We start from the raw sequence: 56604 nt of genomic DNA, 5'->3' as shown, positions 1-56604 counted from the left end.
ACGCGAGGGGAAGTAGTAGTAGATCGCCGGGGCCTGCAACTCTGCGTACTCGGCCACATCAGTCAATCGCGTGCCCGCAAAGCCTTTGACGCTCAACACATGTGCGGCGGCATCGAGGATGCGAACGCGAGTTCGCTGCGATTTCGAGTCCGAGCTCTCCGTACGGGTGGCGGAGCCGCTCCTTCTAGGCATCTCCCGATGATAATTTGGTGCCCGCGGATGGGGTCAAACATGGTGTATGACCGAACGGTGGGTCATTCCTGTCTGGAGAAGGACTCAGTGGGCCCGCTCGAGTACGGGTCGGCCGGCAGCGCTCGCCTCGAACCCTCACCAGAATATTGATCACTTCAGGCTTGCCAGGGCAGAGTTTTCGACACCGATCCGGGTGCGTAACAGCGCAGCGTTGAGCGAAGTGAACGCCAGCGCGGTGATCCATGCGTTGTGCACCAGCGGCAGCGCGATTCCCTCGACCACCACGGCGACATAGTTCGGGTGCGGGAAGAACCGGTAGGGACCCCCGGTGACCCGCGGCGCATCGGGTATGACGACGACGCGGGTGTTCCACTGATGCCCCAGCGTGGTGATGCACCACCAGCGCAGCACCTGGGTTCCCACCGCCAGCACCAGCATCGGCCAGCCCAGTAAGGGAACGAATGGGCGATGCAGCGCAATCACTTCCACCAGGCACCCCGCCAGGAAACCGGTATGCAGGATGACCATGCTGGGGTAGTGGTTCACACCGAATTCGACGCCACCGCGGGCGCGGCTCCACACCAGGTTGCGGTTCGAGACGACCAGTTCGACGACGCGCTCAACCGCGACCGCGGCGATCAGCAAGATGTACCAGGACATGGGCACCGCTGCTCAATTCCACCGCAGCAGTACGAGTTCCGCGCAGAAGCCGGGACCCATCGCCATCAGCACTCCGGGGAGGCCGCTGCGCGGTTGCTTTGCCAGCGTGTCGCGCAGTACGTGCAGCACCGAGGACGACGACAGGTTGCCGACCTCACTCAAGGACCGCCAGGTCAGCTCCAACGCGTCATCGGGCAATTCCAACGCGTCGGTGATCGCCTCGATGACCCTCGGCCCGCCGGGGTGACTCACCCAGGTGTCGATGTCGTCGATCGTCAGCCCATGGCCGGTCAGGAATCCGGTGAGGTCGTCGGACAGATGCTTCTCGACGAGGGTGGCGACGTTGGGGGACAGCACCAGCGAGAGTCCGGACGATCCGAAGTTCCACCCCATCGTGGTCAAGGAGTCCGGGTACAGCCGGCTGCGCGAGTCCACCACGGTGGGCCCCTGGGCGCCGATCCGCTCGGCGCGTTGGTCACCCACGGCAACGACCGCCGACGCGCCGTCGGCGAACAGCGCGCTTCCGACCATGGTGGCGACCGTCGGTTCAGCGCCGGGGTAGGTCAGCGAGCACAGTTCGACTGACACCAGTACCGCCACGTCATTTGGCGCACCCCGCAAGTAGTCGTTCAACCGCCCAACACCGGCAGCCCCGGCGACGCAGCCGAGGCCGAACAACGGCGAACGCCGCACATCTGGGCGCAGACCCAGACGACCCGCAATGCGGGCGTCCAACGACGGCACCGCCAGTCCTGTCACCGTCGTTGTGACAATCAGATCGACGTCTTCTGGCTTGAGGCCTGCCTCATCGAGCGCGGCAGACAGGGCCGCACTTCCCATTTCGACGGCGTTCTCGATGAAGATGTCGTTCGCCTCACCGAAGTCGGTAAGGCCGGAGTACCTCTCTAGCGGAAGTACGAAATGGCGACTGTTCACTTTGGCGTTCGCGTGCAGCTTGCGGAGAAGATCTTCATGGGGTTCGTACCCCGGAAACCGGATGAACGCCTCGGTGATCTCTTCTTGCGTGTAGCGGTGCGGCGGCAGCACACCCTGCACTGCAGCAATAACGGACATATCAACTACTTCCCATCGGACGTGGTTGTGGCGTAATCGGTTTGAACGCCCACTTCGATCAATTCACCGTTGAATTGCGGTCGGGCTGGCCTCGCGTCCAACCCTTGCTCGGGCATCGGGACGGAATGACCGTCATTGAGCCTGAGAAGCTTGTGTAGGCGGACCAGGGGCGCGGGAGCCCACCAGTTCCTTCGGCCCAGGACATGCATGAATGCCGGCACCAGAACCATTCGCACCAAAGTCGCGTCGACCGCGACGGCCAAGGTGAGGCCAAGACCGAACATCCGCATGAACGACACTTGGGACGCAATCATGGCCGCGAAGGAGATCGACATGATCAGTGCGGCAGCGGTGACAACCCGACCGGTGCGGGCGATTCCGCGGGCCACACTCTCATCGTTGTCGGTAGCGTGGGAAAGCTGCCAGAACTCGTGGATTCGGGACACCAGGAACACCTCGTAGTCCATCGACAACCCGAAAGCGATGCAGAACAACAGAACCGGGATGTTGGCGACCAAGATCCCGCTGGGAGTCGTCCCGAAACCGCCGAGGTGGCCATCCTGGAAGATCCACACCATCGCTCCGAACGCGGCGGTAAGCGAAAGTACATTGAGCACCAAGGCTTTCAGCGGCATCACGACGCTGCCGGTCAACAAGAACAGCAGCAGGAACATGATGCCGCCGATCAGCCCGAGCACTAGTGGCAGGCGTGACGCGATGGCGTCCACGCTGTCTCGGTTCAGCTGGGCTGTGCCGTCGAAAAGCACTTTTGTGCCACCCGGAGTGGGGACCGCATGCAGGCGGTTCAACTGGGCTTCAGACCGGTCGGAGAACAGCGGAGCGGTGCTGTCAACGGTCAAGAACGCGCTGCCGTTAGCTTGGCCTGCCGGTGCCGACGGTTCTCCGACCGCGGTTCCGGAGACGTAGGTTGCGGTCGGAGAGGAGACCGCGGAAACATCGGACACCCGCGACAAGCCAATGGCGTATTGCTCGATCTCGCCGCGGGTCAGGTCAGCGGTATCGGGGATGACGACGGTCACCGCGGCGTCGGAGTCGATGCGGAAGTCCTCGCGCAGGCGGTCGCCGACCTGGTGCGCCGAAGCCGATGTGGGCAGCACCCGGTCATCGGGGAAACCCCATTTGACGCCGAGGAACGGCAGACCGAGGAACACCAGGACGGTGACACCTGCCAGTCCGAACGGAACCGCGCGGCGGATGACGAATCGTGTCCAGCGGTACCAGAATTGCTGTGCAACGGGCTGCGGAACGGGTTCGGGCCGGTGCAGCAGGCGTCGAACGAGCCGGCGCAGGTGGGACGAATTCACCCGGTCGCCGAGCAGGATCAGAGCGGCGGGCGTGACAACGACGGCGGCGAAAGCGGCGAGCGCGACGACGGCGACCCCCGCGTAAGCGAACGACTTTAGAAAATGCATTGGGAACAAGACCATGACAGCCATGGCGAGGGCGACCGTGGTGGCCGAGAACACCACGGTGCGACCCGCCGTGACCACCGTGCGCGCGACGGCAACCTCGCGGTCGGCTCCCTCGGCCAGCTCGTCGCGGTAGCGGCTGAGTATCAGCAGCGTGTAGTCGATGGCCAGCGCCAAACCCATGGCCGTCGTGAGGTTCAGGGCGAATATCGACACGTCCGTGACGAACGAAATCGTCCGCAGGACAGCCAAAGTGCCGAAGATCGCCATCCCGCCGATGCCTACGGGCAGCGCTGCGGCGCTCAGACTGCCAAAGACCCATAGCAACACGAGGAAGCTGAGCGGAATCGCGATCGATTCCATCACCAGCAGGTCGTGCTGCGACTGCTGTGTGATCTGCACGTTGACCATCGCCGCGCCGCCCGTCCGCACCGTGACGCCGTTGCGGTGGTGCGTCACCTGCGCGGACAATTCCTCCGCGTACTTCTGTTGCTCGCTTTCGTTCCCCTTGATGCCCGCGACGATCAGCCCGGTGTTTCGGTCCTTGCTGACCAGATCGGCCGCGGCTTGGGGTGGTCGAGTCCACGGTGAGGCCACATCGACCACATGTGGCGCGGCTCGGAGTTGCCCGACGATGGCAATGCCGGCCGCCCGCGCGGCCGGGCTGTCGACGCCGTCGGGTGCCGAGACGGTGATAAGCAGTTCAGTGTCACCCTGGTTGAACTTGTCCGTCAGGAGCTGGGTAGCCCGCGCCGATTGCGCCGCCGGATCCTGAAATCCGCTGGCGGACAGACTATTCGAGACGGGCACGCCAAAGATGGCCAGGCCCAGGGTCAGTAGGGCCGCCGCGACGATCACACGTCGTGGCCTCGCGATCGCCATCCTTGCAATCTGATTCAGCAAGGGTCACCCATCCGTAAGGTTTCGAACTCGGTTCGGCCAACTGCCGATTTGTAATGAGCCACGGCGCGCGACGAAGGATCGTTCACCCACGGCTGGTGAGGCCCGTCTCACCGGCTCGGCGGTGTCATCTCATCGCATTTGCTGGGTGCGGCGGTTGGAGCAACTCGCCTGTCAAGCAAAGCAGCAGCGTGGACCGATATTCTCCGCCCGGGCGCCAACCACGAATCTCCTTCATGTGGCTTTGCTGTCGGGCTCCTGGGAGGAACCGCAGAACATCCTGCACAGGTGCTGTGGGGCCCGAGCCACCGGTGTTTCTGGCAAAACCGGCCGTATAACAGGCGGCGTGCACCTAAGCTCCGGCTAGTCGGAGCGGGACCGGCCGGGCACGCGATTGTTGCCCCGAAGAGCGGAGCTACACGTTGTCGTATGTTGTTGCGTTGCCCGAGGCGATGTCAGCCGCGGCCACCAACGTGGCCGCGATTGGCGAGGTGGTCGTGACGACGGGCCGGGGCGCGGCCGCAGCCACCACAGGATTGCTGGCCGCCGCTGAGGACGAGGTGTCAGCGGCGATCGCGGCCGTGTTTTCCGCCCACGGCGAGGGCTATCAAGCTCTCAGCGCCCAGGTAGCTGCGGTTCACGAGCGCTTCGTCCAGACCTTGGCCGGTGCCAGCGGCGCATATGCAGCCGCCGAGGCGGCCGGCGCAGCGCCGCTGGCGGCCGTAGAGCAGGCGGCGGTCGGTGTTCAGCAACTCCATGCCGCAGCGGCCACAGGATTCGAATCCCTGTTTTCGGTGCGAGACTCGCCGATTCTGAAGCTGCTGGCCAGTGACATCCCGCCGTGGTCGTGGGTAATGGGCAACTCGCCGCCGCCGTTGCTTAATTCGCTGCTGGGGCAAACGGTTTCGTACGGCACATATGACGGCATGACCGTCGTCCAGATCACACCGGCACGTCCTACCGGCGAATACGTAGTTACGTTGCACGGTGGCGGGTATATCTTCCCGCCATCGATCTTCCACTGGATCGATTACTCGGCGATGTCCTACATGACAGGCGCAACCTTCCAGGTGCCGATCTACCCGCTGATACAGGAAGGCGGCACCGCCGCCACCGTCGTGCCGAGGACGGCCAGCTTCATTTCCTCTCAGATTGCTCAGCATGGGGCCGGGAACGTCAGCGTGCTCGGCGAGTCGGCGGGTGGCAACCTCGCGCTCGCGGCCGTCCAGTACATGTTGCAGACCAACCCGGCTGGCCCCATGCCGTCGTCAATGGTTCTGCTGTCTCCGTGGCTCGATTTGACCCTTGGGCAACAGCTCGGCATGTGGTGGGGGGACAAGTTGCCGATTACCAACCCGATGGTTAGTCCGCTGTACGGGTCGCTCGCCGGGCTTCCGCCGACGTATGTCTACTCGGGTGGGCTGGATCCCCTCGCAATCTCCGCGTCAGCCCTTGAGAAGCTGGTTGTGAGTCAGGGCGCCCCGATCCGCTTCGTACTGGCGCCCTTCCACGGCCACGTCTGGCCGCTACTCTCTGTGTACGGCTTCTTGCACTGGCCCCAAATCAACCAACAGCTCGGTATCGCTGTCTGACGGTCACCGTCCCGCCCTACGGACGAACTTCCTACCCACGGTGGTGTGGTGGCGCCTCATCGCGCAGCCAGTCGTCGTTCGACGCCTGCCGCATCGAGTCCTCGTCGCCGAACCTCTCCAAGTCCTCGGGTGTGACGCGCGCCCGCGGCGGCTTCGGCGCAGCCGCGGATGGGGGTTTGGGTTCCATGCCGCCCATTGTCCCTCGCGCGTCGAAATCTTCGCCGGTGTGGCTCTAGACAGCGGAATTTAACATGGAATAGAATTCGGTGCTATTCTAGGCCATCTTGCGGGCATGACGTGCAGGTTTAGTTATTGAACGCGGCGTTGATACTGCGACGGTATGCAACCTGCGGGCCCGCTGACCAGCCCCTGGGAAGGACGGGAACCGTGGAAGCCTTCGCCCGCCTCCGCGTATGCGAGTGGAGCGCGGCCAAGCCCGCCGCAAACATCGAAGGGGTCGCGCGCCATGTCGGTTGAGCTCATGCCCCAGGCGAAGGTGTCGGCGGTCAAGCACCTGTATCAAGCGCTGGCCTCGGGGGATCGGGCGGCAATCGATCACCTGCTGCATCCACAGTTCGTTGGCTATGCCGCCGAGGGGTTGCCGCTCGACATGGGCGGCACCCATGTTGGTCCCGATGCGATGCGTGACAATCTGTGGTGGCGCATCGGCAAACACTTCAAGGTTCGTGTCGAGCCTGCCGAATTCCGCCATCTCGACGACGGCCGCCTGTTGGTGGTGGGGACCTACCGCGGGTGGGTCCGGCGCAATCGAAACTTGCTGGAAGCTGCGTTCGTTCATCTGATCGGATTCGAGGCGGACGGGCGCATCGTCTCGCTGCGCCAACTCACCGACACCGCGGCTTGGTGCGCCGCACTTGATGAGCCCGGCCGCCTGCAGACGATCGACTACCAGGTCGAAAACGGCTTGGCCACAATCTGTTTGAACCGACCCGACGAACGTAATGCGATCAATCTGCAACTGGCAAAGGAGACGCTGGAGGTCGCGCGCCGGATCGCCGCCGATCGCTCCGTGCGTGCCGTGCTCATCTGGGGCAACGGCCCGGCTCTGACCGTCGGTGGCGACATCAACTACTTACTGGACCACAAAGACCGCAAAGACCAGGGTCTTGGTGATCTGCTCATCGCGATGACCACGCCGTTTCATCAGGCCTTCGAGCTGCTCAGCCGAATCGATGCGCCGATCGTGACCGCCGCGCACGGCGCCGTGGCCGGGGGTGGGCTGGGCTACGTCTATGCCGCCGACATTGTGCTTGCAGAGCCGAACACGAAGTTCGTGACCGCCTTTTCGGGGTTGGGGCTCTCCGGGGACGGCGGCGGCACCTGGCACCTGCCCCGCCTGATCGGTCCGCGCCGCGCCGCCTCCGCCTATCTCCGCAACACACCTATCAGCGCCGAGGAGGCGCTGCAGTGGGGGCTGATCAACGAGATTGTGCCCGCCGATGAATTACATTCTCGTGCAATGGAAGTCGCTACCGATCTGGCTAACGGTCCCGCGGTGGCGTTCGCCACTCAACGCGCACTGCTGCGCGATTGCTGGCGCAACGACCTGGTGACTTCACTGACCGCCGAAACGCAAGGCCTCAAACGCACCGGAGACAGCGCCGACGCGGCGGAAGCCGTCGCGGCGTTCGTCGCCAAACGCGCCCCCACGTACCGCGGAAGGTAGGAGATGCCTGGACTCATCAACGACACCGATGAACAGCGCGCGATCCGCGAGAGCGTGGCCGGAATCGCCAACTACTATGGTGCGCAATACTTCTTAGAGCGCGGCCGCGGCAACGGACACATCGAAGAACTGTGGAAGGACCTCGGGGCGGCCGGACTGCTCGGTGTACACCTGCCCGAGGCGTACGGCGGCGGCGGAGGGGGGATGGCCGAAGCCGTCGTCGTCGTCGAGGAACTCGCTGCCCGCGGCATGCCCATGCTCATCTGGGTCATTTCCCCGGCCATCTGCGGAAGCATCCTGTCCCACCATGCCTCCGAAGAAATGAAGAGGCAGTGGCTCCCCGGGATCGCCGAAGGCAGCAGGAAGATGGCCTTCGGGATCACCGAACCCGATGCCGGCTCAAACAGTCACAACGTCAAAACCACCGCCCGCAAAACGGCTACCGGATGGACAATTTCGGGCTCGAAGTACTACATCTCCGCGGTCGACCAATGCGAGGCGCTCCTCCTGGTCGCCCGCGACGGCGACCTGTCAACCGCCGAAAAGTCGCGGCTGTCGCTGTTCGTCGTCCCCACCGACGCGCCCGGGTTGACCTACCAGCAGATCGACACCAGCATCGTCTCTCCGGACAAGCAGTTCACCGTCTTCCTCGACAATGTCGAAGTCGGTGAAGATGCCCTGATCGGGCAGGCGGGCAACGGATTACGTCAAGTATTCGACGGCCTGAACCCCGAGCGGATCCTCGTCGGCGCGATCTGTGGCGGCATCGGCCGGTACGCCATCGAGAAGGCCGCCGACTATGCCCGACAGCGACAGGTGTGGTCCACGCCGATCGGCGCACACCAAGGCATCGCCCACCCCTTGGCCGAGTGCCACATTGCCGTGGAACTGAGCCGCATGGCCACCGCACACAGTGCGGCTCTGTTCGACGCCGGACAACCGGCTGGCGAAGCCGCCAACATCGCCAAATTCGCGGCGTCGGAAGCCGCGCTGAAGGCATTGGACCAGGCCATCCAAACCCACGGTGGCAACGGTCTTTCGCACGAATACGGGCTGTCGGAGCTGTGGTTCGTCACTCGCCTCATGCGCACCGCACCCGTCAGTCGGGAAATGGTGCTCAACTTCGTCGCCCAGACGTCCCTGGGCCTGCCTCGTTCGTACTGATCAGCTCGACTCGGCAGGCCTTCGACGCGGGTCGTCATCGGCGCTGACTCGAGCGGTCTCTGCACCGCCGCACACCGAGTGTGACAGCCCGCGTGCACGTTCGAGCCGTCTGACACGAATTATGTTGCGTTGTTACGCCTTACGGGTACACGGCTGAGAACTGCGGTCAACTGCCACCACAGCGATCAGTTACCCGCGATGCTGCGGCCATGGCGCGCAGTTGACCGGTTGCCATCAGGGCGCGTCATCTGCTCGATCCACGCCGTGGGATAGGCGTTGGCGTGTGCTGTGTCTCGCGCACTTGACCGTACGTTTCAATCGATGAAGGAATGCGCACCGCCTCGACCAGTATTTATTTTAGTTTAGAATCTGACTCGGAGATTCGCGGTGGGGAGCGCCGAGAGCGTTGCAAGGCAAGGTAAAGCGAAGTTTTTTTAATTTGCTTTCTGCCATCGCGTCGCTAGCCGAAGCGGTCACGTTCCCCCGTAGAATGTGCGCCATGGCCAGGCCGGATGCTGGAACGGATGACGCTGCCGAGTCAATAGGTGAGGAGGCGCCAAACGTCGAATCAAAGGCAGCGTTGACTCGTAAACGCATCCTTGATGCGGCGGCCCGAGTGCTGTCTGAGCGCGGCTACGCCGGGCTTCGCCTAAGCGATGTGGGTGCGGTCGCCCAGCTTCAGGCGCCCGCGATCTACTACCACTTCCCGTCGCGCGACGATCTGATCGAAGAAGTGATGTGGGCGGGGATCGCGGATATGCGCGAACACGTCAGGAAGGTCTTGGATGCGCTTCCGGACGGGACCGGGCCGTTGGATCGACTGCTCGTTGCCGCCGAAGCGCACCTGCGACATGAACTCGAGATTTCGGACTACACCACGGCGGCCATCCGCAACGCCGGACAAGTTCCGCACTCGATCCGCAAGCGCCAGATTGTGGAGGAAGAGCGATACGGCGAAGTCTGGCGCAGACTTATCAACGACGTCGCCCGAGCCGGCTTGCTCCGCCCCGAGCTTGATCTCTACATCGCGCAGATGCTGGTCCTAGGGGCGCTGAATTGGGCCGTGGAGTGGTGGAGTCCTCGCCGCGGATCCATCGAGGCCGTCGTCGCCAATGCCCAGGCGCTCATCCGACACGGCTTGGCTGACGTGTCGGCGACCTGACGGTCATCCATTGCTGCGGCTTTTAAGGCCGCGCCAAGCCAGCATTGTCTCGAGCTCGGAGAAGTCGTAGCCGTCGCCGGTGGGGTGGATCTCTGTAGTGAAGAGAGTGACGCCCTCTCGCACGAACTCATCCGCGGTCGCGGCGTCCGTCCAGGCCATCGCTCGCTCAATGCGGGCCTCGTCGCGTCCGGCCTCGGTGGCGAGGCGTTTGAGGAGATCGTTCTTGCGGCGGAACTCAGCCAGAGGTTCGAAGCTGTGCCAGATGTCCGCATACCGCGCGGCGGCGGGAATCGTGCGCCGCTCGCCGCCGCCCCCGATGAGGATCGGGATCTGGCGTAGCGGCAGCGGAGTCAAGTGGCGGAGCCTGTGCTCGATCCGGGCTAGGGCCGCGTCGAAATCGTCCATTCTGGTTTTTGTCGTCCCGTAGTCGTATCCGTAGACCAAAAAGTCCTTGGGATACCAGCCGGCGCCGAGGCCGAGGATGAGCCTGCCACCGCTGATGTGGTCGACGGTGCGTGCCATGTCGGCGAGCAGGTCAGGGTTGCGATAAGGCACCCCCGTCACAAGAAGCCCTATCTCGGCTCTTTTCGTGATTTCGCCCCACGATGCAAGGGCTGTCCATCCCTCGAAATTGTTGACGTCAGGTTGGTCGTCGTGGAGTTGTGGACCGCCATCCACGATGTCGACGAAGGGTTTGTGAAAGTGGTCATAGCCGAAGATCGCATCGGCTCCGAGTTCTTCGGCCTGCAGGACAGCGCTTCGCCACGTCTGGAAATCCGGCGTCCCGCCGGGCCACAGCTGAACGCCAATCCGCAGGTCAGTCGTCTGACTTGATTGCTCGGTCATCCGTTGCCTTCCCTCGGCGCCGCTGTGGTCTTGCTCGGTTCAAACACCTCGAAGTAGAAGTTGCTTCCCCCGGCAAAGCGCCTGGTGACATCCCACAATCCAGGTTTTTGGGCCGCAAGGTGAAACGAATCCAGGTCGTCTGGCGATAACAGCTATGTAACGACTTGATACCGCATCGGCAAGGGAGCGTCAGGGAGGGGGAGGTATGAAGGCGAAGCGATTGGTGTTGGCGGCTGTATTTTGCTGCTTGCTCTCGTTGGGAGCTCCGGTGGCTATGGAGCCGGCCAATGCAGACACCATAGTGAGTAGTCGGACCAGGGGTGCCACGACCGACCGCAACCCGCTCGTTGGCTGGGAGGGCTACTGCACCTGGGGCGCGCAAGAACTGATTCACGCCAACGCTGGCTACTACGTCCAGGCGCTCACCGGCAACGCCGAACTCTGGGCGAACCTGGCCCGGGGAGCAGGGTGGACGGTCGTCAGTGAAGCGCAGCCCCGCTCGGTCGCCGTCTTCAGCAGCGCGCTCGTCGGAGGCGTCGGGCACGTCGCCTGGGTCGATTCCGTTGACGGCGGAGTCCTGACGATCAGTGAAATGAATTACGGCTACGGGGCTACCCCCGCCAACGGCTACCGCACGACGGGCTTCGGCGAATTCGACACACGCACCATTCCGGAGCTCCCGGGGATGAGCTACATCTTGATCCCCTGAGGTTGATCCCCTGTTCGGCGGCGTGCTCGTCGATCAATTGAGTTGGCAGTGGATATTTTTCGTCAATGTGCCCATCGGGGTGATCGCCTTCGGGCTTGACATCTGGTCGCAGTGGCGGGGTTTGTGTACTGGCAATCCCCCGCTACCCGTCCTGACGCTCGCGCTAGCCGAGTACGGTGCCCAAGAACTGCACCGCCCAATAGGTGGCCAGCAGGGTGGACAAGGTGCCCAACAAAGCCACCACGATGAAGGGCGACAGGGCTAGTGCGCCCAATTGGATCAGGGTGACCCAGCCGTTGTCCTCGGCGGGTGCGGCGGCGGCGGGCAATATTGAAGCCGCCTCAGACAACACTGAGGCGTTAGAGGTCTCGGCACTCTTGTAGGCGTTCGCGCTCCCCGTCAGTGTTTGCACGAATTGGTCGTGGAACGCTATCGCTTGGTCGGTCACTTGCTGAAAGCTCTGGCCATGTGCAGCGAACGCCTCAGCTATCGCTGCGGAGACCTCGTCGGCCCCCGCGCTGGCGATGTTCGTCATCGGGACCGCCGCTTCAGAATGAGCGAACTTCAAGTCCGACCCGATGGTCGCAATATTTTGTGCTGCAGTAACTAGATTATCCGGCGCAACCTGCATCTTCCGCAGCATACGCAAGCGTACGGATCGTCGTGGCGTTTTCGCGAAAAGTGCTCGGCCACTTCGCTTTCGCCGCGTCACATCGTCCCCTCGGACCTGCCGCTCATACGTAATTCAGGCAAACTGCGCCGAAATCCCCCGGTATGTGCCTAAGCTCCGGCTACCCAGCAATCGGTACAGCTGGGCAACCTTCAGCAGGTTGCCTTCGGATACGGGAGCGGCGCCTTGTCATACGTCTTTGCGTTGCCCGACGTCATGTCGACGGCGGTGACAGAAGTGGTTTCCATCGGGACTGCGGTCGCGACGGCAAACCGCGGCGTCGCAGAGTCCACAACCGCGGTGCTGGCCGCCGCGGAGGACGAGGTGTCAACCGCGATCGCGGCCCTGTTTTCCGCCCACGGCCAGGGGTATCAAGCGCTCACCGCGCAGGCGGCGGCTTTTCACGAGCGGTTTGTGCAGGCGTTGGCCAGCGCGACGCGGGCATATACGGCCGCTGAGGCGGCAAATGCGTCGCCATTGGCTGCCCTGGAACAGACGGTACTGGGTGTCGATCGGCAACTGCACCAGGTATCGAACATTTTCGCTGCCGAAACGTCGGCACTGGCAAGTCAGGCGTGGTCTGGACTTGAATCTCTAACCGCGTTGCCGAATAACCCTCTGTTACGGCTGATTTCCAGCGACATCCCGCCGTTGTCGTGGCTTGTCGGCAACTCCCCGCCGCCGTTGCTGAATTTGCTGCTTGGTGAAACGGTCCAATACACCACCTACGAGGGGATGCGCGTCGTCCAGATCACGCCCGCTCACCCCACGGGTGAGTACGTGGTTGCCCTGCATGGCGGCGCGTTGATCTTCCCGCCGTCGTTCTTCCACTGGATCAACTACTCCGTGACCGCGTACCAGACCGGCGCCACCATCCAGGTGCCGATCTACCCGTTGGTGCAGGAAGGGGGCACCGCGGGGACGGTCGTGCCCACGATCGCCCGCTTCATCTCGTCGCAAATCGCTCAATACGGGTCGACCAATGTGAGCGTGACCGGCGACTCCGCGGGCGGGAATCTCGCCCTCGCGGCCCTCCAGTACATGCGGCAGACCGATCCGCTCGGTCCGATGCCGTATTCGGCGGTGCTGTTGTCGCCGTGGTTGGACGTGGGGACTAGAGGGATCGGCACGGTATGGGCGGGCAATCTCGGGGTGACCAACTACATGGCGAGTCCGCTGTACGGATCACTGGACGGTTTGCCGCCGACGTATGTCTACTCGGGTTCGTTGGATCCACTCGCAGCCCAAGCGGCCATCCTGCAGCAAGCGGCCATCGCCGCGGGGGCCCCGTTCGGCTTCGAACTTTTCCCCGGCGGAATTCACGACTGGATTCTGCTCACCCCGTGGGGCCTGCCCTACTGGCCGCAGATCAACCAGCAACTTGGCATCACGGCCTGATCGCTTCGACTAGGTCGTCGAGATCGTCGCGGTCCGGACCGCCAGTGCTGCGAGATTGCTCAGCGAGTTGTCCAGATGCTCGCGGGGAAATGGTGGGAATTCGATGAACCTGCCCTCCTGCGGCACCGCGGACCAGTCATAGGTCAGCCGAACCTCGGTCTTCGACGGCTCGAGGGGCGTCAGGTCGTAGCGCCAGATCCAGCCTCCGAACACTAGGTCGGCAGATTCGTCCCCGGCGTTTCCCCTATCCCGGCGGAGGGCTCCTTTGGACACTTCCTGACCCGGCTCCCATGCGATGGTGTTCGGCGGGTCGTACGCGACGACGCGATTGGCCATTTCGTAGTGCTTGTCCGGGTGGTTGTCGTGATACATCGCCATCCGGAAGATCTGGCCCGGACCGGTCAGGCGTTGGGGGTCGAGGGGTTCGCGCACCCAACCTGTGCCGTCGATGCTCGCGTGCGCACCCGGGTCGGCGAGCACGTCGAAGATCACGTTGGCGGGAGCGTTGATGGTGGTGGTAGCGATCAATCGTTCTTCAGTCACATCAATACCGACTGTCGGCGCGCCCTAAATTCATCGCGGCATTCACGCGCAAGACCTGGCGCGACCTGGAGCCGGCTCGGGCAAGGAGTGGGCAATTCACACAAGCCGCTCCCCAAGCCATAGCTGCGGGCATAAGCTCCGATAACGGCGATCGTCAAGTGACAGGCAACTGGGGGAAGTTGCCCCGACGTAGGGGAGCGGCGCGGTGTCGTATGTGTATGCGTTGCCGGAAGTAGTGTCCGCCGCGGCCACGGATGTGGCCTCGATCGGTTCGGTCGTCGCGACGGCAAACCAGGGCATGGCAGCTGCCACCACGGAGGTATTGGCTGCCGCCCAGGACGAGGTGTCAGCAGCGATCTCGGCGTTTTTCTCCGCCCACGGCCAGGGCTATCAAGCTTTCAGCGCGCAGGCGGCGACATTTCATGCGGAGTTTGTGCGGGCACTGAACAGCGCGGCCGGGTCGTATGCCAGCGCTGAGGCGGCCGGTGCGTCCGTCTTGCAAGGCTTCGAGGCCGCCGGGCAGGAAATCCTGCAGGCCCCGGCGAACGTGGCCACCGGGTTCGCTCGGGTTGCCAACTACTTCTTCACCGAGATCGTGGGTGCGCCGGCCGCTCCACCGTTTCCTGCCACCGAGGCGGGGACCTTCACCGGTGTGCCCTCGATCATCAACAGACTGGAAACCGCCGCGCTGTACCCGGTGAAGCCGCTGCTGGCGTTGTCCGGACTCGAAACGGGAATTTCGATGCCGAACAATCCGCTGCTGCAACTGCTTGCCAGCGATGTCCCGCCGCTGTCGTGGTTCATCGGCAACTCCCCGCCACCGTTCTTGAACCTGCGGTTGGGCGAAACGGTCCAGTTCTACAGCAGTGACGGCATGCGGATCGTGCAGATCACGCCGATGAATCCCACCGGCGAAAACGTCGTCGCCATTCACGGCGGCGCGTTCATCTTCCCGCCGTCGTTCCTGCACTGGATCCATTACTCGGTGATGGCCCACCAGACCGGCGCGACCATTCAGGTGCCGATTTACCCGTTGCTGCAGGAAGGCGGTACCGCCGGGTTGGTGGTACCTCAGCTGGCCAGCTTCATCAACTCGCAAGTCACCGCCCACGGCGCGGCCAACGTCAGCGTGATCGGCGACTCCGCGGGCGGCAACCTCGCACTAGCGGCGGTCAACCGCATGGTCGGCCTCGGCAACCCCGTACCGTCGAGAATGGTGCTGCTCTCGCCATGGCTAGACCTGACGATGACCAACCCCAACATCGCGTTCGTTCAGGATCCGCTGCTCCCGTGGGGGCCGGCGATGCAGATCGGCAAGGTGTGGGCAGGCGGCCTGCCGGTGACGGACCCGTTGGTCAGCCCGCTGTACGGGACGAATTTCGCCGGACTTCCGCCGACGTTCGTGTACTCGGGCAATCTCGACATTCTGTCGCCCGACGTATTCCGGCTGCAGGAAAGGGCCGTCGCCCAACTCGCACCGATCTCGTTCGTCTTGGCCAACGGCCAAATCCACGACTGGCTCATCCTCACCCTCGACGGTTTGCGGTATTGGCCGCAGATCAACCAGCAGCTGGGTATCGCGGCCTGATTGCAAGTCGCGCGAAGCTGACCAATATTGGTCGGGTGATCCTTTCCGTCGACCTCGGCAAGACGTCGTGCCGGGCGGCTGGAGGCGGCCGCAGAATCGAGGGGGCTGGGGCGCCCGGCCTCGCGACGCCGGGCGGAGTGAGGGCCGCGGAGGCATCGATCCGTGCTGTGGCCGGGCAGTTCGGGCCGATCGAAGAGGTGATCGTGGGCGCCGCCGGAGCGTTGACGAACCCCGATGCGGCACGCGTGCTGGGCGAGGCGCTGCTGCGTTCACTGCGGGCCCAGCGGGTCGCCGTGACCAGTGACGGCGTGATCGCCCACGCCGGCGCGCTGGATGGCAAGCCGGGCGTGGTGCTCCTCGTGGGCACCGGCGTCGTCGCGCTCTCGATCGACGCGCAGGCTGCCTTGCGAACCGCCGACGGCTGGGGTCCATGGCTGGGCGACGAGGGCGGCGGCGTCTGGATCGGAACCGCCGGGTTGCGTGCGGCACTGCGCGCGTTCGACGGCCGCGGACCGGCCACCGCGTTGATCGACGCCGCATGCGCCCGCTTTGGTCCGCCGCGAACCTGGCCGGGACAGCTCACCGATCCTGCCGCACTCGCGTCGTTCGCGCCGGACGTCCTGGCAGCGAGAGACGACGCGGTGGCGTCGGCAATCGTCAACGCCGCGGCGGAGTCGCTGGCAGCGACCGCCCGCGCGGTGGGCGGCGGCCCGGTGACGATGGTCGGCGGCCTCGCCGGGGTGAAAGCGCTGCGCGAGCGACTCGACCTCGTCGCACCTGCCGGTGACGCCCTCGACGGCACCTTGCGGCTCAGTGCGATCCACGAGCCGCACGTCATCCGGCTGCAGGCGGGTGCCGTTTGCGACCGGCTCGACGCGCTAGCCACCGAGGCCGCGAGGCCCGGACTGGACGACCTCGATGCGAGGCCGATCGGTGACATCGTCGCGCTGCTCGTCGCCGCCGAGGGCGACGCACACGGCGCACTGCTGGCGGCGGTCCCGCGGATCACGGCGGCGGCGGAGGCGATCGCGGCGCGACTGGACGGCGGTGGGCGCCTGGTTTATGCCGGTGCCGGGACACCGGGTCGGCTCGGTGTGCTCGACGCCGCCGAGTGCGGGCCGACGTTCAACACCGATCTGGTGCGTGGCGTGATCGCCGGCGGCCCGGCGGCGCTGACCATGGCGATCGACGGCGCGGAAGACGCCTTCGACCCGGCGGACCTAGCCGATCTGACCGCAGCCGATGCGCTGGTCGGCATCACCGCGTCCGGCCGCACGCCGTATGTGCTTGGGGCGCTCGACCATGCGCGCGCGGCGGGGGCGCTGACCGTCGCCGTCGTCAACAACGCCGGCAGTGAGGCGACCGCCGATATTGTCATCGAACTGTTGACCGGACCAGAAGTTCTTGCCGGCTCGACGCGGCTGACGGCGGGGACAGCACAAAAGATCGTGCTGAACGCGATCTCGACGAGCGTGATGATCGCGCTCGGCAAAGCCTATGGACCGCGAATGGTCGACGTGCGGGCGACCAACGCGAAGCTGCGCCGCCGGACCGTCCGAATCGTGCGCGACGCGGCCGGCGTCGAAGAGGACGCCGCGACCGCCGCGCTTGCCGCTGCGGGCGGTCACGCCAAGACCGCGATCGTCGCGCTCCTCGGGGGCGTTGACGCCGCCGAGGCCGCGGTCCGGTTGGAGCGGTCGGGGGGACGGGTACGGGATGCTCTGGCAGGGGAGACTTCAGGGGAGACTTCAGGGGAGACGTAGTGCGGAAGGTTTTTCGTAAGGCCGCAGTGGCCGGAACCGTGATGCTTGTGGTCGTGGGTTGCTCGCACGGCGAGCCGACGCACCCGGCGAAAGGTACCAGCACTGCGTCAGCGCCGACATCGCGTGCTCAAAGATCGCTGCGCGCAACGGTTCCCAAGATGCCCGATGTCGTCCCCCCACCCGGCTTCGAGGCTGTGTCCAAGCTGATCAACGATGCGGTTGCGGCAGAGAAACTACCGGGTGCCGTCCTGGTGGTCGGGCACGGCGGCAATATCGTCTTTCACGAGGCCTACGGCGTGCGGAGGCTGGCGAGCGAACCAGGCTTGGATGGAAAGCCGGCACCCGCAGACCCGATGACCGAGGACACCATCTTCGATCTGGCGTCGTTGACCAAGCCGATCGCCACCACGACGGCCATCATGCAGCTTTACGAGCAAGGCGCTGTCCGAGTCGACGATCCCGTGCAGCAGTATCTGCCCGACTTCAACTTGGCGAATGATCCACGGCGCGCGCGGGTGACCATTCGCATGCTGCTCACACATACCTCCGGCGAAAAGGACGATGTAGAACTCAAAGATCCGTGGGGACTGGAGCGAGCGGACAAAGCGGAGGGTTTTCGTCGTGCATTCACGACGCCGCTTGAATCAGAGCCCGGGACGGTTTTTCACTACTCGGACATCAACTACATCCTGCTCGGCGCGCTGCTCGAGAAAATCACCGGCGAGACCTTGGACGTCTACGTTCAGCGAAAGGTGTTCGCACCGCTCGGTCTGCAGGAGACCAGCTACCTCCCTCCCGCCAAAGCCTGTGGGCCGCACACGATTAGGGGAGTTGCAGTCGGGTGGGCTCCCGGGGAGGGAACCGAGCCGGATGAATGCCCGGCCGGAACCTGGAGCACCGAGCTCTTACCGCGCATCGCCCCGACGGCGCGCGACGAAGAGAATGCAGCAGATCCGAGCAAGAACCCAGACTTCAATTACTTGCTTTGGGGCACAGTGCATGACATGACGGCGCGGCGGATGGGGGGAGTGGCCGGGCATGCTGGAGTGTTCTCAACGGCCCGCGACGTCAGCACCTTTGCGCAGGCTCTGCTCGACCGGCTCGCGGGTCGCCCCAGCGAGTTTCCGCTGACGCAAGCAACTTTGGAGATGATGATCTCGCCGCAGCAGCCGGGACATGCGCCGGGGCAACTGGAGGCAGCCAACACCGCCACCCGGGAAGCCGTTGCAACAAGACCCAATACGAGGGATCCGCTGCTCGCACCGCGCTATCCGGCGATCCCGGGGCAAAACCTGCGCGGCTTCGGTTGGGACATCGATACGCCCCTGTCCGGTGCGCGCGGGAGGGTCTTTCCCGTTGGGAGCTTCGGCCACACGGGCTTCACCGGAACCTCCATTTGGATAGACCCGACTTCGGATACCTACGTCGTACTGCTTTCGAACTCGATCCTCGTGCGAGGCAGTGCACCCATATCGGACTTGCGCGGTGAGGTCGCGACATTGACAGCCCGGGCCCTGGACCTGTAAGCCCGCAACGGCACAGTAGTTCAGGCTCAGGCGCGCTCGAAGTGCTGGTAGTCGGGAGTTTTCCAGTAGCCGCCCCATTGCCAGCCCCGATCGGTGAAGGCGCGTTCGGCCGGGTCCCCAGCGTGGATCAGTCCCGGGTCGGTTCGGTCGCGGTCCAGGTAGTCCGCCGCGTTCCGGGGTTCGAAATAACCGCTGACGTAGAGGCAGGGGTTGATCAACGTGTTGATGTCGACAGCCCGGCCGTAGGCGTGCAGGGACCATTCGTCACTGCCCGGGATGCGCCGGCAATTGAACGCCGACGTGTTGTTGTCCTCCATGGATGCTTCGTCGTCGGCGTCCGGGTAGTGGTCGACCGTGCGCATCTTCTCGACCGGATAGCCCAATCGCAGAAGATCGTCGAAGATCGCGATCACGTCCGGCACCAACTCTTCGTGTACGATGAGCGCGCCGCGGTGGATCTGGCCGTCAAAACCCCTGTAGGAGAGCTCAACCCGGCGCAACTGCTCTGGCTCCACGGGGCACTCCGGGCGCCACGTGTTGCCGAGGTCGGCGGCGGTGACCGGTTGCACGGCCGCGGCAGCGGAGGTTGGCGCCGGAGTTGGTGATGCGCTGGGCGCCGACGTGCTGGTCGGCGCCGCGACCGTCGAGGACGGCGACACGGACGGTGCTGATGTCGCGGCAGGAGGTGGCGCCGGGTTGGCGCACTGCACGAGCAGGAGAACCGGCCCGACCACTCGTGCCAACAGCGCAACGCGGCGCGTTGACGACGTCAATTCCCGATGCCCGGGCGAAATCAGGTGAGCACGAGCGCGGGTACGTCGGGCCGGTGGACGATCTCGTTGGGGACTTTGAAGAGGTCGATCATGTTGCCCCCCATCACTTTCCGGACCCCCTCCTCGTCCAGGCCCTGGCTTTCGAGGTCGTCGACCAGGCTGATCGGATCGGACAAGCCCTCCGGATGCGGCCAGTCCGAGCCGAAGATGATGCGGTCGACGCCGCACAGATCGGCCATCTTCTTGAAGTCGTCTTCCCAGAAGGGTGCGACGTACACGCACCGCCTGAAGGCCTGGATCGGGTCTTCGGGGAACTCCTGCGGCATCTTCGCGTAGACGTTCTTGAATTGGTAGAACAGGTACGGCACCCACGATCCACCATTCTCGACCGACAGGATGCGCAGATCGGGATTGCGGGTGAGCGCGCCGTGGCAGACCAACGCGGCCATGGTGTCTTCGATGGGCCGCTTGCCCATCGCGACCATGCGAAACGCGGTCGGCTTGAATGGCTTGTATTCGTCGCCGGGCTCCCAGTCATTGAGGTATTCGGCGTATCCGCTGTCCGAGGCGTGCATCGATACCGGGATGCCGGCCTTGACGCACGCATCCCAGAACGGGTCGAACTCGGGCAGGCCAAAGGACCGGGTGCCGCGATAGCCGGGCACCGGCGCGGGCCGGACCAAGACGGTCTTGGCGCCCCGCTGCAGACACCAGTCGAGTTCCTCGAGGGCCCGATCGACGATGGCCAGATTGATGACCGGCGTGGAGAAGATGCGGTCTTCATAGTTGAACTGCCAGGTCTCGTACATCCACTGGTTCAGCCCGTGGATGATGTCCAGGATCAGTTCCGGGTCGTCCTTCAACCGCTCCTCCACCAGGGAGGCCAGCGTCGGGAACATCAGCGTGTAGTCCAAGCCAAGTCCGTCGAGGACTTCCAGGCGCGCCTCGGGATTGCGGAACGCCGGGATCGACTTCATCGGCTTGCCCATCACCTCACGGAAGCTCTTGCCGCCGCTGCCATGCCGGAAGTACTCCTCCTGAGCGCCCGGGCGTGCCACGATCTCGAACGTCGGGTTCGGAATGTAGTCACTGACCACGTTGCGCACCATGATCTTGGTGCGGCCACGGACGTCGATGTAGTCGATGACACCCTTGCGGTGCTCCGGCAGGAACTTGGTCAGCGCTTCCTTGGGCTCGTAGAAGTGGTTGTCGGCGTCGAACACCGGGAAGGAAAGGTCGCGTGACGGCATATTCGTCTCCTGGGAGTCTCGTTTGCGCGAGGCGGCATGAGTCATCGATACCGGAGCGCCTCTGGTAATCAGATTACCCTTGCGGCATTAGAGCGGCAATAAGGCCTGATGACCTGGGGGGAGCATGGGGTCCTGACAAGCTGCGGGTGGCTGCTCTTTGAGAATGACGTTACCGCCGACTGGTCCGCCGCTGGGACCGGGCGACTCTCTGCACGCGCGTCTTACGTGGTTCCCTGCAGGGTGATGTCGGAGATCTTCGTTCGGCTCTCGCCATTGGTGGTGCCCAACGTGGAGATCCACACCAGCACGTTGGAGGTCTTGGTGCGGTTGTGCACGTCGATACGGTTGTGCCCCGGCTGCAGTGACGTGGTCGGGGTCAATTCGGTGGTGTCCTCGAGTTTGGTGGGCGTTTCGGTCGGTGACGAGCGGATCTGGACCTGGGTTCCGGTGCTGCTGACGTCGAGCGTCACGGCAGTCAGCACGGCTGGTTCCGCCAGGTGCAGCAACAGGCCCATTCCCTTGAGGAATTTGGGGAAGGGGACGGCGTCCTTGTAAGTGACCGTGGACCATCCGGTGTTCGGATCGCCGTCGATCGCCAGGTCGGCGTCCTGCGGATTGTCCGGGGCGCCGTCCGGGGAGAACACTGTCGCGCTCACCGGCTTGATCTCCACGCCAGGGCGCGTCCCCCGGCCGAATCCGTCGGTGAAGTACCAGACGGCACCCGTGGTCAGCGCGATCACGGCGACCAAGGCCGCGATCGCCGTGATCCAGACCTTGGGGCCTCTCGACGCCTTCTTCTCGTCCTCTCGTGGCGGCTGCTGCGGCTTCTCCGCCTTCTTCTGCGGTTTCTCTGGCGCGTCGGCGCGGTCCTTGGACCGGCGTGGCTTCGCAGGAACCGCGGCCGACAGGTTGACCACTTTGTCGGCGTCGAGCGTTTCACCGTCCCACGCGCCGCTGACCTCGACCGCATCGCCATCGGCGAGCTGACCAGCCACCAGGTCCGTTTGTATCTCCACGGGCACCGGTGTGCGCCGATCGCCCAAGGGCTCATCCGTGATCAGGTAAAACGACAGGACCCCGAACTGTTCGTGACCGTCAATCGCCGTTTGCTGAACGCCGCGTGCCGTTCCCTGAACGGTGACACGTTCAAGACGCTGGGTGGCGGGACGTTCTTCCGAGCTGCCGCCTGGAACGCGGCCCGAGCCGGAAGTAAGTGCCCGGGCAAATTCGAGGCAGGTCGGGTACCGGTCGGCGGGATTTTTGGCCAGGGCCCGGATCAGCACCGCATCGAGATGCGCCAGATCGGGTCGGCGCTGCGAAACCCGGGGCGGTGGCGAATTCAGATGATGGCTGATGACGACGGCGCGGTTGGTATCGACGAAAGGTGGGGCACCGGTCAGCAGGTGGAAGGTCGTAGCGGCCAGCGCGTATTGGTCCACACGTCCGTCAAGTGGTTTGCTGAGTAGTTGCTCGGGGGCGACATAACTGATGGTCCCCACGGTGACGTTGGCGTCGGTGAGGTTGCTGACGTCGTCGATTCGGCGGGCGATGCCGAAGTCGGTCAACAGCACCCTGCGCCGCCCACCGTCGGACGGGGTCACCAGGATGTTCTCCGGCTTGACGTCCCGGTGAAGCAAACGGCGCTCGTGACCGAAGTCGAGCGCCTCGGCCACCGCCATCACGATTTCTGCAACGTCCTGTTCGGGCATTCCGTTCGGGTAGGTCTCCCGAATCAGTCGGCCGGCGTCGGTGCCTTCGACGTAGGCCATCGAGATCCAGAGACGGCCGTTGAACTCGCCGCGATCGAGCACACCGACGATGTTCGGGTGCCACAACGTCGCAGCCAGTTCGGCTTCACGAATGAATCGCGCGCGGAACTCCGCGTCCGCGGTCGCGGGCAGGGACAGGATCTTCAGCGCGTCGTGCCGCGGCAGGCGAGGATGCTGTGCAAGGTAGACCTCGCCCATCCCTCCGGAGCCCAGCAACCGGTCAATGACGTAACCAGCGAAGACGTCGCCGGGGTTCAAGGGCATGTTCGAGAGCCTACAAACCGGCGCGGTCCAGTAGCGAATTCCGCTGGTCTACCCCTCCGGGGGGATATCCAGCAAGCGCAGGGGGTGCAGACCGTCGACCGCGCCGACGAATGGCGGGTGGATGCTGTAGCCAAGCATGCGGCGAAGGTCGTCGGAGACGGCGCGAGCGATGTCTTTAGAGATTGACAGGGTGTAAGCCTCCATCGGGCGCAGCCACGGCTGGCAGTACTGCGCGGTGACGGCGAGACGGCCGTGAGTGGTGGTGTTGGCGCCTCCGCCGTGCCAGAGGGTGCCGACGAAGAATACGCATGATCCGGCGGGCATAACGACCGGTACCGCAGGGTCGTCGGGGCCCGGGCGGCCCTGACCCCACCGGTGACTTCCGGGCACCACCACGGTCGCGCCATTGTCGGCGGTGAAGTCGTCGATCGCCCAGATCGTCGCCGCCGCCAACGGTTCCCTGGGGCGCGCAATCGGGTAGAACCCGTCGTCGTGATGGGCCAGCTGAGCCGCTTCTCCGGGGAGAATATTGATGGCTTGCAGGGCCGAGAGCAGGTAGTTGGGCATCAGCAAGCGGTCGAGCACCGCCAGCACCCGGGGATGATCGACGAGTCGATCGCATACCCGCGTTCTGCTCAGGACACTGTAGATGCGCTGGGTACGCCGGCCTTCGAAAGTATTCCGTCCCATGTGTCCCAGCCACGGTCGCACGACCTCGCGGATTTCTTCACATTCGTCGGCGCTGAGCAGGTTCGGCCAGATCACGTAGCCGTCGCGGTCCAGGGCCGCCATGTCGGCGTCGACGACCGTGGCGTCGACGGAGCTTCCGCCGCTCGGTGTCCACTTGTACCGCCCCGCGAGATCGCTCTTGAGGTCCTCCAGCGTGGTGACGTATTCCTCGTCGATGCCCATCGGTGCTCGTCCTTTTCCCGGCCTTTCCCTGACCACACTAGGCCGAGTCCGCCCTTATTCAGCCGTCCAGCTCGACGATTGTGCCCGCTGCGGGGTCGACCTTGCCGTCGAGCAGCTCGAGATAGGCGCGCTGGATCTCGTCCTGACTCGAAATCCGTTCAACACGAAGCCAACCCGACGCCCATTCCGCGAAGGGCGCCCATGAGTCCGCGACGTTTTGGTCGAGTTTGGCGGTGCCCCAATCGGTGCCGCGCTTCTTGATGCGGTCCGGAGCAAAGAAAAAGACGGGCTTGGGTCCGGCGAGATCGCTTGGCCCGGGCGACATTTGGGTCCAATGGGTCACCCCGACCGCAGCGCTGTGCGCCAGGCGGTCGCCGTAGTGGGAATGAATTGAGGTCCGGATACCGGTGTCGCCTGAGATGTCTACGTAGACGGCACGGTCACCGGGCAACTCGGCGATGTCGTCGTAGGAGTAAACCGAATCGTAGACGTCGAGCGACTTGACGAACTCGGCGTTGCCGCCCGAGGTGAGGCCGACCACCTCGATGCCCTCGCGCTTGGAAAGCAGGTACGCGGCGATGATCGCCGTTTTCGACGAGGCGCTGGAGATCGTGATCGTGTCCGCGCCGAAGAAATCCTCGTCGGCCAGGAAATCGTCGATGAGGAACGACGTGAAGAACAACGGAAAGAAGACGATGTGTTCCGCTTCGCGGTCGGCCGAGTAGACGGGATCGGTCTGGACGTCGCGGTACCCCTGGTAAGCCGAGGGCAGCTGAGCGCGGTGCGGCGCCGCGTCGATGAACCCCTTCTCGTTGACCCGGTCCGGGACGATGAGCAGGTGGCTCGCGCAGGGCAGGTAGCCGTAGACGCGCATGCCCTGCGCCAGATCGGGGTGCCGTGACTCCTCGACATGGGCATATCCCCAGACATTGAGCTTGCCCCACTCCGGGTCTGAGGCCGGGAAGAAATCCCAATACCTCATCGCCTCGCCGAACACGGCGTAGGTGATGTTGTTCGACGTCAACCCGAACGATTCGACGCGCAGCAGCGCCTGACCATCTTCCGGGGATGGCGCATCGCCGGTGAGGAACCGGGTCTGGTGCAAGTCCTTGCGGTGCAACTCGAAGTCCATGCCGTGAGCCTATAGGCAACACCCTTCGATTGATGTACCATCTGGTACATGTTTACGGAGAGCAGTGTGGAAATCAATGCAGCGGCACCCCTGGTGTGGGAGGTGTTCACCGATGTCGAGCGCTGGCCGGAATGGACCCCCTCGGTAAGCAGCCTGGTCGCCCTTGACGGCCCAGAACTCGCCGTGGGCAAGCGATTTCAAATCAAACAGCCGAAACTGCCGACACTCGTCTGGGAGGTCACTGAGCTGGAGCCCGGAGTGTCGTGGACGTGGGTGCAGCGCTCTCCGGGTGGCTTGACGTTGGCAAATCACTTGCTGACGCCGATTGGCGAGGACCGCACTTTGGCGCGTCAGTCGATTGACCAGCGGGGGCCGATCGGAGCGCTAGTCGGCAAACTCATGTTGCGCACCACCCGACGTTACCTGGAAATGGAGGGTTTGGGCCTCAAGAGTCGCAGCGAGCAACTGCGGCACTCTCATGGGTCGCGCGCCTGATCTACAGCGGCGCCAGCAACTTCTCGACGCGCTGGTCGAGGAATTCGCCGCGGGGGGCGTCGGCGACCGTTCACTTCGCGACGTTGCCGCGGCGGTCGGAACCAGTCACCGAATGTTGTTGCACCACTTCGCTTCCCGAGAAGAGCTGTTGCTCGCGATCGTGAACGAGGTGGAACGCCGACAAATGGCCATCCTGTCCGAGCTGCCGTCCGAGCCCGCCGACAGCGTTACCGCGATGTGGGAGAACCTGTCCCGACCGGAGTTGCGGCCGTTCGAGCGCCTGTTCTTCGAGTGTTATTCCCGTGGCGCACAGGGCGAACAGCCCTTCGCCCGCATGGTTCCGGGTGCGGTCGAGGACTGGCTGTCTGAGGTGGAGAAGACGCCCGGCGACGCGACCGACCCGGCCCTGGTGCGGCTGGGCCTAGCCGTCATGCGCGGGTTGTTGCTCGACCTGGTGGCCACGGACGACGATGCCGGCGTGACTGCGGCGGCGGACGTTTTCGCGGATCTGCTTCGGCGCGCAGGGCGGCGGTGACTTCGAGGCCGGGCACAAACGGGCGGCCCGTGGCGTTGCGTTCCACGTGAAGATTCGCTTTGGCGTGGGGCTGGGGGCGGACCGCTCCCGATCAGCTCGCCGAGATCGTCGATCAGCTCGAGTCCAGCGGGATCGACTCGCTGTGGTTCTCCGAGCTCGTGTACTCCCCGGCGGTGGATCCCATGGTCGGTATGGCGTATGCGCTGTCGCGCACGACCCGTCTGAAAGTGGGCACTTCGGTGGCGGTGCTGCCGGGGCGTCACCCGGTGCTGGTGGCAAAACAGCTGGCGTCGTTGGCGGCGCTGGCTCCCAAGCGGGTTCTTCCGGTGTTCGGTCTGCGTTCGGCGATTCCGGCTGAGCGCGAGGTATTCGTCGTTCCCGACGGGCAGCGAGCGGCCGTCTTCGACGAGTCGCTGCAGGTGCTGCGTTCGGTGTTGGTCGACGAGGCGGCCAGTTCCTTCCAGGGCGAGTTCTTCGAGGTCAGCGGGGCAGCTGTCCAGCCGCGGCCGACACCCGCGCTGGACATCTGGGTGGGCGGCTCGTCACCCGCGGCGTACCGCCGCATCGGCGCGTTGGCCGACGGTTGGCTCGGCAGCTTTCTAACCCCGGCAGAGGCCGGGCAAGCGCGCGAGGCGATTGAACGGGCAGCGGCGGAGGCGGGTAGAGAGATAGAGCCTGATCACTTCGGTATTTCGTTGGCGGTCGCGGACGGCGAGTTGCCGGGGGAGTTGGTCGCGGCTGTGCGACGGCGCCGTCCCGATCTCGATCCGCACGAGCTTGTCGCCGCCAGTTGGGAGCAATTGCACCGTCAACTCGACGGCTACCTCGACGCCGGATTGACAAAATTCGTCATCAGGCCAGTAGGCAAAGAGCCTTTTGAGCCTTTGGACGGTTTCATCGATCGGTTTGTCGCCGAGCTGCTGGGCCGCCAGAACTAGTCTTGCGGCGGGCGTTGCGCCGGCTCGATCAGCAGTGTGGGTACACCGCACGTGCCGTCCTTCACGCTGATGACGCGTGTGCCGGGCTTGCGACCCGGGCGGACCTCGGAGACGTCGAGTCCGGCTGCGATGAGCCGCGACCGCGCGGCGTCGGCGTTCGGGACTCGCCACGAAAGTCCCCAGACCTGATCGGTATCCGCCGGCAGCGGTGCGTCCCGCAGGGGTTGCGCGATTTCCACCGTGGCGTCGCCCACGCGCATGAACACCAGCCGCATGCCCCAGTCGGGAAAGCTGCGGTCGAGTGCCAGTCTCAGGCCGAGCCGGTCCCGGTAGAGCGTGATCGCGGCGTCCGCATCCGATGTGCTGACTACCACGTGATCGATCCCGGTGACAACAGCGTCGGCGGTTCCGACTGGAAAGGCCTCGGGTAGGCGATGCGGCGATTCGTGCTCGATCACCAGCATCAGCACGCCGCGAGTGCGTGTTTCGGGCAGCACCACGCCGCGCCAGCGTCGGGTCATTGCGGTGTCGGTGTCACGGCCGAGTCCTGGTGACACGGCGGACGGCTCCAGGCCGTTCGCAGCGAGTTGGGCATGGGCTGCGTCGATATCGGACGTGGCGAATGCAAGGCCTATCGGGCCATCACCCAGTCGATCCAAATACGCGGCTATTGTCCGACCGAGGACACCGTCGCCGTACGGCGTGATCAACTCCAAGTAGGTGTTGTCGAGCCGAAACAGCACATTCGCCGTACCCCATCCCGGGTGATTTCCGCGCCAGGAGGGCCGTCGGGACAACAGCGTGGCGTAGCGTAACGCGGCGTCATCGAGGTCGCGTACGGCGAGAATTAGGTGGTCGAGCGCATCGAACACGAACCCAGCATGCCACCACCACCGATCCCGGTGGTGGTGCCACCTGAACCGGGGAAGCCTCCGATACCGGTCGGCGGCTGTATGGAAAGCAGCTTCTCGAACCGGCGGATTCAGAATTTGGCGACGGCGCCTGCGTCGACGGGCAGCGCCGCGCCGGTGATGTACTGCGCCTCGTCGGAGGCGAGGAACAGCACCGCGTTGCTGACGGCGCGCGCCTCGATCAGGGGTTTGGGCAACATGTGGAACTGCCCGATGACCTCGCCAGCATCGTGCACGGTTGGATTCGGCAGATCCGGCCGCAGCGTTCGGCAGAACCACTCGTTGTCGAGCATCGGCGTCAAGACATTGCCCGGGTGAATCGAGTTCACCCGGATCCATTGCGGTGCAAGCTCATTCGCCAGCGAGTTCATCAACCCGACGACGGCATGCTTCGCCGACGCGTAGTGGGCCATGTAGCCGCCGCCGCGAATGCCCAGCATCGAGCTAACCAAGATGATCGAGCCGCCGCCATTCGTCATATGCGGCAGCGCCACCTTGACGGTGTGCCACACGCCGGTCAGGTTGATGTCCAACATGGTCTGCCACGCGGATTGCTCGATCAGGGCGGCGGGTGCAGGGGCCCCGCTGATACCGGCGTTGGCCACCACGATGTCGATCGCGCCCAGGCCCGCTACTCCCTGCTCGACCGCGGTGCGAAGACTCTCCAGCTCCCGCACATCCGCCTTGGCGGTGACTATGCGACGGCCGGCCTTCTCGACGAGATCCGCGGTGTCCGCAAGGTCGGCCTCGGTCGCGCCGGGATAGGAGACGCCGTCGATGTCATCGCAGACATCGACCGCGATGATGTCGGCGCCCTCCTCGGCCAGTCGGACCGCGTGTTCTCGGCCCTGGCCCCGAGCTGCTCCGGTGATGAATGCGACCTTGCCGGCGACCCTGCCGACCTTGTTGCCTGTCATGGTGACCTTTCGCCCGTACTGCCCGGGTTGACGCTACGTGAGGCCATGCTCGCTGGTGCGAAGATATCGGTGGTTTCGGAGCGGCCCCGCAGCACTGCTCAGTGGCCGGTGAACTGCGGGGGACGACGTTCTGCCGCCGCGGCCACGCCTTCGGCGAAGTCGGCGGTCGCGTGCAGTCGGGTTTGTTCTTCGAGTTCGTGTGCGGTGGCCGCGGCGACGGCGTCGGCGAGTCCGGCGCGCATGGTGGCGCGAATACTGGTCAGCGCCAAGGGCGCCGCGGCGGCTATGCGTTCGGCGAACCGAATCGCCGCCGCACGTACCTCGCCGTCCGCGACCAATTCGTCGAATAGTCCTGCTTTGTAACCGATTTCACCGCTGAGGCGCTCACCTGTCAGTACCCACTCGAGTGCCTTCTGCTGCCCGACGACACGTGGCAACGTCTCGGTGATCCCAAAGCCCGGATGCAGCCCGAGCCGGCTGAAGTTCGCGGCAAACCTGGTGGAGGGTGCTGCGACGCGAAAGTCCGTGCTGAGGGCAAGCCCGAGTCCACCGCCGATCGCGCTGCCGTGCACCGCGGCGACAACCGGTGTGCGGGCGCGAAATAACCGGATGGCTTGGGCGTAAAGCTCTTCGGGCGACACACGATCTTCGGCGGGTCGGGAGAAGTCGGCTCCGGCGCAGAAATGCTTTCCCTCCGAGCACAACACGATCGCCCGGCATTCGACGTCGTCGTCCAGTCGCTCATAGGCGTCGGCGATGCCCTTGATCAAGGCGGTGTCGAAGAAGTTGTTCGGCGGTCTGTGTATCTCGACGACGGCGACGTGCCCGACGGCCTCGACGGTGACGTCCGGTGCGGTCACAGCGAGTCCAGTAGCTCGCGCACGGCCGCATTGAACACCGCAGGCTGGTCCATGTTGGCGGCGTGCCCCGCGTTATCGATAACGACCTTGCGGGAATTCGAGATGTGGCGGTGCATGTATTCGGCCCCAGCCAGGAAGTCGGTGTCTTGGGCACCGACGACCACCAACGTGGGGACCTCGATGCTGTCCAGAGAATTGATCACGCGAGCGTCCTTCTGGGCCATAATTCCGCGGGCGGCGCGCGGGAGGCCTTCGGGATGCTCGTGCACGGCGTGCGCCACTTCCGCCGAGGTATCGGCCTTCGACTGGCCGCGCTCAAGTCGTTGGGCGCGGCGCTCCACCCACGCGTTCCACTTGTCGCGCGCTTCGTCCTTGCGGTAACCGGGTCCCGTGTCGACCAGCACCAGCGCGGCTACCCGCTGCGGGTGCACGAGATGGAAGGCCAGAGAAAGATAGCCGCCCAACGACATTCCGCTGATCACGGCCCGTTCGGCGCCGGCGGCGTCGAGGATTGCCGCCATGTCGGCGACGCTTGCCTGCTCGCTGTAGTGGTCCATGTCCTCGGGTGCATCGCTGCTGCCGTGGCCACGTAGGTCCCAGGTGATCACTGGCCGGTCGACGCTCAGGGCATCGATATTGGGCTCCCACATGCGCGATGTGGCGCCGAAACCGTGGGTGAGCAACACCGGCACGCCGCGTCCGTCCGGGTTGTGCACCCGGAAAGCCAGCGTGACGCCGCCTTCGCGCTCAAGTCGGTTCACTGCACCACCACTCCTTCATCAGACCGATATCGCCGTGTGCCGCAGGCATTGTGCACAGAGGATTGGGCAACGGCCAAGCGTAGTTCGAGCAGTGTAGCGGGCAGCCTGAAGATGGCCTCTGGCATTTCAGGGAGCCTCCGACTATCCGCGCCTCGAATTTTCTGGGTTTACGAAGCAGCAGGTAGGGAATTCAAATCCTGCATGCGCCGATCAGGTTGGTTCTGAAGTCCAGACGAGAGAGGGAGGGGCCATAGTGACGATCAAGAGCACGATGGCTTTTGCCGGCGCCTTTCAGGAGGCCGTGGCGGCGGTGCTAGATGCACTGGTGACCGATGGTGAAGAACGCCACGGAAGCCTGAGGAGCGCCAAGCTTGCCGTCGAGAAGGCCATGCGCGAATCGCACAGTAACGCGGAATGGTTCCTGGCCGACCACCTGCGTCGCGGCATCAAGGATGTCGAGGCGCACGCACTGCTTGCCGCGTAAGAAGTCAGTTCAATCGGGCCACGTTGTGTCCCAAGGCAAATCGAAAAGCAGGATGCTGGCCAACGCCGTGATCTGCCAGACCGAACCCAGCCGTGTTACCCGCCCGCTGGGTCAGCGGGCTCCAAATACCAGGCCCGCCAGGCGATCTCGGTCAGAGCCTCAGCAATGACCTCGTCCTCTTCGGGTGGTGAGTACCGCACCATTTGCTGGCACGCCCGCTCCACCATCCACGTCAGCGCGCGAGCCGTCTCTTGGGGTCGCAAGCCGGTCACCGCCCCCTGATTGATGCCGCGCTCCAACGCGGCAGTGCCACCTTCGCTGATGCTGTCGACTATCGCCTTGTAATTCTCGGCGACGACGGCGTCATAGCTTGCCACTTCGACAACCGCGGTGATGACGGTTTGATGCTTGCGATACACCGCGAGGAGTTGACGGATCGCGCGACGCGCGTCGTCGGGGTCGCGTCGCTCGGAAACGTCCCACCAGAGTCCGGCGGCCTCGGCGAGCTCGGTGAAGACGTGGCGGGTCAGCTGCAGGAGCAACTGGCGCTTGTCCTCGAAGTAGATGTAGAACGTCGCCCGCGATATGCCGGCCGCGGTCGCCAGCTTGTCGACGGACAATTCGGTGAAGGCGAAGCCTTCGCCCATCAGCCGCTCGGTGGCCTCCAGGAGCTGTTGCTCGATCTCGGCACGGCGTTGCTGGCGTGACGATTGGGACTTGCGCGTTGTGGCGACCACGGGATGAGGGTACCGCGAACCTAGACAAAATGGTTAGACATGGTGTCTGGACATTAGCTGCCCGCCTCGATGGCCGCCACCGTCGCAGCGGCCTCTGGACCGCAGAATGGCTGCAGGTTCACCCCGCCGGCCAGAAGCTTGTCGGCGCGTTCTTTGAGGTCGCCGGAGGAAATGTGGGCGTAGAGATTTGCACCCGGGCACGATGTCTGAGCGAAATCCCGGTGGCCGCGCAGAGTGCTGGTTGAAATGTGATAGGTCTGTGCGGCCCACGCACACACGAGGGCGGTTGAATAGAGTTGCGCATCCGTCACGGTTTCTTTGTCGAAGTCGCCCTCGCAGAAGACCAGGAAGTGGCCCGTCGTGTCGTACTCCGTCGCGGTGTCGCCGGCAATGTTGGGATCACGCAATTGGTAGATGTGGCCGTCGCGGTCAATGCCGATGTGATACGCGATGTCGATCCAACCCAGTTGGTCCTGGTGGTACCGCTGGTCCTGGCGGAATCGGTTAGGCGCGTTGCTGTTGGCGCCCAGAACCACGGCGGAGTGGTGGACCGTCAACCGATCGGGAGTGTGTGGCTTGCCTCCGGGGCGGGCGGGCCGGGCACCCCAGGCATCCCGGCACAGTAAGTGGGCCGATGCCGCAGGGGCGGGTGCTGCAGAAGTGGCTGGCTCCGGTGGTGCGATGGTTGGCTGGCTGGCATCGGTCGGGCCGACCGCCGAGGGATTCGACAAAGCAGGACTGGGACTGCTCGTTGGCCCCGGCGCCGGGTCTGCCGCAGTCTTGTTCGAGCATGCGCCAAATGTCGCGGCGATTCCGACGCCGCCGGCCAGCCAGAGCAGCCGGCGTCGGCTGACCGCGTCCGACCGCTTACCGGGCCCGCCATTCGCTGGGGCGTTCATGGCCTCACCTTACGGATAAGGCGGGCAGTTGGGCCACGATCGGTTGCGGTGCGGCTCAAGATACTTCCCGGCCGATTGCTCTTGACTCCGTAGAGTTTGTCGGTCGGTGATCTTAAGATTTCCGGCATGCCCATTGCGAATGGTGCAGTGTTTGCTGGCTATACCATCGAGCGTTTGTTGGGGGCCGGAGGAATGGGCGAGGTCTACCTCGCTCAGCATCCACGGTTGCCCAAGCAGGAAGCCTTGAAAATCCTCCCCGCGGATGTGAGCGCGAACAAGGAATATCGCCAACGTTTCGCCCGTGAAGCCGACATCGCTGCTTCGCTGTGGCATTCGCACATCGTCGACGTCCACGATCGCGGTGAATACGAGGGCCAGCTATGGATCGCTATGGAGTACGTCCAAGGCACTGACGCCGCGCAATTGATGCGGAAACGCTTTCCCCGTGGAATGCCACCGGAAGATGTAGTCGAGATCGTGTCGGCTGTGGCCGACGCACTCGACTATGCCCACGAGCGCCACCTGCTGCATCGAGACGTAAAGCCGGCCAACATATTGCTCACCGACCGCCGGACGGCTGGTGATCGCCGAATCCTACTGGCGGATTTTGGAATCGCTCGCGATACCAATGATGCAAACGGCCTGACAGCCACCAACATGACCGTGGGTACGGTCCTTTATGCGGCGCCGGAGCAGCTGACGGGCAAGGATCTCGATGGCCGGGCAGATCAGTACGCCCTCGCTGTTACTGCATTCCACCTACTCGCAGGAAAGCCGCCGTTCGCCCACTCCAATCCAGCCGTTGTGATCGGTAAGCATCTGTCATCGTCGCCGCCGAAGCTTGCGCGTTTGCGTCCTGACCTCGCGCCGGTTGACGACGTACTGGCCACGGCAATGGCAAAAAAGCCGCTGCATAGGTTCGATACCTGCCGTGATTTCGCGGCTGCCCTGGGTGACGCCGTTGCCGGTTCGACCAGTTCGGCTGAATCCACGCAGGTCGCTCCGCCCATCCCGACTCCTCGGCGCGACGCACCCGACCGCCGGCTAGCGATGATTGCCGGCGGCATCGCTGCACTGATCGCTGTGGGAGTCGTCGCGTATATCGGCGCCCGATTGGCTCAGCCTTCCTCGGCGCCGACCACTGCGGTTGCGCCCTACCCCAGTGCAATACCGCCTGCAACGGCAACGATGGCGCCGCCAGAGACCGTGACTCACACTCAACCACCGGTGACGATCACCCAATCAGCCGCACCGCCGAGCGTCGGGACCCCTACTCGCACAACAACTTCACCGGTCGGCCAGGGCGGAGACCTTGGGTTGTCGACACCCATCAGGAACCCGGCGTGCAACGGGCAGGGGATCGTCGTGTTGGGCTCGGTCACCACCCCGGGTTTATATGCGGTCGGCGTGCAGCGTCTGCTCGACGCCTACCCGGGTGCCTTGTACCTTCGCACCGACCAATCCTGCCCGTCACTGCGTCAGAGAACCACCGAAGGTAACCCCATCTACGCCGTTTACGTACCGGCCGGCATGACACAGAGCGCGGTGTGTGCCAAAGTGCGTGCCGCTGGTGGCAATGCCTATGGGAAGTGGTTGAACTACACGACTGACCCGGAGTACATCATTCCCTGCTGAGGTCGTGCCGTGTTGCGCCGCTACGACACCCAGCCGTCGACAAGCTCCGCCCACCGACGAGAAATCGTCTCCTGCAATTCGTCGCGCTGGCTCCGAATATTGACGTCATCAGGTTCGATCGTTCCGATCGCCAGCTCCGCGAACTCGTCGACCTGATCACGTTCCAACCCGAACGACATGAGGGTGTCCAGATCGCGCTCGGTGTCGATTTCATCCGGCAGCAGCGAACGCGCCAGGAGCACTGCGGCGTTCTCCTCGCCGACCTCCAACAGCAGTGCGACCAGGTTCGACTTGTCGATCTTCACCGTGGCGGGTCACACCGGACGACGGACCGACAACTCAATACCGTTGTCGCGCATGACAGTTCGGCACTGTTGGGGCGTGTAGTCGAAGTTCTGCAGGTCCTTGATGTAGGACGCCGGGTCCGCCAAGCCTTCGACGTGGGGGTAGTCCGACCCCATGATGATGCGCTTTTCGCCCAGCAGCCTCAGCAGGCTGGCCAGTTCGTCCTCGTAGAAGGGCGAGACCCAGACGTGGCGTTTGAAGGTCTCTCGGGGGTCTTCCTGGTAGAGCTGTGGGATCTGGCCGTAGGACTTGGTCAACTTCTCGAACAGGTGAAACACCCAGGCCGAGCCGCTTTCGATGCACGCCATGCGCAGGTTGGGAAACCGGAGGAACAGACCCTTGTGCAGATGGTTGGCGAACGTGTCCTGAAGTGGATCCCCGGAGAACAACGAGCGGAATCCGAGCAACGCCTGAAACGACATCATGTAGTCCGCTTCGCCCCACGCGGGCATGAACTTCGAGTAGTAGGTCTCGCCGGAGTGATAACAGACGGTGATGCCCGAGTCGTTCACCAGTCGCCAGAAGTCGTCGAACATCGGGTCGGCGGGAGCACGCATGCCGACGGCGGTCGTGATCGGTCCTGGCACCATCACGATGAAGCGTGCGTCGCGCTCGAGTGCCCATTCGAGTTCGCGCACGGCGTTGTCCGGCTGGCACAACGTGATGTACGGCGCGGCGAAGATCCGCTCTTGGTAGGCGAAGCCCCAGTCCTCGTGCATCCACCGGTTGAATGCCCGGAACGTCGCAGCGGTGGCATCCAGGTCAGGCAGCAGGGCCTGCTCCATCCCTACCCCGAGAGTGGGCAGCAGAATGCAACCCTGCATACCTTGTTGATCCATCAGTTCCAACCGGGCGTCGCGGTCGCGATACGCGGCGCTGATCGGCTCCAATTCACCAAACAGCGAGTTCAACTCGGCGCCGCGAGGGTTGCGGCCACGGAAGTAGTCGTCCAGTGCGCCGGGCTTGCCCACGGGATCGAAGGTCGGATTCGGGATGAACCTGTTGACCCTGCCCCCGACGATCAGACGCTGCTTGCCATCGAGTTGTGCCCATTGGATGGCGCGCTTCTTGTACTCCGGCTCAATATGGCGAGTGAAGGCGTCGATTGCCTCGTAGTAGTGGTTGTCGCAGTCGAAGAACTTGAACGGAAGCTCTGTCGTCATGGCGGCGCCGTCCTTTCCATGGGGGCCGATCGCGCAAAACTAGAACCATGTTTCAGCTTAGTCTAACTCGAGAGCCATTCCACTAGTAGCAATTCAGCTAATGCCAAGAACGTGGTTCTCATTACTTGCGTGGCAGTCCCAACACCATCGACGCGATGACCGTCAACTGGATCTCCGGCGTACCGCCGCCGATGAGCTCGGCCGGCAGGTCGAAGTACGGCTGGAAAACCGCTGGATCGGATTCCTCCAGCATCGCCATGCGCCCGGTCAGGTTCAGCGTCGCGGTCGAGGCGCGGCGCAGCAGCATCACCATCGCGTATTTGGCGATGCTGGAGGTCGCGCCCGCGCCGTGCCCTTCCACCAGGCGCAATGTCTCGCGCAAGGTCATCGCCTTGATGGCGGTGGCGTAGGCCTCCACGTCGCCGAGAGCGATCAAGGCCGCATCCTGGTCGGGACCATCGATCTCCGCGATGTGCCGAAGCGCCTCCGCGCGATCGATCTTGACGTAGTTGCCGATCGCCGTGCGTTCCACCGCCATGGTCGACACCGCCAGGGCCCAGCCGTCGCCGGGCGCACCGACCAGCATGTCGTCGGGAACGAAGACGTCGGTGAAGAAAACCTCGTTGAATTCCGACCGCCCGCTGGCCTGCTTGATCGGCGACACGTTGATCCCCGGCGAGGACATGTCGATGAGGAAGTAACTGATGCCGCGGTGTTTTGGCGCCTCGGGGTCGGTGCGCGCCAGCAGCGCCCCGAAGTTCGCCTGATCGGCCAGCGAAGTCCAAATCTTGTGGCCGTTGACCAGCCATCCGCCGTCGACCTTGGTGGCTCGAGTGCTCAGCGACGCTAGATCGGAGCCCGCGCCTGGCTCGCTGAAGAGCTGACACCACCGCAATTTGCCACGCAGGGTGGGCCAGGCGAACCGCTCCCGCTGCAGGTCCGATCCGTTGTCGAGGATTGTGGGGATGATCCACTCACCGATGCCGAGCGAGGGTCTTATTAACGCTGGGCGCTTCTCGAACTCGTCGGCGATGATCACCTGCTGGACCGGCGAGGCGGCAAGGCCCCACGGCGGCTTCAGGTGCGGAACAACCAACCCTTCCTGTGCTAACAGGTCGCGCTGATCGCCGTGGGCACGACCGGGCTCGCGCCGGTCTTCCGAGGGCCATGCGTTGTCCAACGCCATTGCGCGGTCCAGGATTTCGGCAACCCGCGCGCGAAACTCCGATTCGATGTCGCCAAGCTGAACCGCGGTGGACCGCTTCATGGTTAGGGCCAACTCGCCCAACTCACGCCTCCACTGCGTTGTTGGTCCCAACGATGCCGCCAGGCTGGTGGCGCGACGCCAGTACAGGTGGGTGTCGTGTTCCCACGTGTACCCGATCGCGCCGAACATCAGCAGCGCGTCCAACACGATGTCGGCGCTGACGAAAACCGCCATCAATGCTGCCGTCGCCGCGGCAAGTCGGTGCTGCTCGATGGATTCGTCAACGGCGCGAACCGCGTCCCAGGCCGCGGCCGCAGCGAGTTCGGAGTTGACGAGGAGCACGGCGGCCTTGTGCTGCAAGGCCTGGAAGCTGCCGACGGGCTTGCCGAACTGTTCGCGGGTCCGGATGTAGTCCGTTGCCGCCTCCGCGCACCGACGAACCGTCCCGGCGGCCGCGCACGCGGCGAGGCTGACCACGATGCAGCGGGCCCGCACGGCGGAGATGCCCGACAGCACCGACGCCGCTGGGACGCGGTGCTCGACTAAGCGCAGCACGCCCACGTCGGTGCACAGGTCGGTTCCGCGTTGTTGCTCGACGCTGAAAGACGGGTCGCGTGATTCGGGCGGATCAAGAACGAACCAAATCTCGTCGTCCGACTCCGACCGCGCGGCCAGCAGGATCCGTTGCGCTGCACATATTCCCAGCGTTGAGGCAGAAGAGCCGTCGAGACGCCAACCATCGCCATCGGGGGTGGCGCGGATATCGCCATCTTCGGGCAGCAGGACCACAGCGGTCTTGCCCGCAGCCAGCTCGGCCAGCAAGGACGCCCCGGACGGGCCGGCCAAACTTGCCACCGCACTTGCCGTCGCGGTGCTCAGCAGTGGGCCGGGTAGCAAAGCTGCGGCCGCCGCTTCGATGACACAGGCCATCTCGGCCAGAGTCCCGCCCTGGCCGCCGACGTCCTCGGGCAGATGCACGGCGTGAAAGCCCTGCGCGGTGAATTGCTCCCACCAGGACGGTATTTCGCCCGCCGCAATCGAGTCGAATCCCGCGCGTGTCTTGTCTATCGGCGCATGGCGAGCCGCGAATCTGCCCACGGCATCGGCCAACTGTTCCTGTTCGGTCGTGATCGCCAGTCCCATAAGTCCTCAGCCGTCCAAACCGAGGATCCGGGCGGCGTTGCCGTACAGGAACTTCGGCCATACTTCGTCCTTCAGCGGAACTTGCGGCAGCTCGCTGAAGATCCGTTCCAGGGACAGTCCCATGGGAAAGTATCCGGCGTAGAGCACCTTGTCGGCGCCACGCGAATTCGCGTAATCGATGATCGCCTTCGGGTAGTACTTCGGGGCGAAAGCTGACGTCGAGTAGTAGAGATTGGGCCACTTGAGCATCAGCTTGACCGCCATATCTTCCCAGGGTTCGCACCCGTGGCGGGTGACGAAAACCAGGTCGGGGAAGTCGAACATCACCACGTCAATGCGTGAGACTTCTTGTGGTGCAAAAGGAACCCGGGGGCCGGGCACGCCCGCGCAGACAAAGATAGGAATGCCAAGCTCGACGCACGTGGCATAGATCGGGTACATCTTCGGGTCGTCGATAGCGACCTGCGGGAAGGTCCCGGCCGGGAACACCGACGTCGCTCGGATGCCGTATTCCTCGTACTCTCGGCGGATCGCTTTGACCGAACCCATCACGTCGTTCGGGTCGACGAGCGCGCCGGACGGAATGAAGCGGTCGGGGAACAGCTTCAGGGCGAGCCGTGCGGAGTCCTCACCGACGCCGATCATCGCCTTCTCGATGCCGAACCTGTCCATCTGCTGCAGAACCAGCGACACCGGGTCGTCGGTCGGCAACCCCTTGGGCACATCCTTGAACATGTACTCAACGGGGAATTCGAAGTCCTCTTTGGACTGACGGTCCTTGGTTTGCTTGCGGATGAAGTCGTACTGAGCGGACCCCTCGTGGGGAAATCCGATCATGGTGTCGATCACCGGCAGACCTACGGGCCCGGCCATGTGTCCTCCGATCTGGCGAGTGGCGTGGCCGCCGTTACTCATCAATAGTGAAACGCGGTTCTATTAGTGTCAAGTTCACCAAACGCAACTAGCTGCGATAACAGCACATTTTTCGTGAGTATGACGTATCATACGTGGAGCAGAGAAGAAGAACGTTCTCGGGAAGGGAATCATCGTCAACGCTCCTGAGTCTCGTGCCGAGCGGGCCGAGTCCGCCGTCTTGCCGCTCGCGACCATGACCAGCCGCCAATTGGTTCGTCGCGCCAAGGTCATCGAAGAGGTGATCGACCTCATTGGCGACGTTGGTGCTGAGGCCGTGCAGATGCGCGACGTCGCCCAGCGTTCCGGAGTGGCGCTGGCGACCGTCTACCGGTACTTCAGCTCGAAGGAGCACCTGCTGGCGGCGGCATTGGAAGACTGGCAGAAGCGCCTGACGCGGCGGATCATGGCCGCTGCCCGCCCTCCCGAGCAGGATCCGTTGTCCGGCATGCTGGAATACCTTCGTCGTGCCGTGCGCGCTTTTCATCGCAACCCCGAGATGACGGCGCTGATGCACCAGATGATGATTTCCACCGTTCCCGAGGTCCGGGCGACGATCGACGAGATGAATCGGACGAACATCGACATGTTCAACCGACTCCTCGATGGCGTTGCGCCAGAAGAGATTCCGAATGTCAGTTTCGGCATCAACGCCGCTTTGGCCGGCGCAATCACCGGGATGCTGGTGCGGAGCCTGACGTTGGATGAAGCGCTGAGCCGAGTCGAATGGGTGGCGCGGGCCCTTATCAACACCGGCACTGCGCAACAGCGCTGACGAAACAATTAGCCACCCCGCGCAACGACTGATCCGGGCACTGAGCGGGTAGACATGCGGCGTGCCTGACAACCGCCTCCTGATTCCGGACCAGACGTGCTGGCGCGTGGCTCATGCGGATCAGTTCGCCGACATCATCGATGCGGCTGACTACTTCAAGCACGTCAAGGCGGCGATGCTGCGCGCCCAGCACCGGATCATGGTGATTGCCTGGGATTTGGACGCCAGGATGAACTTCGAACGAGGCACCATCACCCTTCCGGGTCCCAATCAGCTGGGCCCGTTCCTTTCGTGGTTGCTTTGGAAGCGGCGGGGTCTCGAGGTCTACCTGCTGAGGTCCAATCTGCGACTGCTCCCGGCCTTCGACGACCTCTGGTATGGGCTTACTCCGACGTCGCTGTTGAATCGGGTCAGTAGTAGGCGAATCCATTTCGCGGTCGACGGTGCCCATCCCGCCGGCGCCGTCCATCACCAGAAGATCGCCGTCGTCGATGATGCGGTGGCCTTCTGCGGCGGCATCGACCTGACCGTCCAGCGATGGGACACTCCAGCCCACGAGCATGACAACCGCAGTCGCCGGACCCTGGGCCGCAGCTACGGGGCGCGACACGAGGTCGGGGCGGCGGTGGACGGCGCGGCCGCGCGCGCCCTGGCCGAGTTGGCGCGGCAGCGGTGGGAAACTGCGACGGGCCAATCCTTGACGCCGGTCGAGGCCAAGCATGTCGCCTGGCCGAGCAAGCTAGAACCGACGCTGCGCAACGTCGACATCGGAATCGCGCGCACCCTGCCCGAATTGGACGGTCGCGCGGAGGTTCGGGAGGTCGAGGCACTCAATCGCGCAGCCATCGCATCAGCACGCCACACCATCTACCTGGAGAATCAGTATCTGGCCGCGCGCGGGATTGTCGAGGAGATGGCCGCTCGACTCCGCGACGAGAACGGGCCGGAAGTCGTCATCGTGCTTCCCCGAAAGGGCAGCAACCGGATCGAGAGAGAAACGATGGACGGCGCGCGGCACCGTCTCATTCAGGTCCTGTGGGATGCGGACGAGCATGGGCGGTTGGGCGTTTATTGGCCGGTGACCGACGGCGGTTCACCGGTATACGTGCACTCGAAGGTGTTGGTGGTCGACGATCGGCTGCTGCGCATCGGATCGTCGAATTTCAACAACCGGTCGATGGGGTTCGACAGTGAGTGCGATCTGGCCATCGAGGCCGACCCGAGCAGCCCCGAGCACGACAGCGTCCGGCACGAAATCCTTTATGTGCGAAACAAGCTGGTGGCCGAACACCTGGGTGTCTCGGTCGACGCGTTTGTTGGTGCGATGGATCGGTCCGGTTCCTTTTTCAAAGCTGTAGTGGCTTTGCAAGGTGAAGGCCGATCGTTGCGGCCGTTTACCGATCAGACGATCTCCGACGAGGCGAGCCGGCTCGCGGAGAACGACCTGATGGACCCCGATCATGTGCCGCGCTCGCTGGCCCGCAGCGTTCAGCGGTTTGTTGCTCGCCTCCGGGACTAGCCGGCCCGCGAGATCGCCATTCCGCTCGACAGCGGGCTTTGCCAGAATGGCATCACCACGGGGGAAGCCGCGTTGCTTCGAAGGCCCGGGCGGGAGAGAAACTCACCAGCACACTTGCGTCGAGGTTCGCCATTCATCCCGCCCTGGCTATTCGTTGACGCGGCGGAGAGGATGTACCCATGCGAACTGCACGAATAGGCGCAGCGTTGCTCGCTGCGACAAGCGCGGTAGGGATCGGGGTAGGGGCCATGGTCTGGGCACCGTCGACCACGTCGTGGACCGCCGGGCCGGCTAGGACGACCATTGCCGCGCCCGCTCCGATTGCTACGACGCACCCCGCGGACCCGGCGCTTGCGGCCGAGCCCGGCCTGCTCGGCGCCGACCTGGCCGCCGATGAGCAGACGCTGCGCGATCCGGGGGCATCGGAGGCCGCGCGGTCAGCGGCGGCCCACCGTCAGCAAGTGGCGTACCGCACCATCGGACGTCACCCCGAGTGGGACGCGATGGTGCGATCGAAGATCCCGGCGCAGCTGCAGGGCTTCTATGACCTCAACATCGACGCGCGGCGTCACCTCACCGCGCTGGGTGGGGGCGGTGCAAAGGACACCTTGCCCGCGTGGCACATCGTGCCGCCCACGCCCGCCGATGAGCTGCTGGGTGACTACCGCGCCGCGGAGGCGGCGACGGGCGTGGGCTGGAACTACCTAGCCGCGATCAACTTCGTCGAAACCGCGTTCGGCCGTATCAACGGGGTGAGCACGGCGGGTGCGCAAGGCCCGATGCAGTTCCTGCCGTCCACGTTCGCCGGCTACGGCAACGGCGGCGACATCAACTCGCCGCACGACAGCATCATCGCCGCGGGCCGAATGTTGGCCGCCAACGGCTTCGCCAGCAACCCCGACCAAGCCATCTACGCTTACAACCACTCAAGCCACTATGTTGCCGCCGTCAATGACTACGCCGCAGCGATGGCCAACGATCCGGCCGCGTTCGGCGACTATCACCGCTGGGACGTCTACTACGTCACGAGCTCTGGTGACGTCCTTTTGCCCGTCGGATACTATGCGGCACAACGGATTCCAGTTTCCGAGTATCTGGCGACCCACCCGCAGTGAGTAATCCGGACTCCAGCCGGGTCGTCGAATTCGTCAACAAAGTCCTTGCCGCAGGGGTTAGTGGGTTCGGGCCCTACAAATCGGCGACCGAAGTGGCCGAAGAACTGCGCGCCGAGTATGACGACCCTGAAGCCGCGATCGCTCGCCTGATCGAGAAGCATCGGGTACGGGTGGCGTCCTCCGGATTCGCCTCGGGCGTAGCCGGGTTCGCGACTCTCACCGTCGCACTTCCGGCAGACGTGACCGCGTTTCACATGCTGTGTGCCCGGATGTCGGCCGCAATTGCGGTGCTGCGCGGTTACGACCTCGACGCGGAGGAAGTCCGGACCGCGATCCTGGTCTCGCTGTTGGGCCGCGGGGCGGCCAAGGTACTCAGCGATGTCGGGGTGGAGATCGGTACCGCTGTACCTTCCCTGCGCGAGTTGTCGAAGAAAAACCTGCTGAAACTCGAGATGAAGGTGGGGCGCAGGCTAATCCGGAAGTTCGCGACCAAAGGTCCGGTGAGGTTGATCAGGGGTATCCCCGTGGTCGGTGGCGGCGTCGGCGCCGGCATGAATGCGGTTGCTCTTAACCGAATTGCCAAGGCGGCCAAGGAAATCTTCGTGCCGGTCAACTAGGGGGACCCAGTATCGATGAGGGCCATCCTCGTCGGGTGCCAGCAAGAATTGGTTAATTTGCGTCGGGCGGGTCACCCTCAAGTTGGCGGATGTAGCGTTCAGCGAACTCAACGGTCTTGGCGTGGCCTAACGTCACACCGAGTGTCTCTTCGATAGCCAGTACACCGGTCACGCTGCGCATCAACGTCATCACCACTTCGGGTGGCACTTCATCTGGAGGGATTCCGTAGCCCTCGAGAATGCCTGACAAAGCTTTGATTTGCTCGTCGCGTAGCAACTCAACGTATCGCGCAAGCTCGTCTTTCAGGGCTTTGCGGCGGTTGGCGAGAGCGATGAACTCAATGCCAAAAACGATCACCCGTGTGTCGGTGCCCATACGCCACAGGGCCCATAGCGGTTTGTCCGTCTTGAGCGCCTGGCGTTGAAGTTCGAGTCCTTGATCGGCGCGCCGTCGAAGGACCTCGAGGAACAGGCCGTCCATGGTGCCGAAGTGGTACGGGACCAACTGCGACCTCAGGCCAGCTTTCTTCGCGACGTTACGACCCGTGACGGCAGAGTAGCCGTCCTCCAGCAGCAATCGCTCGGCGGCGTCGAGAAGCAGCTGACGGGTCTTCGCGTCCGGCGACCCAATTCTTCGCGGCGATGCCACCCACTTGCTCGATTCGTGCGACCGGCCTGATCTCGGCTGTCATCCTAAGCCATCTTGAACGAGGAGCTCGCCTTGGCTAGTGTTAAGCAGGTGCTTAACTCACCAGCTTAAAGGGTTTTTGTGTCGACTGGGCCTCCGTTTCGACCCAAGCCCTCGCCTGGACACGCGGTCAGCACTACATCGGCAGCGATGGACAAGGAGTTACGCCATTGAGTTCGTCGTTTGGGTACGGAGTTCACAGTTGTCTCGATGCGGCGCTGGCCAGGCTGGAAAGTCGAATCGCGTTGGAAATGTTGCTCGATTTCATGCCTCGGTATTAAGTCGAGCGAGTCAGCATGCGTCGCGTGCAAGGACATTCGCACTCCGTTGTTGCGTCTTAACGCGAAGGGAGCTTCACCACACATGACAACGAATACCTCAATGAATGTTCATTTCGACCCGTATGACGCCTCGCTGACTGTCGATCCCTATCCGACGTATAAACGGTTGCGCGATGAAGCGCCGCTGTACCGAAACGACCAATATGACTTTTTCGCGCTCAGCCGCTTCGCCGACGTGGAAAAGGGTCTCCGCGAGCACGAGACGTTCAGCTCAGCGCGGGGGAACGTGCTTGAAGTGATCAAAGCAGGGATGGAAATTCCGTCAGGTCTCATTGTCATGGACGACCCGCCCCGTCAAACCATCCACCGAAAATTGTTGTCGCGCATGTTCACACCGCGCAAGATCGCGCAACTAGAACCGATGATCCGTGGATATTGCGTGCGCAGCTTGGACGCTCTGGTCGGTGCGGGTGGATTCGACTTCGTCGCTGACCTGGGCGCGCAGATGCCGATGCGCGTGATCGGAATGCTGCTGGGCATTCCCGAGGAACGGCAGGAAGTCGGGAGAGACCGTGTGTACGCGACGGTCAACGCTCAGAGCGGTAGCGGGATGTCGCTCCCGACGGCGGGTTTCCTCGACGACGAGTTCATCGAGGAATACGTTGACTGGCGCGCAGAAAACCCGTCCGACGACATCGTCACGGAACTTCTCAACGTGGAATTCGAGGACGAAACCGGAACTCGACGACGGCTAGATCGAGCGGAAATACTCGCTTATGTTGCGCTCCTCCAAGTGGCAGGCAACGAAACAACCACCAAGCTCATCGGATGGGCTGGCAAGATACTGGCCGAAAACCCCGATCAGCGCGCACAACTCGTCGCCAATCCCTCGCTGATCCCCGACGCGGTCGAGGAAATCCTCCGCCTGGAAACACCCGCACCCCGTGTGGCTCGATATGTCACGCGCGACGTCGAGTACTACGACCAGATCGTGCCTCAGGGCAGCATCATGATGTTCCTGATCGGTGCCGCCAACCACGATCACCGGCAATTCCCACCCGACGGCGACAGTTTCGACATCCACCGTCGCGGCAGGACCCACATCAGCTTCGCCGCAGGCGCACATTTCTGCCTGGGTGCCGCCCTGGCGCGTTTGGAAGGCAGGATCGCCTTGGAGGAGCTGCTGATTCGTTTCCCGGAATGGGACATCGACCTGTCGAAGGCCGTAATGTCACCCTCGTCAACCGTGCGCGGTTGGGAGACAATGCCGGCCATCATCCCCACGTAGTCGTCAGCCCGACCGCCGACGGGTTTCTTTGAGGTGTGCGGAGCTGCGGGTGACGTACCAGGTGGCCAGCGGACGCGCCAGCCGAAGCAACGGCAACAGCATGCCGAAATCCTCCTGCATGTCCGCCAATTGATCACTGAGTCGACGCTTCTGATACTGCAACAGGCGCTGGCTCTCGGCGGTGTCCACCCAGTCGCCGAAGAAGCGAGGGGGCGTCGCCTGCACGTAGGCGTCGACCGGAATGGGGCCAATGCCAATCGCATCCATCAGTGTATTGGTGAATTCGTAGTAGGTCATTTGGCACTCGGGGCCGCCGGCGACGTACAACGTCTTCCCAACCGTCTCCGCGCAATCCACCGCGCGTGCAAATGCCACACCCGCATCGGCAGGATGGAGAAACTCACACCGCGCATCGGGGCTGAATTCAAACATGATGCTGGGATCCACCGCCTGCAGGTGGATCGGCGACACCGCCGCGAGTCGCAGGATGCTCCAATGGAGCTGCGATTGCCGGATGGCTTGCTCGCAGGCCACCTTGTGCCGGCCGTACTCGTCCGTGGGATTCGTTGGCATGTCGACACGCAGCGGCGGCTCCCGATCCTGCACATCACCGCAAACACCCACTGATGACGCGAAGATCAGCCGTTTGGCCGTGGGCGAACTTTCCATCTGCGCAATCAGATTGAGTGTTCCGTCAAGATTGACCTTCCGCGCGAGTTCGGGTGCCCGCTCGGAGTAGGGAGGAATGATTGCCGCCAGGTGGATTACCGCATCCACGTCCGACAGCGCAGCGCGAACCGAATGAGGCTGGGTGATATCGCCCCACACCACGCGGACATGCCCATCGAGTTTGGCTGCGAGCTTGCGCGCCCTACGAGACGAGATGTCGAACGCGACGACGTCATGTCCTTCATCGAGCAACGCCGTCAAGGTCGAATGGCCGATGTTGCCCATCGCGCCGGTCAGCAATACCTTCAATGTTTCATCCTCGCAGTGGTATCGGGGCGGCAAGTTCGCGCAGCGACGACAGGAACAGCTCGTCCATCCGTGGGCTCAGCTCCGCCAGTGTCGCTCCGCAGGCATACCCCGCGGAGCCGAAGACGCGTTCGAGTTCGTCGGTTGCTGTGGCAGCGCCGATCGAAAGACACAGGCAGGCAACACCGTCGGAGCGGAGTTCTTCGAGGGATTTGCGGGCGTCAGCCTCGGCATACCGCCCCTCATAGCCATGGTCATACGGGAATCCATCGGACAGCACGAGCAGCAGTCGGTTCGGCGTTCCCGCCTGGGTTTTGAGAATCTCTCCGGCGCCGCGGATCGCCGCGCCAAGCCGCGTATAGCTCGACGGTTGCAGCTGGTTGAGTCGGGCTCGCTCGAGAGCGCCGAAGCGTCGTTCGAATGGTTTGATCGCAGGTAGTTGGACCGCATGCCGGCCGTCGGACCGGAACGCATAGACAGCGACGCGATCGCCGAGGTCTTCTAGCGTAGCGGCCAACGTCGCAGCCGCCCGGCGTTGATGGTCATGGACAGCGAGGCCGTTCGGGTCGGTGTCAGTAGCCGACCCAGAGGCGTCGACCAGTATGAGGACGCCTAGGTTACGTGCGAGTTTGCGGCGTTCAGAGTAGACGTGTTCGGGTGGTGAGTAGCCCGACCGCAGATCGACGACCAAGTCGATGAGCGCTTCGACATCAAGCTCGTCGCCGTCGGGGCGGGCGCGTAACACCTTGGGGCCGAGCCCGATACGTGACAGCCGTTGTCGCAGCACATCATCGTGCGGGACGTCGGCGGCGGAAATCTCAGCCGACATCGTCAGCGGAAAGTCGACGACTCGGCACCACTGGGGTCGGTACCGGTTGCCGTGGACGTCCCACTCCGGATACAAGGCGCCGCCTACGCCGACGGCAGCAGCGGGGTTGGTGGTGCCGGCGAAATGGATGCGGGTGGGCAGGGGCCGGGCGTGCGCTCCAACCGCGCGTGCGCGCCGGACGGATCGAACCGGCAACTCGGCGCCGGCCGCGCTGGGACGGGTGGAGCCCGAACCGCCAAGCAACTTGCGGAGGAAGTCAGAAATTCCCTGTGGTCCCAACGGGATCTGAAAGAGCTTGAGTATCTTACTTTCCCGAGGCGTCTCGTCTTCGTCGTCGTCCGGCGTATCGCCGGACGCAAACTTCACCGACAAGTCGGTGTTTCGTGGCCGCGTTCCGGCGGACGGCGCAGCGGATGACAACAACTGCGACGGTCTGATGACACCGAACCAATCGGGAGGATCCGGGACTTTGCCTCGGCTCCTGGCCATTTCGAGCGATTCTTCCGCACTTGTAGTAGACACGGTCAGCCCGGACGACAGGCCAGCGGCCAACGGAAGGGTATCCGTGAGCGCGGCAAGCACGCGAGAACCCTCAAGCGCGAGGTAGCGCCGCGCCACCGAAGGACGAACCCGCAACGCCTTTACCAGCCGCGGGTTTAGACTTCCCGCGCCGAGCAGCGCGCTCTGCACCAACATTTCGCGGCGCCACTCGACGACGGAGCGGCCCGCCGATACGTAGATCACTCGGCCGTTGGTGTGCGCGGCAACACCAGGCGGTGCCTCGGCAACGTCCACAGACTGACCCGCAACAAAGGTGGCGAGCAGCCGCAACTCCGATGCGGTCACGTCGGGGGTAGCACGGCGTCGGCGAGTTCACCCAGGGCACGGACGATTTCGCGGTCATCGGAGAGCGCCCGCACTATTGCCGCCTGCACAGCAGTACGCAGGGTAAGGCCTTCCGCGACAAGTCCGCCGGCGAGAATCAACAGCCGGGTCGAGGCCACTTCGCGCAACGGTGAGCCGTCCAGACTTCGGATGGCGTTGCCGAGCTTGACCAGAGGACGCGCAGTCTCGACTGCGATGCCCGCTTCATGGGCAACGATCTCCGTTTCGATCTCGACGGGCGGGAAGTCCAGTTCGATGGCGACGAATCGCTGCCGGGTCGACTCCTTGATGTTCTTCAGCACGCTCTGGTAGCCGGGGTTGTAGGAGATCACCAGCTGAAAGCCTTGTGCTGCGGTTAATGTCGCGCCGAGCCGGTCTATCGACAACTCACGACGATGATCGGCGAGCGGATGGATGACCACCGTGGTGTCTTGGCGCGCCTCCACCACCTCGTCCAGATAGCAGATGGCGCCCTCGCGCACGGCTCGTGTCAGCGGCCCATCCACCCAAACCGTCTCGCCGCCCTTCAGCAAGAAGCGTCCGACCAAATCCGCCGAGGTCATGTCCTCGTGGCCGGCGACGGTAATCAGATCGCGTCCGAGCTCGTGGGCCATGGCCTCGACAAAGCGGGTTTTCCCGCATCCCGTCGGGCCCTTCAAAAGTACTGGCAGTCCGCGACGCGCCGCGGCCCGGAACACGTCCACCTCATCGCCGACAGCCCGGTAGAACGGTGCCTCGCAATCCGTCAACCTATTTGCCCCGTTCAGAGGGGGGTTCGAATGGGACGGTGTTGGGCAGCTCGGCACCCTCCGGAAGGACGAACTTTCCGTCGGAATCAACGAAGCCGGACCGTTTGGTCGGTATCGGGATGACGGGGTGGGGACATGGCTTATTCGTCCCGTCGCCGCAGATGCCTCCGTTGAAGTACGACCGCTTCATTTGGTCTTCGGGCCAGGGATCGGCATGCATCCCGAGCCATTGAGCGGGGACGTTGTAGAAGACGAAGAAGCAGGCGCTCACGGCGGCGAAGACGGCCAGGAAGCGGGTCAACTGCTGCCGGGCGAAGCCGCCTCGGACTTGGTCCAGCCCGCGCTCGACGACCGTGCGGCCGCGATCGTCGGTGAAGTAGCGCAGACAGCACAACGCCGCCTGGACACCGCCCCACATCAGACCTTCGTAGACCGGCCATTGGTAATAGGTGCCGGCGTTCACCGAGACCGCCCTGATGGCGCCGGGGTAGGTGTAGAACCCGATCGGCAGCAGGACCAGACCCTCCATGACGAAATCGAAGACGAACGCGATGGCGTAGGTCACGGCGATGAGTCGCAGGTTGCTGATGTTGGGCCACTTCGCCTTGATGCGGCGCATGACCCAGCAGCCGGCCATGGTGATCAGCAGAACGCCGTACGCGTAGCCTGGCACGTTCGTCAGCAGCGGCTCGGCAACCTGGTGACCCGGCTCCTCCGGCGATACCCAGCCGGGAATGTGCGACGACCACGAGCCCCGGTTGAACAACCAGGTGTTGTACGTACACCAGGTGTTGAAGTAATTCAGCAGCGGATCCTGAAAGAACATCAGCCCGATGGAGACCACAAGAATGCCATCGAGGGTGATCCGCCGCTCCCGGCGCCAGGGCCGCACGAAGAACCACCACACGGCGAACGGCAGGCCCGCCCACAGCACGATCGCGTTGGCCATCAAGGGGATCTTCATGTACAGCGGCGGATCGTTCGGCCCGCCGGGCACCCGCTCGAAATATGGCCCGGTGATCCACCGTACCCATACATAGACCTGCAGAACCAGCACCGCGGCGCCAACGGCGGCCCAAATCCGAACCGGCTTCACCGGTGGCTGAGCACCGAGATCGACGGGCGCATCCTTGCTCAACAGTTCGCTCACGACAAACGTCTCCTTTGGCACCCCGACTGCCGGGAATATACCAACCAGTATCTGGCTGAACAACGAGACTCTCAGATTCTGTGGCACAATCAGCCGCATGGTGGAGCGCTGGACCAGGGAGCGGCGCCTAGAGCACACGCGCTCGCTCCTACTGGACGCCGCGGAGGACGTCTTCGCCGAAAAAGGCTTCACCTCAGCAACTCTCGACGACATCGCCTACGCCGCCGGGTATACGAAGGGCGCCATCTACAAGCACTTCACCACCAAGGAGGACCTCTTCCTGGCGGTCAGTGACCGGTACTGGCGGCGCTACTTCGACAACTTCGCCGAGGTCATGTCGTCCGCGCGGCACATCGGAGCGCGCGAGCTCGACGAGATCGCCAAGCGGTGGCGCCAACTGAGCCGGGATCGCGGTGCCGAGCACGCGGCGTTGGGGCACGAGTTCACCCTTTATCTGCTTCGTAATCCCGAGGCTCGAAACCGGGTGGCCGCCAAGAGATCAGAGGTCGTCGATGCCCTGGCGAAGTTCATCAACGAGGGCATGAACCGGCTCGGCGGAACCCTGTTGATCCCGCCCGTGACCTTCGCGCAACTGCTCATCGCCACCAGTGATTCCGTCGTGCTGGGCAGTGAACTCGACGACGTCGACCTCTACCGGCCAATCCTGGAAATGTACGTTTCGGCCATCAAGCTGCCCTAACGCCGACTCAAAACGGGCGTTATTGGGTACTAGTCCCACATGCATTGCCCCGACACGATCATCGAGATCCATCGTGAACGCGTCCAGGATCAGACGGCCGGCATCTTCAGCGGCGACAAGTACACGGAGTCCGTCGACGGTCCCGGCTACTCCGCGACGGCCACTCTGGACCTCACGCTGGATCGCGTCTGGTTCATCTTCGATTCGCATCAGCGGCTATGGCAAGAAGAGACCGACGACGGTGAATTGCGCGATCCGTTACGCCATTTCGCGATCGACCTGGTGGTCTTCAACTCGAAAATCGTGATCGACTCGGTCAGCTGTATCCCGCTGGTCAAGCTGCCGCCGGTGACCATAACGATCCCGGACGGTCCCCGTGCCGGCGAATCACGCGAGATCGCGTACAACGAGATACCGCTGTTCGGACGGTTGACGCTGCACGATCAACTCGAGCCACACGAAACAGAACCGGGCAGGCAGACCATCGCGCTGAACTTTCACAAGCAGGATGCTCCCGTGTTGGTGGCCGCCAGGCTGGGGGAAGAGGGGGACAAGTACACCCCGCGATTGTTCGGTCCGAACATCGAGCGCCGCTCCGATGGGAGCACCGTGTTCACCGGACAAACCCCGATGATCACCTGGGAACTCGACCACGCCGAGGCGCACTGGATTACACACAGCATCGCCGGCCAGCTGATGGTGGGCCTGGAACGGCTGCAGCATCCCACCATCTCCGACGAAGAGGCGAGAATCAGGATGCTCGACTCGCTGGCCGCCCAAATTGCCGATGCGGTCCGTCCGAAAATGGCCGACATGGGTGACGGCGGCATCGTCGACATCCTTCCGGAGACGTTGCCCGTCGATCCCGAAGCGGACGACGACAGCTCGTTCAAGGATCTCGATGCCATCGTGCATCGCTTCGAGGTCGAATCCCCACAGGAGACCGTCACGCACGAGTCTCTGGTGGTGCAGCTTCAAACACTGCGCGAACTCCCGGCCGGCGAAGGACTGCCCGCATCGATCCTGGCCGAAAACCCACGTGAGAAGGCCGGTTTGGCCGTCACTGGCTTCAGCATCCTGCGGCAGGTTCGAGACACGGTGATGAACAACTTCGGACTGAACGAAGACGACTTCGACGCCGATGCGCCGTGTCTGCTGAATGGCCCGAAGACCATCAGCATCGGCGGGGAAGAGCGCAGCCTCGACGCTCTGGACGCCGATATCGTGCCCCGAACCGGCGACGGCAAGCTCGTCATCGACGGCACCGTGAGCGCCGACACCACGCTCTACGACTTCAAGGCCAATTTCAAGGTGATCTACGAGATGGTCCTTGACGACATACCCCGCGACCCGCAGGGCAAGGAGAAGGCGCGGGCCGGCACCTTAGAAACTATAGAAACCCTAGAGCGGGCCCTCGCCGTCGCCGGCGAAAAGAGGCGCGCCGGTGAGCTGAGCGACGAGGGCTACGAGGCGGAAGTCAAACGGGTGAACGACCGATTCGACGAGTTGCCCAGAACCGTGGGGGTGCGACCAACGCAGAACCCCCCGGAGCCCGACGTGAATGCAGATTTCAACCTGACTTTGGCCGGCAAGGCCGCAACCGCGGCCGGTGCCACGGCCGTGATGAGCCTGCTGGCGTTGCCGGTCACCTGGGCGGTGGGCGCAGGGGTGGGAGCCAGTGCGGGAAGTGTCCTCACGCTGGCGATCGTGCAGTACTTCAGCACGTTGTTGACGATCGACTGGTTCGGCGCCGGGATTGGGTCGCGCCAAGTCAAGAAGTCGCTGAACGACCGCCCAGAGGGAACTTTGTTGCCTCCCATAGGCATTCCAGTTGCCGTCGATCTCAACCGGCAGCGTCTCGCCGTGTACTTCCGCGAACTGCCGGCCAAACTGTGGGTCAGTTGCGTCACGGCTGAGGCAACAGGTGACGAGGAAGATGGAAACGACACTGGCCCAGTGGCGGACCACAACAGGATCCGCTTCGTCGGTGGGCGTTGGCCAAACGATGGCCAGCCCTGGAAGCTTTCCAACGACGACGCAGTGCTGTACGTCGATTCCGGGGAACTGCAGCTTCTGGTGACACCGGACAACGCCGTCGGCAGTGAGCTCAACATCGGCGTCGTCACCGACACGGATGGACAAGGCCATCTGCATATCGAAGGCGAAGGATCCGACGCGCTGCATCGACTTCCACCGTGCGACAACTCGGCTGAGGAGTCCGCATAGTGCGATTAATCGTTGCGGTGTAGAAAGCCGTGCAGAGTCGCCTGGACGAGTTCCTCGACGATCGCCTCGCGCGAGGGCTGCGGTTCGCCGAAGTACGTCGACCGCAACGCGACCATGCCGACGATCATCGCCACCGTGGAGTGCGCGGGTAGATCTGGCTGGCTCGACCGAAATCCACGCAGCTGCATGCCTTCCGCGCTGATCCGGCCCAGCAATGCGAGCGCTTGCTTGATGTCGGCGATCCCCGTGGCGGCGAGTTCCTCGGGGCTCAAGCCTTCCGACGCCAACAGCGTCAGCAGCAAGCCGCGGTGCTCCACCAGCACGTCATAAAGCCGTCCGATGAAAAGTCGGGCCAATTCTTCTTCCTCGGTCTCCTCGGGGATGACCGATTGCCACGTCTGCGCGAACTCTTCGACGAAGCTCGTGAACGGAAGCACCAGCGCCTCGCGAAACAGCCCAGCTTTTGAGCCGAAGTTACGGAAAAGCAGGTACTCGCTGACGCCGGCGGCCTCGGCGATTTCGCGTGTCGTCGTGCTGCGGTAGTCGCGCCGGGCGAACAGCTCGCGAGCAGCGTCGAGCAGCAGTCGGCGCGGTTCGCCACGCGGCCGGCGCAGCGGTTGAGCGGACGGCGGCATGGTCATTCACGATAGCGTCCTTGACCTCCGACTTAGAATAGTGTCCACTATTAATCCGTGGGAAGAGGTGTGGCATGAACATGGGAGCCGTCATCATGCTGGGCACCCTGTTCGGGTTGATGGCATTGATATTCGCCTTGGTCTACTACCTCGATCCGGAAGCCCGTGGCGGCGATCGTGACACGCCGCGGGAAGGGAGGAGTCGATGAGCACGGAGATGACGCCGTTACTAACCGGCGCGGTCATCTTCGGTTGGAGTAGCGGCATCGCGTTCACCGCGGCGGGTGTGTATCTGAGCATTCGCCAACGTCGCGTGCATCCGCTACTGCTGCTGTGCATCTCGGCAATCTCGTTCTCCTGGATCGAGGCGCCCTACGACTGGGCGATGTACGCGCAGTTCCCGCCCGCGCTGCCCCGGATGCCCTCGTGGTGGCCGTTGAACATGACCTGGGGTGGGCTGCCGTCGTCGGTCCCCGTCGGGTACATCGGCTATTTCGTGCTGCCCGCCGTCATCGGCGCAGCGCTCGGCAACAAGGTAGCCGCTCGGTTCGGTTGGCGCCGTCCGTTCACGCTCCTCACGGTGGGCTTCATCGTCGGATTTTGCTGGGCTTTCGTGTTCAACGCCTTCCTCGGCGCGCGGCTAGGGGTCTTCTACTACGCCTACGTGATTCCCGGACTAGCCGTCTTCGAGGGCACCAAGCACCAGTACCCGATCTACGACTCCATCGCGTTGGGCGTGCAGATGATGGTGTTCGCCTATCTGCTCGGGCGAACGGATTCCTTCGGCCGCAACGTCATTGAGATGTGGGCGGAATCGAAGACGAAGAGCCGGGTCAAGTCGACCGCGCTGTCCATCGGTGCAGTCATTTTGATCGGGAACCTCCTCTACGGCGCCGTCTTTGCGCCGCACCTGATAACCATGCTGGGCGGTTACGTGACTTCGGGATCCAACGAGCAGTTATTCCCTGGCGTACCGAATCAACCGCATTAGGGCAGATCATTGATACAGACCACAGAGCTCTACTACGACCCGTTCGACTATGCGATCGACGACGATCCATACCCGGTGTGGAAGCGAATGCGGGCCGAGGCGCCGCTGTACTTCAACGAGAAATACCGCTTCTACGCGCTGAGCCGTTACGACGATGTGGCTCCGGCACTTCATGATTGGCAGACGTATCGGTCGGGACGAGGCACTACGGCCGACATCTTGTTCAGCGGTATCGAAGTGCCGCCGGGAATTCTGCTGTTCGAAGACCCTCCGCTGCATGACCTGCATCGAAGACTGTTGTCGCGAGTGTTCACGCCGCGCCGGATGTTGGCGGTCGAAGACCTGGTGCGCGAATTCTGCTCTCGCGCATTGGATCCGCTGCGTGACCAGGACGGGTTCGATTTCGTCGTCGATTTGGGGGCGATCATGCCGATGCGCACTATCGGCTATCTGCTGGGGATCCCCGAAGAGGAGCAACAGTCGATTCGCGACCGTAATGACAAGGCCATTACCGTCGGTGCGGAACACGGCGACATCAGCGCCACGATCTTCCAGGATTCGATCGCTCTGTTCGCCGACTACATCGAGTGGCGTTCCAAGCACCCGTCCGATGACTTGATGACGGAACTGCTCAACGCCGAGGTCGAGGAACAAGATGGAACCCGGCGCCGGCTCGACCGCACCGAAGTTCTCGCCTACACGGCGATGATCGCCGGTGCCGGCAACGAAACCACCGCTCGCCTCATCGGTTTCATGGGCCAGCTACTCGGCGAACATCCCGACCAACGACACGAACTCGTCGCCGATCCGTCGTTGATTCCCTCCGCTGTGGAGGAAACGCTGCGCTACGAGCCTCCATCGCCGGTGCAGGCGCGTTACGTCGCGGCGGACGTCGAATTGTACGGGCAGACGGTGACTGAGGGTTCCTACATGTTGCTGCTCAACGGATCTGCCAATCGTGACGAAACCAAATTCACCGAACCCGATCGCTACGACATCCACCGCAAGGGCGGACATCTGAGTTTCGGCCAGGGCCTGCACTTCTGCCTCGGCTCCGCCTTGGCGCGCCTCGAAGGGCGCGTCGCGTTTGAAGAAGTCCTCAAACGATGGACCGACTGGGAGGTCGACTACGACAACGCGCGCCGGGCACGGACATCCAGCGTGCGGGGTTGGGCACAGCTGCCGGTCAAGACTGGGTAGCCAGTTTCCTGTTGAGAAACTGCAAGGGCGTGGAACTGAGTGCCTCACTCAGCCATTCAATCAAGTCGGATTGTCCCGCCTAGCAGAAATGCGCTCCTAACACTTGCCATGGCCACAGTGCGCCCACCAAGAGGAACGCCGCGACCTCCGAACCTGCGGGGAGTCTGGTTCGCAACGAGGCATCGAGCGTCTGCACCGGTTCGCCTTGGAAGAAGGCCCACACCAGGCCAATTGTGGCGTAGATACACACCACCCATAGCGAGAACTCGACCATCGCCTCGACGCTGACGCGGTGACTGAGCACCCGGCGCACCAAGCGGGCGCTCATACCAGCGCTCGCTTCGTGCGGACGCGCCGTCGCACGTCGGCGAGTAACAGATAGCTACCCCCCTGACGGATGAATATCGGTATGAACCTGTTGACGAGTGCCACCACCCGGAACAGCAATTCGAACAGGTACTGACGAAAGTTGCTCCACCGCAACCCCATCGCCTCACGGAAGACCGGTGCGAGGAAACCGGTGGTCAAGAACTTCACCAACGGCCGAAACGGTATGCCGATCAAGGGGTTGATCATCCGCAGGTTGATCAGATCCTGCAGGTAGCGACGGACCGTCTCGTCCATGGAGACCCGCTCGCAGGCCTCGGCCCAGTACGTGTCGAATTCCTGACGGGTGGGCGGCCATTGATCCTCGGTGACCTGCAACGTGGTGCCCAGCGTCCATGCCGAGCGGTAGAACTGTTCGGACTGTTCGGGTGTCATCTCCCCGCGCAGCAGTTGGTAGGTGTCTTCGAGGCCGACGAAAAGGCACGCGGCCACCCACATCTGAAGCTCACGGTCGAACGCGTTGTACTTCACGGGACTATCGGCGGTCGACTTGACGTGCTTGTGCGAGCCATTGACCGCCTCGCGGAACGCGGCACGATCTTCGGGTGTTCCGAGGATCGCGACCGCTAAGCCTGAATCCACCGATCGACCCTGCGGTGGCGGGCTGAGATCTTGATCTTGATACCGGCTGGTGGTGGGCATGATGGG

55 protein-coding genes and 2 pseudogenes (1 of these 57 only partly in view) are annotated in these 56604 nt (G+C 63.6%); 26 read left to right on the top strand and 31 right to left on the bottom strand.

The features are described 5' to 3' along the window. The 4 genes from BST27_RS09875 to BST27_RS09860 form a co-directional block, all read right to left on the bottom strand. Positions 1-192 carry the 5' end (the start) of a TetR/AcrR family transcriptional regulator gene (locus BST27_RS09875; RefSeq protein WP_079219955.1) on the bottom strand. The gene continues 465 nt to the left of window position 1, outside the view, so only the first 192 of its 657 coding nucleotides appear in the window; it begins with the start codon at positions 190-192; its stop codon lies off the left edge, out of view. A 150-nt stretch (positions 193-342) separates the two neighbouring features. Further along, positions 343-852 (bottom strand): isoprenylcysteine carboxyl methyltransferase family protein, encoded by a 510-nt coding sequence (locus BST27_RS09870; protein WP_069420189.1) that lies wholly within the window; start codon positions 850-852, stop codon positions 343-345. A 12-nt stretch (positions 853-864) separates the two neighbouring features. Beyond that, positions 865-1926 (bottom strand): type III polyketide synthase, encoded by a 1062-nt coding sequence (locus tag BST27_RS09865; protein ID WP_069420188.1) that lies wholly within the window; start codon positions 1924-1926, stop codon positions 865-867. A 5-nt stretch (positions 1927-1931) separates the two neighbouring features. Next, positions 1932-4259 (bottom strand): MMPL family transporter, encoded by a 2328-nt coding sequence (locus BST27_RS09860; RefSeq protein WP_079219954.1) that lies wholly within the window; start codon positions 4257-4259, stop codon positions 1932-1934. Positions 4260-4678: 419 nt separating this feature from the next. Between BST27_RS09860 and lipY (BST27_RS09855) the strand changes: the two genes are divergently transcribed. Further along, the gene (lipY, locus tag BST27_RS09855) at positions 4679-5848 is read left to right on the top strand and encodes a triacylglycerol lipase LipY (RefSeq protein WP_079219953.1); all 1170 of its coding nucleotides are present in this window, start codon (positions 4679-4681) and stop codon (positions 5846-5848) included. Positions 5849-5879: 31 nt separating this feature from the next. Here lipY (BST27_RS09855) and BST27_RS32350 read toward each other — a convergent pair whose 3' ends face one another. Continuing rightward, positions 5880-6035 (bottom strand): hypothetical protein, encoded by a 156-nt coding sequence (locus BST27_RS32350; protein WP_170062292.1) that lies wholly within the window; start codon positions 6033-6035, stop codon positions 5880-5882. Positions 6036-6314: 279 nt separating this feature from the next. Here BST27_RS32350 and BST27_RS09850 point away from each other — a divergent pair, with 279 nt between their 5' ends. The 3 genes from BST27_RS09850 to BST27_RS09840 all read left to right on the top strand — a co-directional run bounded on the left by BST27_RS09850 (position 6315) and on the right by BST27_RS09840 (position 9861). Beyond that, the gene (locus BST27_RS09850) at positions 6315-7535 is read left to right on the top strand and encodes an enoyl-CoA hydratase-related protein (RefSeq protein WP_069420186.1); all 1221 of its coding nucleotides are present in this window, start codon (positions 6315-6317) and stop codon (positions 7533-7535) included. 3 nt (positions 7536-7538) lie between these two features. After that, positions 7539-8699 (top strand): acyl-CoA dehydrogenase family protein, encoded by a 1161-nt coding sequence (locus tag BST27_RS09845; RefSeq protein ID WP_069420185.1) that lies wholly within the window; start codon positions 7539-7541, stop codon positions 8697-8699. Between the two features lie 499 nt (positions 8700-9198). After that, entirely contained in the window at positions 9199-9861 is a 663-nt protein-coding gene (locus BST27_RS09840) for a TetR/AcrR family transcriptional regulator (RefSeq protein WP_069420211.1), read from the top strand. Between the two features lie 3 nt (positions 9862-9864). Here BST27_RS09840 and BST27_RS09835 read toward each other — a convergent pair whose 3' ends face one another. Continuing rightward, entirely contained in the window at positions 9865-10707 is an 843-nt protein-coding gene (locus tag BST27_RS09835; RefSeq protein WP_069420184.1) for an LLM class F420-dependent oxidoreductase, read from the bottom strand. Positions 10708-11008: 301 nt separating this feature from the next. Between BST27_RS09835 and BST27_RS09830 the strand changes: the two genes are divergently transcribed. Together BST27_RS09830 and BST27_RS35025 are read left to right on the top strand one after the other, a co-directional pair. Beyond that, on the top strand, positions 11009-11416 hold the full coding sequence (locus BST27_RS09830) for a CHAP domain-containing protein (RefSeq protein WP_170062291.1): 408 nt from the start codon (positions 11009-11011) through the stop codon (positions 11414-11416). A gap of 1 nt (position 11417) precedes the next feature. Beyond that, positions 11418-11522 (top strand): annotated as a pseudogene (locus BST27_RS35025) (hypothetical protein); the annotation flags it as partial. 57 nt (positions 11523-11579) lie between these two features. On the opposite strand, the gene BST27_RS09820 reads toward BST27_RS35025, so the two are convergent. Further along, a complete protein-coding gene (locus tag BST27_RS09820; RefSeq protein WP_079219960.1) occupies positions 11580-12047 on the bottom strand; it encodes a PE family protein in 468 nt (155 codons plus the stop codon). 255 nt (positions 12048-12302) lie between these two features. Here BST27_RS09820 and lipY (BST27_RS35235) point away from each other — a divergent pair, with 255 nt between their 5' ends. Beyond that, entirely contained in the window at positions 12303-13484 is a 1182-nt protein-coding gene (lipY, locus tag BST27_RS35235; RefSeq protein WP_069420210.1) for a triacylglycerol lipase LipY, read from the top strand. A gap of 9 nt (positions 13485-13493) precedes the next feature. Here lipY (BST27_RS35235) and BST27_RS09810 read toward each other — a convergent pair whose 3' ends face one another. Beyond that, positions 13494-14027, bottom strand: a complete 534-nt coding sequence (locus BST27_RS09810; RefSeq protein ID WP_069420181.1) for an SRPBCC family protein — start codon at positions 14025-14027, stop codon at positions 13494-13496. 205 nt (positions 14028-14232) lie between these two features. Here BST27_RS09810 and lipY (BST27_RS09805) point away from each other — a divergent pair, with 205 nt between their 5' ends. The 3 genes from lipY (BST27_RS09805) (at position 14233) to BST27_RS09795 (ending at position 18904) form a co-directional block, all read left to right on the top strand. Continuing rightward, positions 14233-15615 carry a triacylglycerol lipase LipY gene (gene lipY, locus BST27_RS09805; RefSeq protein WP_069420180.1) on the top strand — a complete coding sequence of 461 codons (1383 nt, stop codon included), beginning with the start codon at positions 14233-14235 and terminating at the stop codon, positions 15613-15615. Between the two features lie 35 nt (positions 15616-15650). Next, positions 15651-17378, top strand: coding sequence for an N-acetylmuramic acid 6-phosphate etherase (locus BST27_RS33605; RefSeq protein WP_232007322.1), 1728 nt, complete (start codon positions 15651-15653; stop codon positions 17376-17378). A 158-nt stretch (positions 17379-17536) separates the two neighbouring features. Then, a complete protein-coding gene (locus BST27_RS09795; RefSeq protein WP_232007321.1) occupies positions 17537-18904 on the top strand; it encodes a serine hydrolase domain-containing protein in 1368 nt (455 codons plus the stop codon). Between the two features lie 26 nt (positions 18905-18930). Here the strand turns inward: BST27_RS09795 and BST27_RS09790 are convergent, their stop codons facing one another. Next, complete coding sequence (locus BST27_RS09790) at positions 18931-19473, bottom strand: M15 family metallopeptidase (protein WP_139805088.1); 543 nt, start codon at positions 19471-19473, stop codon at positions 18931-18933. On the opposite strand from BST27_RS09790, the gene BST27_RS33600 reads away from it, so the two are divergent. Continuing rightward, entirely contained in the window at positions 19460-19705 is a 246-nt protein-coding gene (locus tag BST27_RS33600; protein WP_232007326.1) for a hypothetical protein, read from the top strand. The genes BST27_RS09790 and BST27_RS33600 overlap by 14 nt on opposite strands. Here BST27_RS33600 and BST27_RS09785 read toward each other — a convergent pair. From BST27_RS09785 to BST27_RS09770, 4 genes are all read right to left on the bottom strand, one after another. Further along, positions 19698-20927 (bottom strand): amidohydrolase family protein, encoded by a 1230-nt coding sequence (locus BST27_RS09785; RefSeq protein WP_069420178.1) that lies wholly within the window; start codon positions 20925-20927, stop codon positions 19698-19700. The two genes, BST27_RS33600 and BST27_RS09785, sit on opposite strands and share 8 nt — an antisense overlap. Positions 20928-21148: 221 nt before the next feature. Further along, the gene (locus tag BST27_RS09780) at positions 21149-22960 is read right to left on the bottom strand and encodes a serine/threonine-protein kinase (protein ID WP_069420177.1); all 1812 of its coding nucleotides are present in this window, start codon (positions 22958-22960) and stop codon (positions 21149-21151) included. A gap of 48 nt (positions 22961-23008) precedes the next feature. Continuing rightward, positions 23009-23872, bottom strand: a complete 864-nt coding sequence (locus BST27_RS09775) for a phytanoyl-CoA dioxygenase family protein (protein WP_069420176.1) — start codon at positions 23870-23872, stop codon at positions 23009-23011. A gap of 58 nt (positions 23873-23930) precedes the next feature. Next, positions 23931-25004 (bottom strand): DUF2855 family protein, encoded by a 1074-nt coding sequence (locus BST27_RS09770; RefSeq protein WP_069420175.1) that lies wholly within the window; start codon positions 25002-25004, stop codon positions 23931-23933. 48 nt (positions 25005-25052) lie between these two features. Here BST27_RS09770 and BST27_RS09765 point away from each other — a divergent pair, with 48 nt between their 5' ends. The 3 genes and pseudogenes from BST27_RS09765 (at position 25053) to BST27_RS09755 (ending at position 26972) form a co-directional block, all read left to right on the top strand. Then, entirely contained in the window at positions 25053-25499 is a 447-nt protein-coding gene (locus BST27_RS09765; RefSeq protein ID WP_069420174.1) for an SRPBCC family protein, read from the top strand. Beyond that, positions 25483-26034: a TetR/AcrR family transcriptional regulator gene (locus BST27_RS09760; RefSeq protein WP_069420173.1), complete on the top strand. Its 552-nt coding sequence runs from the start codon at positions 25483-25485 to the stop codon at positions 26032-26034. The genes BST27_RS09765 and BST27_RS09760 overlap by 17 nt, the downstream gene beginning before the upstream one ends. 46 nt (positions 26035-26080) lie before the next feature. Beyond that, positions 26081-26972: pseudogene (locus BST27_RS09755) on the top strand (TIGR03854 family LLM class F420-dependent oxidoreductase). Here the strand turns inward: BST27_RS09755 and BST27_RS09750 are convergent. From BST27_RS09750 to BST27_RS09735, 4 genes are all read right to left on the bottom strand, one after another. Beyond that, entirely contained in the window at positions 26969-27844 is an 876-nt protein-coding gene (locus BST27_RS09750) for a VOC family protein (protein WP_069420172.1), read from the bottom strand. The pseudogene BST27_RS09755 and the gene BST27_RS09750 sit on opposite strands and share 4 nt — an antisense overlap. Before the next feature lie 110 nt (positions 27845-27954). Further along, complete coding sequence (locus BST27_RS09745; RefSeq protein ID WP_069420171.1) at positions 27955-28800, bottom strand: mycofactocin-coupled SDR family oxidoreductase; 846 nt, start codon at positions 28798-28800, stop codon at positions 27955-27957. 98 nt (positions 28801-28898) lie between these two features. Continuing rightward, positions 28899-29660, bottom strand: coding sequence for an enoyl-CoA hydratase/isomerase family protein (locus BST27_RS09740; protein ID WP_069420170.1), 762 nt, complete (start codon positions 29658-29660; stop codon positions 28899-28901). Continuing rightward, positions 29657-30421 (bottom strand): alpha/beta fold hydrolase, encoded by a 765-nt coding sequence (locus BST27_RS09735; protein WP_069420169.1) that lies wholly within the window; start codon positions 30419-30421, stop codon positions 29657-29659. The genes BST27_RS09740 and BST27_RS09735 overlap by 4 nt, the downstream gene beginning before the upstream one ends. 253 nt (positions 30422-30674) lie before the next feature. On the opposite strand from BST27_RS09735, the gene BST27_RS09730 reads away from it, so the two are divergent. After that, positions 30675-30905 carry a hypothetical protein gene (locus BST27_RS09730; protein WP_069420168.1) on the top strand — a complete coding sequence of 77 codons (231 nt, stop codon included), beginning with the start codon at positions 30675-30677 and terminating at the stop codon, positions 30903-30905. Between the two features lie 95 nt (positions 30906-31000). On the opposite strand, the gene BST27_RS09725 is transcribed toward BST27_RS09730, so the two are convergent. Continuing rightward, positions 31001-31642: a TetR/AcrR family transcriptional regulator gene (locus tag BST27_RS09725; RefSeq protein ID WP_069420167.1), complete on the bottom strand. Its 642-nt coding sequence runs from the start codon at positions 31640-31642 to the stop codon at positions 31001-31003. Positions 31643-31695: 53 nt separating this feature from the next. Next, positions 31696-32541, bottom strand: coding sequence for a peptidoglycan recognition protein family protein (locus BST27_RS09720; protein ID WP_079219910.1), 846 nt, complete (start codon positions 32539-32541; stop codon positions 31696-31698). 126 nt (positions 32542-32667) lie between these two features. On the opposite strand from BST27_RS09720, the gene BST27_RS34470 reads away from it, so the two are divergent. Continuing rightward, positions 32668-34176, top strand: coding sequence for a serine/threonine-protein kinase (locus BST27_RS34470; protein WP_069420164.1), 1509 nt, complete (start codon positions 32668-32670; stop codon positions 34174-34176). Positions 34177-34196: 20 nt separating this feature from the next. Here the strand turns inward: BST27_RS34470 and BST27_RS09710 are convergent, their stop codons facing one another. The 4 genes from BST27_RS09710 to BST27_RS09695 form a co-directional block, all read right to left on the bottom strand. Continuing rightward, entirely contained in the window at positions 34197-34481 is a 285-nt protein-coding gene (locus BST27_RS09710) for a hypothetical protein (protein WP_069420163.1), read from the bottom strand. Positions 34482-34490: 9 nt separating this feature from the next. Beyond that, positions 34491-35684, bottom strand: coding sequence for an amidohydrolase family protein (locus BST27_RS09705; protein ID WP_069420162.1), 1194 nt, complete (start codon positions 35682-35684; stop codon positions 34491-34493). A gap of 121 nt (positions 35685-35805) precedes the next feature. Beyond that, entirely contained in the window at positions 35806-38034 is a 2229-nt protein-coding gene (locus BST27_RS09700) for an acyl-CoA dehydrogenase family protein (RefSeq protein WP_069420161.1), read from the bottom strand. A gap of 6 nt (positions 38035-38040) precedes the next feature. Continuing rightward, complete coding sequence (locus BST27_RS09695; RefSeq protein ID WP_069420160.1) at positions 38041-38907, bottom strand: amidohydrolase family protein; 867 nt, start codon at positions 38905-38907, stop codon at positions 38041-38043. Positions 38908-39142: 235 nt separating this feature from the next. On the opposite strand from BST27_RS09695, the gene BST27_RS09690 reads away from it, so the two are divergent. From BST27_RS09690 to BST27_RS09675, 4 genes are all read left to right on the top strand, one after another. Beyond that, positions 39143-39721, top strand: coding sequence for a TetR family transcriptional regulator (locus tag BST27_RS09690; protein WP_069420159.1), 579 nt, complete (start codon positions 39143-39145; stop codon positions 39719-39721). A gap of 61 nt (positions 39722-39782) precedes the next feature. After that, positions 39783-41240: a phospholipase D-like domain-containing protein gene (locus BST27_RS09685; RefSeq protein WP_069420158.1), complete on the top strand. Its 1458-nt coding sequence runs from the start codon at positions 39783-39785 to the stop codon at positions 41238-41240. Positions 41241-41419: 179 nt separating this feature from the next. Next, on the top strand, positions 41420-42355 hold the full coding sequence (locus BST27_RS09680; protein WP_069420157.1) for a lytic transglycosylase domain-containing protein: 936 nt from the start codon (positions 41420-41422) through the stop codon (positions 42353-42355). After that, the gene (locus BST27_RS09675) at positions 42352-42972 is read left to right on the top strand and encodes an EcsC family protein (RefSeq protein WP_069420156.1); all 621 of its coding nucleotides are present in this window, start codon (positions 42352-42354) and stop codon (positions 42970-42972) included. Before BST27_RS09680 ends, BST27_RS09675 begins: the two co-directional genes overlap by 4 nt. Before the next feature lie 52 nt (positions 42973-43024). Here the strand turns inward: BST27_RS09675 and BST27_RS09670 are convergent, their stop codons facing one another. Continuing rightward, a complete protein-coding gene (locus tag BST27_RS09670; protein WP_069420155.1) occupies positions 43025-43621 on the bottom strand; it encodes a TetR/AcrR family transcriptional regulator in 597 nt (198 codons plus the stop codon). 402 nt (positions 43622-44023) lie between these two features. On the opposite strand from BST27_RS09670, the gene BST27_RS09665 reads away from it, so the two are divergent. Next, on the top strand, positions 44024-45229 hold the full coding sequence (locus BST27_RS09665; protein WP_069420154.1) for a cytochrome P450: 1206 nt from the start codon (positions 44024-44026) through the stop codon (positions 45227-45229). Between the two features lie 3 nt (positions 45230-45232). On the opposite strand, the gene BST27_RS09660 is transcribed toward BST27_RS09665, so the two are convergent. The 4 genes from BST27_RS09660 to BST27_RS09645 are packed head-to-tail and all read right to left on the bottom strand — an operon-like array spanning position 45233 to position 49808. After that, the gene (locus tag BST27_RS09660) at positions 45233-46198 is read right to left on the bottom strand and encodes an NAD-dependent epimerase/dehydratase family protein (protein WP_069420153.1); all 966 of its coding nucleotides are present in this window, start codon (positions 46196-46198) and stop codon (positions 45233-45235) included. Positions 46199-46211: 13 nt separating this feature from the next. Beyond that, a complete protein-coding gene (locus tag BST27_RS09655) occupies positions 46212-47879 on the bottom strand; it encodes a nitric oxide reductase activation protein NorD (RefSeq protein WP_069420152.1) in 1668 nt (555 codons plus the stop codon). Continuing rightward, positions 47876-48667: a CbbQ/NirQ/NorQ/GpvN family protein gene (locus BST27_RS09650; RefSeq protein WP_232007320.1), complete on the bottom strand. Its 792-nt coding sequence runs from the start codon at positions 48665-48667 to the stop codon at positions 47876-47878. The genes BST27_RS09655 and BST27_RS09650 overlap by 4 nt, the downstream gene beginning before the upstream one ends. 1 nt (position 48668) lies before the next feature. Continuing rightward, positions 48669-49808, bottom strand: coding sequence for a spirocyclase AveC family protein (locus BST27_RS09645; protein ID WP_232007323.1), 1140 nt, complete (start codon positions 49806-49808; stop codon positions 48669-48671). 106 nt (positions 49809-49914) lie between these two features. Between BST27_RS09645 and BST27_RS09640 the strand changes: the two genes are divergently transcribed. Continuing rightward, complete coding sequence (locus BST27_RS09640; protein ID WP_069420151.1) at positions 49915-50517, top strand: TetR/AcrR family transcriptional regulator; 603 nt, start codon at positions 49915-49917, stop codon at positions 50515-50517. 39 nt (positions 50518-50556) lie between these two features. Then, positions 50557-52743 (top strand): hypothetical protein, encoded by a 2187-nt coding sequence (locus BST27_RS09635; protein WP_069420150.1) that lies wholly within the window; start codon positions 50557-50559, stop codon positions 52741-52743. A 5-nt stretch (positions 52744-52748) separates the two neighbouring features. Here the strand turns inward: BST27_RS09635 and BST27_RS09630 are convergent, their stop codons facing one another. Next, a complete protein-coding gene (locus BST27_RS09630; protein ID WP_069420149.1) occupies positions 52749-53384 on the bottom strand; it encodes a TetR/AcrR family transcriptional regulator in 636 nt (211 codons plus the stop codon). A 68-nt stretch (positions 53385-53452) separates the two neighbouring features. On the opposite strand from BST27_RS09630, the gene BST27_RS34465 reads away from it, so the two are divergent. From BST27_RS34465 to BST27_RS09620, 3 genes are read left to right on the top strand one after another with little or no spacing between them, the layout of a single operon-like run. Beyond that, on the top strand, positions 53453-53587 hold the full coding sequence (locus BST27_RS34465; protein WP_264000795.1) for a hypothetical protein: 135 nt from the start codon (positions 53453-53455) through the stop codon (positions 53585-53587). Further along, positions 53584-54369 carry a spirocyclase AveC family protein gene (locus BST27_RS09625; RefSeq protein ID WP_069420148.1) on the top strand — a complete coding sequence of 262 codons (786 nt, stop codon included), beginning with the start codon at positions 53584-53586 and terminating at the stop codon, positions 54367-54369. Before BST27_RS34465 ends, BST27_RS09625 begins: the two co-directional genes overlap by 4 nt. 9 nt (positions 54370-54378) lie before the next feature. Continuing rightward, complete coding sequence (locus BST27_RS09620) at positions 54379-55569, top strand: cytochrome P450 (protein WP_069420147.1); 1191 nt, start codon at positions 54379-54381, stop codon at positions 55567-55569. 79 nt (positions 55570-55648) lie between these two features. Here the strand turns inward: BST27_RS09620 and BST27_RS09615 are convergent, their stop codons facing one another. Together BST27_RS09615 and BST27_RS09610 are read right to left on the bottom strand one after the other, a co-directional pair. Then, positions 55649-55897 (bottom strand): hypothetical protein, encoded by a 249-nt coding sequence (locus BST27_RS09615; protein ID WP_069420146.1) that lies wholly within the window; start codon positions 55895-55897, stop codon positions 55649-55651. Further along, positions 55894-56604: oxygenase MpaB family protein (locus BST27_RS09610; RefSeq protein WP_139805083.1), on the bottom strand; the 711-nt coding region annotated here is incomplete at its 5' end. The genes BST27_RS09610 and BST27_RS09615, both read right to left, overlap by 4 nt.

This window comes from Mycobacterium intermedium (assembly GCF_002086275.1).
Lineage (GTDB): Bacteria > Actinomycetota > Actinomycetes > Mycobacteriales > Mycobacteriaceae > Mycobacterium > Mycobacterium intermedium.
The sequence above is the reverse complement of the archived record's forward strand: the minus strand, read 5'-3'. Positions and strand labels throughout refer to the sequence as shown.

Bases quoted from the DNA above. Each gene is read 5' to 3' on its own strand.
- BST27_RS09870 (WP_069420189.1), bottom strand. From the start codon at position 852: ATGTCCTGGTACATCTTGCTGATCGCCGCGGTCGCGGTTGAGCGCGTC.
- BST27_RS09865 (WP_069420188.1), bottom strand. From the start codon at position 1,926: ATGTCCGTTATTGCTGCAGTGCAGGGTGTGCTGCCGCCGCACCGCTAC.
- BST27_RS32350 (WP_170062292.1), bottom strand. From the start codon at position 6,035: ATGGAACCCAAACCCCCATCCGCGGCTGCGCCGAAGCCGCCGCGGGCG.
- BST27_RS09850 (WP_069420186.1), top strand. From the start codon at position 6,315: ATGTCGGTTGAGCTCATGCCCCAGGCGAAGGTGTCGGCGGTCAAGCAC.
- BST27_RS09845 (WP_069420185.1), top strand. From the start codon at position 7,539: ATGCCTGGACTCATCAACGACACCGATGAACAGCGCGCGATCCGCGAG.
- BST27_RS09840 (WP_069420211.1), top strand. From the start codon at position 9,199: ATGGCCAGGCCGGATGCTGGAACGGATGACGCTGCCGAGTCAATAGGT.
- BST27_RS09835 (WP_069420184.1), bottom strand. From the start codon at position 10,707: ATGACCGAGCAATCAAGTCAGACGACTGACCTGCGGATTGGCGTTCAG.
- BST27_RS09820 (WP_079219960.1), bottom strand. From the start codon at position 12,047: ATGCAGGTTGCGCCGGATAATCTAGTTACTGCAGCACAAAATATTGCG.
- lipY (WP_069420210.1), top strand. From the start codon at position 12,303: ATGTCGACGGCGGTGACAGAAGTGGTTTCCATCGGGACTGCGGTCGCG.
- BST27_RS09795 (WP_232007321.1), top strand. From the start codon at position 17,537: ATGCCCGATGTCGTCCCCCCACCCGGCTTCGAGGCTGTGTCCAAGCTG.
- BST27_RS09785 (WP_069420178.1), bottom strand. From the start codon at position 20,927: ATGCCGTCACGCGACCTTTCCTTCCCGGTGTTCGACGCCGACAACCAC.
- BST27_RS09780 (WP_069420177.1), bottom strand. From the start codon at position 22,960: ATGCCCTTGAACCCCGGCGACGTCTTCGCTGGTTACGTCATTGACCGG.
- BST27_RS09775 (WP_069420176.1), bottom strand. From the start codon at position 23,872: ATGGGCATCGACGAGGAATACGTCACCACGCTGGAGGACCTCAAGAGC.
- BST27_RS09770 (WP_069420175.1), bottom strand. From the start codon at position 25,004: ATGGACTTCGAGTTGCACCGCAAGGACTTGCACCAGACCCGGTTCCTC.
- BST27_RS09765 (WP_069420174.1), top strand. From the start codon at position 25,053: ATGTTTACGGAGAGCAGTGTGGAAATCAATGCAGCGGCACCCCTGGTG.
- BST27_RS09760 (WP_069420173.1), top strand. From the start codon at position 25,483: ATGGGTCGCGCGCCTGATCTACAGCGGCGCCAGCAACTTCTCGACGCG.
- BST27_RS09745 (WP_069420171.1), bottom strand. From the start codon at position 28,800: ATGACAGGCAACAAGGTCGGCAGGGTCGCCGGCAAGGTCGCATTCATC.
- BST27_RS09720 (WP_079219910.1), bottom strand. From the start codon at position 32,541: ATGAACGCCCCAGCGAATGGCGGGCCCGGTAAGCGGTCGGACGCGGTC.
- BST27_RS34470 (WP_069420164.1), top strand. From the start codon at position 32,668: ATGCCCATTGCGAATGGTGCAGTGTTTGCTGGCTATACCATCGAGCGT.
- BST27_RS09705 (WP_069420162.1), bottom strand. From the start codon at position 35,684: ATGACGACAGAGCTTCCGTTCAAGTTCTTCGACTGCGACAACCACTAC.
- BST27_RS09700 (WP_069420161.1), bottom strand. From the start codon at position 38,034: ATGGGACTGGCGATCACGACCGAACAGGAACAGTTGGCCGATGCCGTG.
- BST27_RS09695 (WP_069420160.1), bottom strand. From the start codon at position 38,907: ATGGCCGGGCCCGTAGGTCTGCCGGTGATCGACACCATGATCGGATTT.
- BST27_RS09690 (WP_069420159.1), top strand. From the start codon at position 39,143: ATGACCAGCCGCCAATTGGTTCGTCGCGCCAAGGTCATCGAAGAGGTG.
- BST27_RS09680 (WP_069420157.1), top strand. From the start codon at position 41,420: ATGCGAACTGCACGAATAGGCGCAGCGTTGCTCGCTGCGACAAGCGCG.
- BST27_RS09665 (WP_069420154.1), top strand. From the start codon at position 44,024: ATGACAACGAATACCTCAATGAATGTTCATTTCGACCCGTATGACGCC.
- BST27_RS09640 (WP_069420151.1), top strand. From the start codon at position 49,915: ATGGTGGAGCGCTGGACCAGGGAGCGGCGCCTAGAGCACACGCGCTCG.
- BST27_RS09635 (WP_069420150.1), top strand. From the start codon at position 50,557: ATGCATTGCCCCGACACGATCATCGAGATCCATCGTGAACGCGTCCAG.
- BST27_RS09630 (WP_069420149.1), bottom strand. From the start codon at position 53,384: ATGACCATGCCGCCGTCCGCTCAACCGCTGCGCCGGCCGCGTGGCGAA.
- BST27_RS34465 (WP_264000795.1), top strand. From the start codon at position 53,453: ATGAACATGGGAGCCGTCATCATGCTGGGCACCCTGTTCGGGTTGATG.
- BST27_RS09625 (WP_069420148.1), top strand. From the start codon at position 53,584: ATGAGCACGGAGATGACGCCGTTACTAACCGGCGCGGTCATCTTCGGT.
- BST27_RS09615 (WP_069420146.1), bottom strand. From the start codon at position 55,897: ATGAGCGCCCGCTTGGTGCGCCGGGTGCTCAGTCACCGCGTCAGCGTC.